This is a genomic window from Winslowiella toletana (assembly GCF_017875465.1).
In the GTDB taxonomy this organism is placed as follows: Bacteria; Pseudomonadota; Gammaproteobacteria; order Enterobacterales; family Enterobacteriaceae; genus Erwinia; species Erwinia toletana.
In genome coordinates this window covers 4,890,302-4,947,588 of the sequence record NZ_JAGGMQ010000001.1, presented here as the reverse complement: position 1 = coordinate 4,947,588, position 57,287 = coordinate 4,890,302, and the positions used below count along the sequence as shown (strand labels likewise).

General features: G+C 51.9%; 56 protein-coding genes and 1 pseudogene (2 of these 57 running past the window's edge). 22 read left to right on the top strand and 35 right to left on the bottom strand.

The window, feature by feature from the left end; all coding sequences use genetic code 11:
• On the bottom strand, positions 1 to 1,022 hold the 5' portion of the coding sequence (locus J2125_RS23210; protein WP_017802322.1) for an ABC transporter substrate-binding protein. It extends 13 nt beyond the left edge of the window; the window shows 1,022 of its 1,035 coding nt (coding positions 1-1,022); its start codon is at positions 1,020 to 1,022; its stop codon lies off the left edge, out of view.
• Positions 1,023 to 1,216: 194 nt separating this feature from the next.
• Here J2125_RS23210 and J2125_RS23205 point away from each other — a divergent pair, with 194 nt between their 5' ends.
• Genes J2125_RS23205 through J2125_RS23195 form a run of 3 tightly spaced genes read left to right on the top strand, consistent with a single transcriptional unit; the run spans position 1,217 to position 4,436 of the window.
• Complete coding sequence (locus J2125_RS23205; protein WP_017802321.1) at positions 1,217 to 2,008, top strand: ABC transporter ATP-binding protein; 792 nt, start codon at positions 1,217 to 1,219, stop codon at positions 2,006 to 2,008.
• Between the two features lie 18 nt (positions 2,009 to 2,026).
• Positions 2,027 to 3,076, top strand: a complete 1,050-nt coding sequence (locus J2125_RS23200) for a PLP-dependent cysteine synthase family protein (protein WP_017802320.1) — start codon at positions 2,027 to 2,029, stop codon at positions 3,074 to 3,076.
• Positions 3,077 to 3,089: 13 nt separating this feature from the next.
• Positions 3,090 to 4,436 (top strand): LLM class flavin-dependent oxidoreductase, encoded by a 1,347-nt coding sequence (locus J2125_RS23195; protein ID WP_209499545.1) that lies wholly within the window; start codon positions 3,090 to 3,092, stop codon positions 4,434 to 4,436.
• On the opposite strand, the gene J2125_RS23190 is transcribed toward J2125_RS23195, so the two are convergent.
• From J2125_RS23190 to J2125_RS23170, 5 genes are all read right to left on the bottom strand, one after another.
• Positions 4,431 to 6,122 carry an LTA synthase family protein gene (locus tag J2125_RS23190; RefSeq protein ID WP_017802318.1) on the bottom strand — a complete coding sequence of 564 codons (1,692 nt, stop codon included), beginning with the start codon at positions 6,120 to 6,122 and terminating at the stop codon, positions 4,431 to 4,433. The genes J2125_RS23195 and J2125_RS23190 overlap by 6 nt on opposite strands.
• A 241-nt stretch (positions 6,123 to 6,363) precedes the next feature.
• Positions 6,364 to 6,570 carry a hypothetical protein gene (locus tag J2125_RS23185; RefSeq protein ID WP_017802317.1) on the bottom strand — a complete coding sequence of 69 codons (207 nt, stop codon included), beginning with the start codon at positions 6,568 to 6,570 and terminating at the stop codon, positions 6,364 to 6,366.
• A 146-nt stretch (positions 6,571 to 6,716) separates the two neighbouring features.
• Positions 6,717 to 6,959, bottom strand: a complete 243-nt coding sequence (locus tag J2125_RS23180; protein ID WP_017802316.1) for a hypothetical protein — start codon at positions 6,957 to 6,959, stop codon at positions 6,717 to 6,719.
• A 240-nt stretch (positions 6,960 to 7,199) separates the two neighbouring features.
• Positions 7,200 to 7,418 (bottom strand): hypothetical protein, encoded by a 219-nt coding sequence (locus J2125_RS23175; protein ID WP_017802315.1) that lies wholly within the window; start codon positions 7,416 to 7,418, stop codon positions 7,200 to 7,202.
• A gap of 220 nt (positions 7,419 to 7,638) precedes the next feature.
• Positions 7,639 to 8,655, bottom strand: coding sequence for a lipoate--protein ligase (locus tag J2125_RS23170; protein WP_026111869.1), 1,017 nt, complete (start codon positions 8,653 to 8,655; stop codon positions 7,639 to 7,641).
• A gap of 142 nt (positions 8,656 to 8,797) precedes the next feature.
• On the opposite strand from J2125_RS23170, the gene J2125_RS25080 reads away from it, so the two are divergent.
• The 6 genes from J2125_RS25080 (at position 8,798) to J2125_RS23140 (ending at position 15,333) form a co-directional block, all read left to right on the top strand.
• Entirely contained in the window at positions 8,798 to 9,505 is a 708-nt protein-coding gene (locus J2125_RS25080; RefSeq protein WP_017802313.1) for a hypothetical protein, read from the top strand.
• A 707-nt stretch (positions 9,506 to 10,212) separates the two neighbouring features.
• Positions 10,213 to 11,103, top strand: a complete 891-nt coding sequence (locus J2125_RS23160; RefSeq protein ID WP_017802312.1) for a carbohydrate ABC transporter permease — start codon at positions 10,213 to 10,215, stop codon at positions 11,101 to 11,103.
• The gene (locus J2125_RS23155; protein ID WP_017802311.1) at positions 11,096 to 12,004 is read left to right on the top strand and encodes a carbohydrate ABC transporter permease; all 909 of its coding nucleotides are present in this window, start codon (positions 11,096 to 11,098) and stop codon (positions 12,002 to 12,004) included. The genes J2125_RS23160 and J2125_RS23155 overlap by 8 nt, the downstream gene beginning before the upstream one ends.
• Before the next feature lie 13 nt (positions 12,005 to 12,017).
• On the top strand, positions 12,018 to 13,145 hold the full coding sequence (locus J2125_RS23150) for an ABC transporter ATP-binding protein (RefSeq protein ID WP_017802310.1): 1,128 nt from the start codon (positions 12,018 to 12,020) through the stop codon (positions 13,143 to 13,145).
• Positions 13,146 to 13,160: 15 nt separating this feature from the next.
• Positions 13,161 to 14,450 (top strand): ABC transporter substrate-binding protein, encoded by a 1,290-nt coding sequence (locus J2125_RS23145; protein WP_017802309.1) that lies wholly within the window; start codon positions 13,161 to 13,163, stop codon positions 14,448 to 14,450.
• Between the two features lie 178 nt (positions 14,451 to 14,628).
• Positions 14,629 to 15,333, top strand: coding sequence for an oligogalacturonate-specific porin KdgM family protein (locus J2125_RS23140; RefSeq protein ID WP_017802308.1), 705 nt, complete (start codon positions 14,629 to 14,631; stop codon positions 15,331 to 15,333).
• A 69-nt stretch (positions 15,334 to 15,402) separates the two neighbouring features.
• On the opposite strand, the gene J2125_RS23135 is transcribed toward J2125_RS23140, so the two are convergent.
• On the bottom strand, positions 15,403 to 16,293 hold the full coding sequence (locus tag J2125_RS23135; RefSeq protein ID WP_017802307.1) for a LysR family transcriptional regulator: 891 nt from the start codon (positions 16,291 to 16,293) through the stop codon (positions 15,403 to 15,405).
• Between the two features lie 110 nt (positions 16,294 to 16,403).
• Between J2125_RS23135 and J2125_RS23130 the strand changes: the two genes are divergently transcribed.
• A complete protein-coding gene (locus tag J2125_RS23130; RefSeq protein ID WP_244987164.1) occupies positions 16,404 to 16,877 on the top strand; it encodes an alcohol dehydrogenase catalytic domain-containing protein in 474 nt (157 codons plus the stop codon).
• Positions 16,878 to 16,888: 11 nt separating this feature from the next.
• Here J2125_RS23130 and J2125_RS23125 read toward each other — a convergent pair.
• A protein-coding gene (locus J2125_RS23125) for an IS3 family transposase (RefSeq protein WP_209499454.1) occupies positions 16,889 to 18,000 on the bottom strand; the annotation gives its coding sequence in 2 pieces (ribosomal slippage) (positions 16,889 to 17,739 and positions 17,739 to 18,000; 1,113 coding nt in all).
• Positions 18,001 to 18,052: 52 nt separating this feature from the next.
• Between J2125_RS23125 and J2125_RS23120 the strand changes: the two genes are divergently transcribed.
• A complete protein-coding gene (locus J2125_RS23120) occupies positions 18,053 to 18,631 on the top strand; it encodes a zinc-binding dehydrogenase (protein WP_209499543.1) in 579 nt (192 codons plus the stop codon).
• Positions 18,632 to 18,697: 66 nt separating this feature from the next.
• Here J2125_RS23120 and J2125_RS23115 read toward each other — a convergent pair whose 3' ends face one another.
• Positions 18,698 to 20,026 (bottom strand): glycoside hydrolase family 10-like protein, encoded by a 1,329-nt coding sequence (locus J2125_RS23115; RefSeq protein WP_017802305.1) that lies wholly within the window; start codon positions 20,024 to 20,026, stop codon positions 18,698 to 18,700.
• Between the two features lie 289 nt (positions 20,027 to 20,315).
• On the opposite strand from J2125_RS23115, the gene J2125_RS23110 reads away from it, so the two are divergent.
• Positions 20,316 to 21,488, top strand: a complete 1,173-nt coding sequence (locus J2125_RS23110; RefSeq protein WP_017802304.1) for an ATP-binding protein — start codon at positions 20,316 to 20,318, stop codon at positions 21,486 to 21,488.
• 180 nt (positions 21,489 to 21,668) lie between these two features.
• The gene (locus J2125_RS23105) at positions 21,669 to 22,052 is read left to right on the top strand and encodes a nuclear transport factor 2 family protein (RefSeq protein WP_017802303.1); all 384 of its coding nucleotides are present in this window, start codon (positions 21,669 to 21,671) and stop codon (positions 22,050 to 22,052) included.
• Positions 22,053 to 22,243: 191 nt separating this feature from the next.
• Here J2125_RS23105 and J2125_RS23100 read toward each other — a convergent pair.
• The 3 genes and pseudogenes from J2125_RS23100 to J2125_RS23090 all read right to left on the bottom strand — a co-directional run.
• Positions 22,244 to 22,569 (bottom strand): annotated as a pseudogene (locus J2125_RS23100) (transposase); the annotation flags it as partial.
• Between the two features lie 6 nt (positions 22,570 to 22,575).
• A complete protein-coding gene (locus tag J2125_RS23095; protein WP_017802302.1) occupies positions 22,576 to 22,797 on the bottom strand; it encodes a hypothetical protein in 222 nt (73 codons plus the stop codon).
• A gap of 2 nt (positions 22,798 to 22,799) precedes the next feature.
• Positions 22,800 to 23,390: a hypothetical protein gene (locus tag J2125_RS23090; RefSeq protein ID WP_198510892.1), complete on the bottom strand. Its 591-nt coding sequence runs from the start codon at positions 23,388 to 23,390 to the stop codon at positions 22,800 to 22,802.
• A gap of 17 nt (positions 23,391 to 23,407) precedes the next feature.
• Between J2125_RS23090 and J2125_RS23085 the strand changes: the two genes are divergently transcribed.
• Positions 23,408 to 23,773: a shikimate dehydrogenase family protein gene (locus J2125_RS23085; RefSeq protein WP_017802300.1), complete on the top strand. Its 366-nt coding sequence runs from the start codon at positions 23,408 to 23,410 to the stop codon at positions 23,771 to 23,773.
• Here J2125_RS23085 and J2125_RS23080 read toward each other — a convergent pair.
• The 11 genes from J2125_RS23080 to J2125_RS25075 form a co-directional block, all read right to left on the bottom strand.
• The gene (locus J2125_RS23080; protein WP_017802299.1) at positions 23,763 to 24,248 is read right to left on the bottom strand and encodes a GNAT family N-acetyltransferase; all 486 of its coding nucleotides are present in this window, start codon (positions 24,246 to 24,248) and stop codon (positions 23,763 to 23,765) included. The two genes, J2125_RS23085 and J2125_RS23080, sit on opposite strands and share 11 nt — an antisense overlap.
• 43 nt (positions 24,249 to 24,291) lie before the next feature.
• Complete coding sequence (locus tag J2125_RS23075; RefSeq protein WP_085939534.1) at positions 24,292 to 25,245, bottom strand: dihydrodipicolinate synthase family protein; 954 nt, start codon at positions 25,243 to 25,245, stop codon at positions 24,292 to 24,294.
• Positions 25,246 to 25,276: 31 nt separating this feature from the next.
• Positions 25,277 to 26,272, bottom strand: a complete 996-nt coding sequence (locus J2125_RS23070) for an ABC transporter ATP-binding protein (protein ID WP_017802297.1) — start codon at positions 26,270 to 26,272, stop codon at positions 25,277 to 25,279.
• Positions 26,253 to 27,956, bottom strand: a complete 1,704-nt coding sequence (locus tag J2125_RS23065) for an ABC transporter permease subunit (RefSeq protein ID WP_017802296.1) — start codon at positions 27,954 to 27,956, stop codon at positions 26,253 to 26,255. The genes J2125_RS23070 and J2125_RS23065 overlap by 20 nt, the downstream gene beginning before the upstream one ends.
• Before the next feature lie 63 nt (positions 27,957 to 28,019).
• Entirely contained in the window at positions 28,020 to 29,150 is a 1,131-nt protein-coding gene (locus J2125_RS23060) for a M24 family metallopeptidase (RefSeq protein ID WP_017802295.1), read from the bottom strand.
• A 28-nt stretch (positions 29,151 to 29,178) separates the two neighbouring features.
• A complete protein-coding gene (locus tag J2125_RS23055) occupies positions 29,179 to 30,237 on the bottom strand; it encodes an ABC transporter substrate-binding protein (RefSeq protein WP_100229626.1) in 1,059 nt (352 codons plus the stop codon).
• Positions 30,238 to 30,311: 74 nt separating this feature from the next.
• Complete coding sequence (locus tag J2125_RS23050) at positions 30,312 to 31,013, bottom strand: type 1 glutamine amidotransferase (protein WP_017802293.1); 702 nt, start codon at positions 31,011 to 31,013, stop codon at positions 30,312 to 30,314.
• Positions 31,014 to 31,060: 47 nt separating this feature from the next.
• Complete coding sequence (locus J2125_RS23045) at positions 31,061 to 31,720, bottom strand: GntR family transcriptional regulator (protein WP_017802292.1); 660 nt, start codon at positions 31,718 to 31,720, stop codon at positions 31,061 to 31,063.
• A 386-nt stretch (positions 31,721 to 32,106) separates the two neighbouring features.
• A complete protein-coding gene (locus tag J2125_RS23040; RefSeq protein WP_017802291.1) occupies positions 32,107 to 33,222 on the bottom strand; it encodes a metallophosphoesterase in 1,116 nt (371 codons plus the stop codon).
• 38 nt (positions 33,223 to 33,260) lie between these two features.
• Positions 33,261 to 33,824 carry an RNA polymerase sigma factor gene (locus J2125_RS23035; protein ID WP_017802290.1) on the bottom strand — a complete coding sequence of 188 codons (564 nt, stop codon included), beginning with the start codon at positions 33,822 to 33,824 and terminating at the stop codon, positions 33,261 to 33,263.
• On the bottom strand, positions 33,824 to 34,177 hold the full coding sequence (locus tag J2125_RS25075; protein ID WP_017802289.1) for a hypothetical protein: 354 nt from the start codon (positions 34,175 to 34,177) through the stop codon (positions 33,824 to 33,826). Before J2125_RS25075 ends, J2125_RS23035 begins: the two co-directional genes overlap by 1 nt.
• 158 nt (positions 34,178 to 34,335) lie before the next feature.
• Here J2125_RS25075 and rluF point away from each other — a divergent pair, with 158 nt between their 5' ends.
• From rluF to J2125_RS23015, 3 genes are all read left to right on the top strand, one after another.
• Positions 34,336 to 35,208 carry a 23S rRNA pseudouridine(2604) synthase RluF gene (gene rluF / locus J2125_RS23025; RefSeq protein WP_017802288.1) on the top strand — a complete coding sequence of 291 codons (873 nt, stop codon included), beginning with the start codon at positions 34,336 to 34,338 and terminating at the stop codon, positions 35,206 to 35,208.
• A 441-nt stretch (positions 35,209 to 35,649) separates the two neighbouring features.
• Positions 35,650 to 37,032: a diaminobutyrate--2-oxoglutarate transaminase gene (locus J2125_RS23020; protein WP_017802287.1), complete on the top strand. Its 1,383-nt coding sequence runs from the start codon at positions 35,650 to 35,652 to the stop codon at positions 37,030 to 37,032.
• A gap of 14 nt (positions 37,033 to 37,046) precedes the next feature.
• Entirely contained in the window at positions 37,047 to 38,519 is a 1,473-nt protein-coding gene (locus J2125_RS23015) for a pyridoxal phosphate-dependent decarboxylase family protein (RefSeq protein ID WP_017802286.1), read from the top strand.
• An 82-nt stretch (positions 38,520 to 38,601) separates the two neighbouring features.
• Here the strand turns inward: J2125_RS23015 and J2125_RS23010 are convergent, their stop codons facing one another.
• Complete coding sequence (locus J2125_RS23010) at positions 38,602 to 38,886, bottom strand: VF530 family protein (protein WP_017802285.1); 285 nt, start codon at positions 38,884 to 38,886, stop codon at positions 38,602 to 38,604.
• Between the two features lie 164 nt (positions 38,887 to 39,050).
• Between J2125_RS23010 and J2125_RS23005 the strand changes: the two genes are divergently transcribed.
• Positions 39,051 to 39,947 carry a DMT family transporter gene (locus tag J2125_RS23005; RefSeq protein WP_017802284.1) on the top strand — a complete coding sequence of 299 codons (897 nt, stop codon included), beginning with the start codon at positions 39,051 to 39,053 and terminating at the stop codon, positions 39,945 to 39,947.
• Positions 39,948 to 40,018: 71 nt separating this feature from the next.
• On the opposite strand, the gene fusA is transcribed toward J2125_RS23005, so the two are convergent.
• Positions 40,019 to 42,121 (bottom strand): elongation factor G, encoded by a 2,103-nt coding sequence (fusA, locus tag J2125_RS23000; RefSeq protein ID WP_017802283.1) that lies wholly within the window; start codon positions 42,119 to 42,121, stop codon positions 40,019 to 40,021.
• Between the two features lie 219 nt (positions 42,122 to 42,340).
• On the opposite strand from fusA, the gene J2125_RS22995 reads away from it, so the two are divergent.
• Entirely contained in the window at positions 42,341 to 42,655 is a 315-nt protein-coding gene (locus J2125_RS22995) for an ArsR/SmtB family transcription factor (RefSeq protein WP_017802282.1), read from the top strand.
• Here the strand turns inward: J2125_RS22995 and J2125_RS22990 are convergent.
• Entirely contained in the window at positions 42,652 to 43,308 is a 657-nt protein-coding gene (locus J2125_RS22990; protein ID WP_017802281.1) for an aspartate/glutamate racemase family protein, read from the bottom strand. The two genes, J2125_RS22995 and J2125_RS22990, sit on opposite strands and share 4 nt — an antisense overlap.
• 232 nt (positions 43,309 to 43,540) lie before the next feature.
• On the opposite strand from J2125_RS22990, the gene hpxO reads away from it, so the two are divergent.
• On the top strand, positions 43,541 to 44,698 hold the full coding sequence (gene hpxO / locus J2125_RS22985; RefSeq protein WP_017802280.1) for an FAD-dependent urate hydroxylase HpxO: 1,158 nt from the start codon (positions 43,541 to 43,543) through the stop codon (positions 44,696 to 44,698).
• 48 nt (positions 44,699 to 44,746) lie between these two features.
• Here the strand turns inward: hpxO and J2125_RS22980 are convergent, their stop codons facing one another.
• The 8 genes from J2125_RS22980 to guaD all read right to left on the bottom strand — a co-directional run bounded on the left by J2125_RS22980 (position 44,747) and on the right by guaD (position 55,503).
• Positions 44,747 to 45,541 (bottom strand): hypothetical protein, encoded by a 795-nt coding sequence (locus J2125_RS22980; RefSeq protein ID WP_157819457.1) that lies wholly within the window; start codon positions 45,539 to 45,541, stop codon positions 44,747 to 44,749.
• A gap of 193 nt (positions 45,542 to 45,734) precedes the next feature.
• Positions 45,735 to 46,448: a hypothetical protein gene (locus tag J2125_RS22975; RefSeq protein ID WP_017802278.1), complete on the bottom strand. Its 714-nt coding sequence runs from the start codon at positions 46,446 to 46,448 to the stop codon at positions 45,735 to 45,737.
• Between the two features lie 124 nt (positions 46,449 to 46,572).
• Positions 46,573 to 47,466, bottom strand: a complete 894-nt coding sequence (gene bla / locus J2125_RS22970) for a class A beta-lactamase (RefSeq protein WP_017802277.1) — start codon at positions 47,464 to 47,466, stop codon at positions 46,573 to 46,575.
• 54 nt (positions 47,467 to 47,520) lie between these two features.
• Positions 47,521 to 49,569 carry a peptidyl-dipeptidase Dcp gene (dcp, locus tag J2125_RS22965; RefSeq protein ID WP_017802276.1) on the bottom strand — a complete coding sequence of 683 codons (2,049 nt, stop codon included), beginning with the start codon at positions 49,567 to 49,569 and terminating at the stop codon, positions 47,521 to 47,523.
• A 47-nt stretch (positions 49,570 to 49,616) separates the two neighbouring features.
• A complete protein-coding gene (gene xdhC, locus J2125_RS22960) occupies positions 49,617 to 50,390 on the bottom strand; it encodes a xanthine dehydrogenase accessory protein XdhC (protein WP_017802275.1) in 774 nt (257 codons plus the stop codon).
• Positions 50,377 to 52,743, bottom strand: a complete 2,367-nt coding sequence (gene xdhB / locus J2125_RS22955; RefSeq protein WP_017802274.1) for a xanthine dehydrogenase molybdopterin binding subunit — start codon at positions 52,741 to 52,743, stop codon at positions 50,377 to 50,379. The genes xdhC and xdhB overlap by 14 nt, the downstream gene beginning before the upstream one ends.
• Positions 52,733 to 54,175, bottom strand: a complete 1,443-nt coding sequence (gene xdhA / locus J2125_RS22950; RefSeq protein ID WP_017802273.1) for a xanthine dehydrogenase small subunit — start codon at positions 54,173 to 54,175, stop codon at positions 52,733 to 52,735. The genes xdhB and xdhA overlap by 11 nt, the downstream gene beginning before the upstream one ends.
• Positions 54,172 to 55,503, bottom strand: coding sequence for a guanine deaminase (gene guaD, locus J2125_RS22945; protein WP_017802272.1), 1,332 nt, complete (start codon positions 55,501 to 55,503; stop codon positions 54,172 to 54,174). Before guaD ends, xdhA begins: the two co-directional genes overlap by 4 nt.
• A 402-nt stretch (positions 55,504 to 55,905) precedes the next feature.
• Between guaD and ydfG the strand changes: the two genes are divergently transcribed.
• Positions 55,906 to 56,652, top strand: coding sequence for a bifunctional NADP-dependent 3-hydroxy acid dehydrogenase/3-hydroxypropionate dehydrogenase YdfG (ydfG, locus tag J2125_RS22940; RefSeq protein ID WP_017802270.1), 747 nt, complete (start codon positions 55,906 to 55,908; stop codon positions 56,650 to 56,652).
• A 53-nt stretch (positions 56,653 to 56,705) separates the two neighbouring features.
• On the opposite strand, the gene J2125_RS22935 is transcribed toward ydfG, so the two are convergent.
• A complete protein-coding gene (locus J2125_RS22935; RefSeq protein ID WP_017802269.1) occupies positions 56,706 to 57,029 on the bottom strand; it encodes a YnfA family protein in 324 nt (107 codons plus the stop codon).
• Positions 57,030 to 57,164: 135 nt separating this feature from the next.
• Here J2125_RS22935 and J2125_RS22930 point away from each other — a divergent pair, with 135 nt between their 5' ends.
• On the top strand, positions 57,165 to 57,287 hold the beginning of the coding sequence (locus tag J2125_RS22930; protein ID WP_017802268.1) for a DUF1283 family protein. The gene runs 225 nt beyond the window's last position; 123 of the gene's 348 nt are visible here — the first part of the coding sequence; it begins with the start codon at positions 57,165 to 57,167; its stop codon lies beyond the right edge, outside the window.

Below are 57,287 nucleotides of genomic sequence, written 5' to 3'. Positions count from 1 at the left end.
TGCTGAGCAGCCGGTAACAGATCCGGCACATAGTGCTCAGCAAAACGCTGAGCATCAGTATCAGGGCGGATAACGTTGATGATCTTCAGTTCGTTGACATACACCGCCACCTCTTTGCGCAGCTGTTCACCGGTGGAATGATGATGGTGCGTATGCTCGCTGAGCATGGCGGTAATATCGTCGATCGGTACCTGGCCCGGCACAAAAGGCGCGAAGATTTTAGCGGTTTCCGCCGGGTGATCGGCAGTCCATTGCTGTGCATCGACAATCGCCTGGCTGATCGCCCTTGCAACCTCAGGATTATCACGTACCAGTGAGCCGCGCAGGCCGAGCACACAGCAGGTCAGGCTGGCGTATTCTCCCTTCAGGTTATTATCGACTTCGACCAGACCATCATGGTGTTTGATCAGCCAGCCTTGCGGGTCGTCGGTGGCCAGCGCCTGCACTTCGCCTTTACGCAGCGCTTCACCAAACAGATCTGCCGGATACTGCACCCAGTTCACCTGTTTATCCGGATCGATGCCGAGTTTAGCTAGCTGAATCGCAAAGAAATTGCGGATCGGACTGGCCTGGTCGGTCACTGCCACGCTTTTGCCCACCAGGTCGCGCACACTGTTAATGCCGGAATCTTTCGGCGCCAGCAGACGCATACAGCCGCCATGGGTGCCAACGGTCAGATCGACATCAAAACCCTGTTCCAGCGGCTTCAGCCAGCGCAACGCCATACCAATGCCGCCATCGGCCTGGCCGGTAGCGATCGCCTGCAACAGGGCATCGGTCGGGCCGCTAAAATTGACCGGTTCCACATTCAGGCCATATTTTTTGAAGAAACCCTGTTTCAGCGCCACGGAAATTGGCGCCTGACAGACCGCCGTCTGCCCCCAGGCGAGTTTAACCGTGGTCAGCTGACCATCCGGCGCGGCGGCCCACACCGGCAACGCCGAAGAGAGGCTTAATCCTGCGCCCATTAACCCCATTTTTTGTATAAAAGAACGACGTGAAAAGTCGGAATGCCCGGCCATGATGTCTCCCTGCTGGATGAATTATCGCTTAACTGTTGCAGGCTTCGATCTGACGGGGAAATAACAATAGTGCATTAATAATTCCACTCCCGGCTTATACAGATTGCAGCTTAACTATGCCGTAATTGTTTATTTACCTTGAGGATTTAAACCGGAATATTTAAACCAGAACTTCGCCAAAGAAAGGATAAATCATGTCACTGGCCGAAACGATAACGCCCGCCAGCGGACTGGCGCTTAATATTAATCATGTCAGCCATGCATTTTATTTGCAGGGCAAAACGTTGCAGGTGCTGGATGATGTTTCACTGACGGTGGCGCCGGGTGAGTTTGTTGCGCTGCTGGGTCCATCGGGCTGTGGCAAATCCACGCTGTTACGGCTGGTTGCGGGTCTGGAAGCCCCTGGCAGCGGAGAGATTGCCGAAGACGGCGCACCGTTGCAGGGGCCGGATCCCAGCCGGGTGGTGGTGTTTCAGGATCCGACGCTATATCCGTGGCGCAGCGTGTGGCGCAATGTCGCCCTCGGGCTGGAAACGCGCAACAAACTAACCACCGCAGGACGCCAGCGGGTTGACGATATCCTTGCGAAAGTGGGCCTGACGCAGTTTGCCAGCGCTTGGCCGCATCAGCTGTCTGGCGGCATGGCGCAGCGCGCGGCGCTGGCCAGGGCGCTGGTCAATCATCCACGTTTGCTAATCCTCGATGAACCACTGGGCAAGCTCGATTCACTGACGCGAATCCGTATGCAGCAGGAGTTAGTAGCGCTATGGCGCGAGCAGCAGTTCAGCACGCTGATGGTGACTCACGATGTTGAAGAGGCGCTGTTAATGGCCAGCCGGGTGGTGATATTCAGCCCACGTCCGGCCCGTATTATTGAAACTATCGATGTCACGCTGCCCTGGCCGCGACGTCGTGACGATCCCCGGCTGATCCAGCTGCGCACCCGGGCGCTGCATCTGCTCGGGGCTGAAGCCCCCACCGCCTGACAGACACCGGAGCATCTTATGACGATTCACAACGGCATCACTGAGCTGGTTGGTCAGACGCCACTATTACGTCTGAGCCGTTTCAGTCAGCAATTTCAGCTCAATGCCGAGCTGGTCGCCAAACTGGAATATTTCAATCCCAACCACAGTATTAAAGATCGTATTGCGCTGGCGATGATTGAAGACGCCGAACGCAGCGGTAAATTAAAGCCAGGCATGACGCTGGTGGATACTACCAGCGGCAATACCGGCATTGGCCTGGCGGCGATTGCAGCGGCGAAAGGCTATAAATTTCGCGTCTATCTGCATGACAAGCTCAGTGCCGAACGTTTCGCCATCCTTAATGCCTTTGGCGCGGAAATTATTCCCTTCAGTCAGGTGCCCGGTTTTGAGCAGGTGATGGCCGACAGTGACGGCGATTTTGTCGCTGCCGCACGCTGGCTGGCGGACAATGTGATTCTGAAAGAAGCCAATATCTGCTTTACCTGCCAGCTGGAGAATCCGGCGAATCCCGCCGCCCATTTCAGCAGCACCGGCCCGGAGATCTGGCAGCAAACCGACGGCCAGCTGGATCTGCTGATCGCTTCGGTTGGCACCGGCGGCACGCTGTCAGGTGTCGGGCGCTATCTGAAGCAGCGGAATCCGGCCATCAGGCTGATTGGCGTGGAGCCGGGCGAATTCTCCATTCCTGATAATGACAATCCCGAGACGCGTGAAATCACCGGGGTGCATGCTTTCAGCAGCGTACTGCCGGAGCGGGTGCCGCTGACGCTGGATCGTCAGCTCTGCGATGAGGCGTTTGCCGTTGAGAGCTGGCAGGCAGTTCAGACCGCGCGCGAAGTCGCGGCGACAGACGGGATTCTGGTCGGTGAATCCTCCGGCGCGGTGCTGTATGCCGCGCGTGAAATCGCCCGCCGGGCGGAAAACGCCGGTAAGCGCATGGTGGTGATCCTTGCCGACAGCGGCCTGACCTATCTCTCTACCGGCCTGTTTGACCCACAACAAAGCATTGGCCAGATCAAGGCCGCCGCTCTGTTACGCCAGCTGGCGGCAGAACCCACTCTTTGAGTAAGGAAACCTGATGAGCAAAGCCAATATTAAACTCGGTCTGATGTTGCATGGCGCGGGCGGTCATATGAATTCATGGCGTCACCGTAAAGCCCCGGCCGACGCCAGCGTTAACTTCCGCTATTTCACCGAACTGGCGCAACGCGCCGAAGCAGCGCAGTTTGATTTTCTGTTTGTCGCCGATGGCCTGCATATCAATGAAAAGTCACTGCCACATTTTCTTAACCGCTTTGAGCCGATTGCGTTGCTGTCGGCACTGGCGGCAGTCACCGATCGCATCGGTCTTGCTGGCACCATCTCCACCTCTTACAGCGATCCCTTTACCGTTGCCCGCCAGCTCGCCTCCCTGGATAACATCAGTAACGGCCGTGCTGGCTGGAATGTGGTGACCTCACCGCTGGCCGGATCATCGCGTAATTTTGGTAAGGAACATCCGGAGCATGCGTTGCGTTATCAAATCGCCGAAGAGTATATCGGTGTGGTGCAGGGGCTATGGGATTCCTGGGAAGACGACGCCTTTGTGCGCGATCGTGACAGCGGCGTATTCTTTGATGCGGCAAAGCTGCACAAACTGAATCATCAGGGTAAATTCTTCGCGGTGGAGGGACCGTTAAATATTCAGCGTTCGGCGCAGGGGCAACCGGTGATCTTCCAGGCAGGCGCTTCCGATACCGGTATTAGCCTGGCGGGCAAATCAGCCGATGCGGTATTTACCAATGCCCGCACGCTGGAAGAAGCGCAGGGTTATAGCGCCAGATTACGGGCGGAAGTGGCGAAAAATGGCCGTGACGCGGTGGGGATCTTCCCCGGCATCAGCCCGATCGTTGGCAAAACCGCGGAAGAGGCCGAGGCGAAATATCAGCACCTGCTGTCGTTACTGTCAGCAGATGATGCGCTGGCTTATCTGGGACGCTTCTTCGACCACCATGATTTCAGCCAGTATCCACTGGATGGTCCATTCCCGGAACTGGGCGATCTGGGACAAAACACCTTCCGATCCACTACCGACAGCATTAAACGGCGGGCCAGAGAGCAGCAACTGACGCTGCGACAGATCGCCTTTGAAACCGTACTGCCACGCGGCGAGTTCTTCGGCACCCCGGAGCAGGTGGCTGACACCTTTATCCGCTGGGTTGAAGAGGGTGGCGCCAGCGGTTTTATTATCAGCGGGCCGGTACTGGTAGAGGCGCTGGCGGATATCACCGGGCATGTGCTGCCGATCCTCGCCGCGCGCGGCTACTGGCAGCCTTCAACAGAAACCACGCTGCGTGGACGGCTGAATATTCCGTTTAAAACCAACCGCTATGTGGCGCAGGACGCGCCACAATACGCCGGTAAACAGCAGGAGGAACCGCTATGAGGCTACCCGTAGCCGGTTATAGATGTAATGCCTGTAGCTGTTAAACAGCTGTTTGTCGGCACACTCGTTCAGCAGACCTTTACACAGATAACGCATGTCAATATTGGCCTGATAGAACGGCGACACCTTCAGCCGGGCTTGTTCGAGTAATATTCCACCGAGAAAGGCGATATCAGTTACCGTGCCCAGGCCAGACACCTGCGGCATATTGACGTTATCCCGCAGACTGAACTGCGTGAGGTGCATGGCATCAGGTAGCGGCGAAGCATACCCGTTTGCCCAGTTAATGGCAGGCTGATGGTCACCAAAATACATAAACATTGTCGGCCTGTGACGCTGGTCGACAAACTGGAAAAAATCTGCCATGGCGGTATCTGAATTTTTAATTTTCTCTACATAGTGGCTGAATTTTCCTGCGGAATCCGCATTTTTCACTACCGTGCTCAGCTGATAGTCGTCTTTATGAGCCGCATCGTAAGGGCCATGCTCACTCATAGTCAGCGCATAAATAAACAGCGGTTTGTCGGTGTAGGTGCTCATGATTTTTTTGACATAACTCAGCATGTCGGCTGTTGTGATATGCCACAGATTATCCTGCAGGCTGCCGGGATAGCCCAGTTCCTGCGGCTGGATAATTTTATCAACCCCCATCATGGTATAGGCGTGACGGGCGTTATAGGCTGACTTATTAAACGGCGTAAGGACCACCGTATAATAACCGTTGGCTTTCATCTGCTTAAACAAGCTGTCGTTGACATGGTCGATGATTGAATAAAATACCGCATTTTTCATGGCGCCAAAATCATCGCTGCGAAGTCCTGTGAGTGCCGAAAACTCCGACAGCCAGGTTCCTCCGCCGAAAGTTTGCACCCGCATGTGCGTATGCGCTTTCACCGCCGGTCCTGGTTCAAACATGGAAAAATGGGGCAACCGCGCTGGCGCTGGCAGCTTATACAGCCGCGGGTCGGCGGTGGATTCCTGCAGCAGCAGAACAATATCAGGATGCTCACTGGCGGATGCCTGAGGTGCTCTGTTAAGCGCGGCGGCGCGGGTGGTAAAATATTGTGCAGTCTCTTCAGTGAAAGACGGTGGGTGGTAGTGCAGCTGGCGGGCTGACATCACCAGGTTGGAGACCACGCCCGTACCACCCGGCATGGTGCCGGCCCAGTCTTGCTGGTAGCGGGTAATACACTGGCTGAGTAACGCGCCACTGGCCGCCATCATACCCACGGCAATCAGCATTGGAACCACACCTTGTCGGCGGGGCACTGCACGCCAACCAACAACCAGCGTCAGCATCACAAACAGCACCAGTCCGACTATCGCCAGTCCGGCGGACGGATAATGAAGCAGGGTGGCGGCATTTGAGACGTCAGTCATAATATAAAGATCGGGGAACACTAGTCGGTCTTTGTAGTAGTGCACCTTGAGCTGGTTAATAAACTGCAACGCAATCACCAGCAGGCTGCTGATCGATAAAGCGAAAACCGCTTTTGCGGAGAGTAAATACAGTAGCCCGCAACAAAAAATAAAGGCACTCGCGGTGGTGACCAGCGGATAGATATCACCCGGAGAATTATCTGAAATAATAATTAATGATGAAATAATTAATATAGATAAATAAGTGTAACTCTTTGGTGAATTAATGTACTGCGTTAATATAGATGGATGGAGTCTCTGACTCATGGTGCTTCTTGTCCCTTGTGGAAATAGTTATTTGTTGGCGGCGGGTGCTATCTTCCCGGAATAAAAGTTATATTAATTGATTGATTTTCAGTCATATTTATAAACTCCATAGCAGAAAAGCTATCGGTTTAGTATGAAGTATTATTTTCCGGGGAATTTAAACGAAACATCAATATTTAAAACTTATAAGAGAAACGGGCAGCGGCAGTGGATTACTGATTAACCGGTTCCAGCGCCGTCTTCAGCAGTTACTGGACTGTATCAGCGTTATCAGCGCAACATAACAAAGCGCGGCATGGTGCGGTCTGACATTAATATCAGTAATCTGAGTTTCTTCACTGGCATTAATCACCAGCCGCACCGCAGCAGCAATCGAAGCGGGCAGACTGTTTTCCAGCGGTGCGATGGCGGCGAAGTCACCGACGCGTTTACGATTTTTTTGATTCATCGGCGTATCGGTGGCAACGCGTACACCGTTGGCGCTTTCTTCGGCATGTAAGCCGTTGGCCAGGCGCGTCAGCTCAGCTGTGGCAACAAACAGATTAATTGATTAGGTTGGCTATGCGTTACAGACCCGAATGCAAAGCTGTTGACCTATTTTTTTGAGAAAATTCTATTAAAAACAGTCACGGTTAACCATGCAAATAATAAAGGCATAATAATTAGTGTGACAATAAGAGAGTTAGCATCTGAGCCGAATATGTTAAATGGGTTTGTTAATCCTGCAACAAAATGATAACCATCATCTGACAGGTGTTTGAATAATATCTCCGGAAGCATAAAGAAATATATTAATGCTGAAGCTACAAAAATTAGATTTTTTTTCAACTTTGTCATCTGTGAACATCCTTGCAACGGGTTTTATTCAGTATATAATCTTATGAATCAGGAGTATACACTCAAGGAGAGAAGTTCTTATGTCATATCTTAAAATGAAGCTAGAAGCAGACCGTAACATAGCGAGGGATCTTGAAAAAGCAATTCGCGTCATCCAACAAGTTTTCCAGCGGTGCGATGGCGGCGAAGTCACCGACGCGTTTACCAGCAGATGCAGTTGCTGGACATGGTGGTCACGCGCTAAAACTCTTTATCTTCACCGCGTGACTTTGCCAGGCCAATCGAAATTACAAAACCCAGCGCGAGAAATCCCAAGAAACAAGCTAACTTCATCACTATTGACTCAGCCAGGAACAGTGATGCAATCGCCGCAAATGTTGTGATTCCGGTAGTCATCGCTTCAATAAAATGAGCGGCTAACCAGCTAGAAAAATTAGCAATTTTTTTTGCAAATTTCATTATCCACCCTTTCACAGAATCTTTTATTACCTCTGATATATTCCATATACGGTCTGAGCTGATCTTCGACTAAGAAATAGATCATATCCAACCCTTGAGAACGTACTAGAAAATATATTTGCGAATAATGGTTTTGCATACGCCGGGATGTTACTAAGTCAAATAAGCACGTTCTGAAGTATGAACTTATTACACAGAAAATGCGGCGAACCGCACTCTATCAACTAACACTCTCGCTAATCCACCGCTCAAGCTCCTGCAATTCACTCTGCTGCTGAGGGAATTCGCTTATTAACTGCTGAATATGCTGCGCCAGCACTTCCGGGCGATAGGCTGCGCCTTGCAACCTTAACGCCAGCGCTTCCAGTGGGGTGGGATTCAGGCTGTCGCTGAAAATCTGGCAGCGGCTGATGATTCCGCGCTCGACATCAAAGTGAATCTCCACGCCGCCCCAGCTAAAACGGGTATCCAGCAGATGCGAGAAATCTGGCGCCTGGCCGAAATTCCACTCCCAGCTGCTCTGTTTAGCAAATTGCTCACTAAAGCCGGGCAGGTCAGGCAGTGCTTCCGGTGAGATGCGCTCAGGTTCGCAGCGCGTGCCAAAATGGGCAAAGAAGGCTTCGGTCACCGCCGCACAGATACTTTCATAACTGACGCCCGGTTTCAGCTCCTCAAGATTCGCCACCCGTGAACGCACTGAAGTGATGCCTTTGGCCTGAAGCTTTTTAATATCCGGATTAAGGTAATCGGCCAGCCGTGAAAGATCGGCATTCAGCAGTATCGTGCCATGATGAAAACCACGATCCGGGGTTTCACGGTAGGCGGAGCCGGAAATCTTGCGTATGCCGTCGGGGGTGTTGACCACCAGGTCGTTGCGGCCAGAGGCTTCCGCCGCAATCCCCAGTGTGTCCAGCGCCCGCAGGATAATGCTGGTGGAGACGCTTTTATCGTATTCGGGTTTGCCGGCCATAAAGGTAAAACAGCAGTTTCCCAGATCGTGAAACACCGCGCCGCCACCGCTGCTGCGACGCGCCAGCCGGACATTATCTTCCGCCATCCGCCGCGTATTGCACTCTTTCCACGGGTTTTGCGCCCGTCCAATCACCACCGTTTCCGCGTTGCGCCATAAAAACAGCACTCGTTGAGTCGCGGGCATCTGGCGAAAAATGCACTCTTCAACCGCCAGATTAAACCAGGGATCGTACGATTCGGACAACAGTAAACGCAGTGAGGACATCATTGACTCCATTTCCATAAGAACGCTGCTTTAGGCAATACAAGAGATTCTTCCGAGATCTCATCTGATACGTTCATCTCAATATCGATATCCGTTATATTACGCGTAAGATCACAAAAAGCATCAGAGGAAGTACCGCGTTATGATTAACCGTTTCACTCTTGCCGCCATTGCGGCAGCTTTTGCGCTTTCAGGATGCGCAAAACACTCCGTCAACGAACCTTCAAACGACTTTGCAACTGGCGCGACGCTGCTTAACGTGACGCATGTTCCTGCCCGTACCTCAGATGGCGCAACCGTATATGTTACCGTTGATGGTAATGATGCTGGCGCACTGCCTTATGGCGAAAGCATGCAACTGCATGTGCCCGCCGGTAAGCATAAGGTCGGCGGCTATGCGCGTTCGATCATTGGCCGTGTAACGATTGCACCGGTGGAGATCACCACCTCGGGCAACACTGCCAAACATGTCGCCTATACGGTAACCAAGAGTAAGCCAAACTTTACCCAGCTGGCTGATGAGCCGTTACCTCAGACGCCGGTAGCGAAAGCTGAGCCGCAGTCACCCGTCGCAGCAGCGCAGACAGCCGCAGCAGAATCCCCGGCGGCGGCGGCAACCACAGAGACGCAGACAACCACCACTGCAACCCCGGCAGCCACTTCGGACACGCAGACAAGCACCACCGTAACCCCGGCAGCCACGACTGAAACGCAGGCAACATCCAGTGAGACCCCGGCCAGCGCTGGCGAAACTCAGGCAACTGACACCGACACTCAGCCACAGGTAGTACAAACGCAAGCCACTGAGAAAACCGAATCAACTGAGACATCAGCAACACCTCAGGGATAACAGATTCGTGGTTAAAGCTGCACCGCAGATAAGCAAGGAGCTGGCGTTAAGCCAGCTCCTTTTTTTATGGCTGTGAAGGTAGCTATCATTTTTTATGATAATTCAAAATATTTTAAAGTGTTAAAAAAGGTTTTTAATGACTGAAGAAATTGCATCATTAATGGCACCGATGCAACGAGATAAACCATGAAACTAACGAAGAAGTAGTGCAGTCAGCAGGCATACCGTTAGGCCGACATGGCAAGCTGGCCTGCAGTATGCGCAATTCATCATCAATATTTTGCGATCTATATCAAATAGTTAGTACTGAAATTGTAAATGAAACGTTAATCTGATTATTTTAAAACAACGTTTCGATATTGATCACAATTTTATCAAATGGTCGATGACTACACAAAAATCTGGACCTAATATACTGAAACATTGTTTTGGTTTACCTGGGGAAAGAGCTGGAGGTGAGGCTGGCAGGAGATGACAATCTCTGGTTATCGATACAACTCTCTTATAGCTGCGGTGTGGTCACTCTTGACTGCTTAACACTTTCTCTTTTGCCAACATTGATTAAAGACGGTGCTGCCACAGAGATGACGTTGGTCTCTGCTTATCAGCGCCGTGGCGAAGCATTTTCCCAAATAACGCTGAGGTTAATAACATTCTTTTTTGGCGTCATTAATTTATTTTTAATGTAGTTAACACAGGTAAGCATGATGAATGAGAACAGAATGCTCGGGTTAGCCTGGATATCGCCCTATATTTTAGGACTGATAGTGTTTACGGCTTTCCCCTTTATATCATCGTTGTTTTTGAGTTTTACCGACTATGACCTGATGAATCCACCACGGTTTAACGGGGTGGAGAACTATCGCCATATGTTGTCAGAAGATGATTTATTCTGGAAATCGATGTGGGTGACATTAGCCTATGTTCTTCTGACTATTCCGCTAAAACTGGCTTTTGCTTTAGGGATCGCTTTTGTTCTGAATTTTAAGTTGCGCGCTATCGGGTTATTCCGCACGGCGTTTTATATTCCGTCAATACTTGGCAGTAGCGTGGCTATCGCGGTGTTATGGCGCGCTTTATTTTCTATCGACGGACTGCTGAATGGTTTTATCGGTGTATTAGGCTTTGAGCCGGTTAACTGGCTGGGAGAACCGGCACTGGCGCTGACTTCCGTCACGCTGCTGCGGGTATGGCAATTTGGTTCAGCGATGGTAATTTTCCTCGCTGCGTTGCAAAACGTTCCGCAATCACAGTATGAAGCGGCAATGATTGATGGCGCATCCAAATGGCAGATGTTTATCAAAGTCACGGTACCACTGATCACCCCGGTAATTTTCTTTAATTTTATTATGCAGACTACCCAGGCGTTTCAGGAATTTACCGCACCTTATGTGATTACCGGTGGCGGCCCAACCCATTACACCTATTTATTCTCGCTCTATATCTATGATACCGCGTTTAAATATTTCGATATGGGATATGGCGCCGCGCTGGCATGGATACTGTTCCTGGTGGTCGCTGTTTTTGCCTCTGTCGCCTTTAAATCGTCGAAATACTGGGTATTTTACTCCGCCGATAAGGGAGGGAAAAATGACTGATATCCATAATCATAAATCGGTTAATAATGATGTCATTGCGACAAGCGAGATTAACCGCACGCAGCGTAAAGAGAAAATGAGCGCGGCAGTGCGTTATACCATCCTGGTTATTGTCGGCTTACTGATGCTCTATCCGTTGCTGTGGATGTTTTCCGCCGCGTTTAAACCGAATAATGAGATCTTTACCACCCTCGGACTGTGGCCGGAACACGCCACCCGTGATGGCTTTGTTAATGGCTGGAAAACCGGCACCGAATACAACTTTGGTCACTATATGATGAATACCTTTAAATATGTGATTCCGAAAGTGGTGCTGACGGTGATTTCATCAACGGTGGTGGCCTACGGTTTCGCGCGGTTTGATATTCCGTGGAAGAAATTTTGGTTTGCCACATTGATTACCACCATGTTGCTGCCGGGCACCGTGCTGTTGATCCCGCAATATATTATGTTTCGCGAAATGGGCATGCTGAACAGTTACTTACCGCTGTATCTGCCGCTGGCCTTTGCCACTCAGGGCTTCTTTGTCTTTATGCTGATCCAGTTCTTACGCGGTGTGCCGCGCGATATGGAGGAAGCGGCGCAAATCGATGGCTGCAACTCGTTCCAGGTGTTGTGGTATGTCGTGGTGCCGATCCTTAAACCGGCGCTGATCTCGGTGGCGCTGTTCCAGTTTATGTGGTCAATGAACGATTTCATTGGCCCGCTTATCTATGTCTACAGCGTGGATAAATACCCGATAGCCCTGGCGCTGAAAATGTCGATTGATGTCACGGAGGGGGCGCCGTGGAATGAAATCCTGGCGATGGCCAGTATCTCGATCATGCCGTCGGTCATCGTGTTTTTCCTTGCCCAGCGCTACTTCGTTCAGGGCATCACCAGCAGCGGCATAAAAGGCTAATTGAGGATTGATCATGGCTGAAGTTATTTTTAGTAAATTGGGCAAAGTGTATTCCAACGGATTTAAAGCGGTACATGGTATCGATTTAACCATTCGCGATGGTGAATTTATGGTGATTGTCGGTCCCTCCGGCTGTGCCAAATCCACCACGCTACGTATGCTGGCGGGGCTGGAGACCATCAGCGAAGGCGAAGTGCGTATTGGTGAACGGGTGGTAAATAACCTGGCGCCGAAATCGCGCGGCATTGCGATGGTATTCCAGAACTACGCTCTGTATCCGCATATGACGGTGCGCGAAAATCTGGCATTTGGTCTGAAGTTAAACCGATTGCCCAAAAAAGAGATTGAAGCCCAGGTTGCTGAAGCCGCAAAAATCCTCGAGCTGGATGAACTGCTCGATCGTCTGCCGCGGCAGTTGTCAGGTGGACAGGCGCAGCGTGTAGCGGTAGGGCGCGCCATCGTGAAAAAGCCCGATGTGTTTCTGTTCGATGAGCCGCTTTCCAACCTTGACGCCAAGCTGCGCGCCTCAATGCGTATCCGTATTTCCGATCTGCATAAGCATCTGAAGAGCAGCGGCAAACCGGCGACCACCGTCTATGTCACCCATGACCAGACGGAAGCGATGACGATGGGCGACAGAATTTGCGTCATGAAGCTGGGTCATATTATGCAGGTCGATACCCCGGACAATCTTTATCACTATCCGAACAATATGTTTGTCGCCGGCTTTATTGGTTCGCCGGAAATGAATATCAGGCCGGGCACGCTGACCCGCCACGATGGTGTAATTGGTCTGAAAGTAGGGCATTACACCCTGATATTAAACCCGCAGCAGCAGAGCAGGGTGTCCGCGTATGTCGGAGAGTCGGTTTTCTTTGGCGTGCGTCCGGAGTTTATCCATATTTCCCTGACGCCATTCAGCGATAACCATTCGCAGGGCGAACTGGTGCGCATTGAGAATATGGGTCATGAGTTTTTTATGACTATCAAGGTCGATGATTTTGAGCTGACCTGCCGTATGCCGTCCGATGAGGCGCGAGATATTGTCGCCAGAGGACTGCACCAGACGGTCTGTTTTCGTTTTGATATGGATAAATGTCATATTTTTGATGCAAAAACAGAAAATAACATCTCTCTTTAACAGGAGCAGTAACTTATGAAAACAGCAATCCTCAGCACGTTGATTGCCTCCACGCTGGCGATATTATCCTGTCCGTCATTTGCGCAGGACGAAGTAAATATCCGCATGTCGTGGTGGGGCGGCAATGGCCGTCATCAGGTGACGCTTAAAGCGCTGGAAGCATTTCACAAGCAGCACCCGAATATCAATGTTAAAGCCGAATATACCGGCTGGGATGGTCATCTGTCCCGCCTGACCACCCAGATTGCCGGTAATACCGAACCCGATGTGATGCAAACCAACTGGAACTGGCTGCCGATTTTTTCTAAAGACGGTAATGGTTTTTATGACCTCTACAAAGTGAAAGATCAGCTGGACCTGAGCCAGTTTGCCCCTAAAGAGCTGCAACAAACCACGGTAAATGGCAAGCTGAACGGTATCCCGATTTCGGTTACCGCCAGGGTGTTCTATTTTAATGACCAGACCTGGAGCCGGGCAGGATTGAAATATCCCACTAACTGGGATGAACTGATCGCTGCGGGTAAGGTGTTTAAGGGAAAACTCGGCGACCAGTATTATCCGATTATCCTTGAACATCAGGATACGCTGTCGCTGCTGCGTTCTTATATGACGCAAAAATACAACGCGCCAGTTATTGATGAGAGTGGTAAAAAATTCGCCTGGAGCCAGCCGCAATGGGTCGAATTCTTTACCCTGTATAAAACCATGGTCGATAACCATGTGATGCCTTCAACCAAATATTACGCCTCATTTGGTAAAAGCAATATGTATGAAATGAAGCCATGGATTAATGGCGAGTGGGGTGGAACCTATATGTGGAACTCCACCATTACCAAATATTCCGATAACCTGACCAAACCGGCCAGACTCGAACTGGGTCCTTATCCCATGCTGGCAGACGCTAAAGATGCGGGACTGTTCTTTAAACCGGCTCAGATGTTGTCGATAGGTAAATCCACCAAATATCCTGAGGAAAGCGCGCTGTTAATCAACTTTTTGCTGAACAGCAAAGAGGGCATAGATGCGCTTGGTCTGGAGCGCGGGGTGCCATTAAGCGCCGCAGCGGTGAAGCAGCTTCGCGAAAATGGCGTTATTAATAATGACGATCCTGCGGTATCCGGCTTACAGCTGGCATTAAATCTGCCACATGAAATGCAAACTTCACCTTATTTCGATGATCCACAGATGGTTGCACTGTTTGGCGACGTATTGCAGTCAATCGATTACGGCCATAAAACAGTGGCTGAAGCAGCTGATTATTTTAACCAACAGGGGAACAGAATACTAAAAAGAGCCATGCGCTAAAGATAGCCTGTAACAATGACGGCGGCAGACTAATTTTGTTGTTTAGTTTTATAACCCCCGCAAATTACATCGCAATATAAAAAGACTACAGATAAATAAACAGGTCGCCAGAGATATCCTTCGGCGATCAGGGGATTTGTATAAATTTTTTACCTGTTAATAACTCTGGGATATTAAAATGAAAGCTACATTAACAATTCTGGCAATGGCTGTGAGCTCGGTAATCAGTTTAAACGCTGTCGCGACAACCATTGACTATCGACATGAAATGAAAGATACCAGTAAATCTGACCATAAAGATCGATTGCTGCTCTCTAACCGCTTTGCCAATGGCTTTGGTTTATCACTGGAAGGAAAATGGGGGCAGCACAGTTCTGACACCACACCAAATAAGCCATTTCATGAGCATGTCAGTAATGGCACTGAAGTCGTCGCCAGCTATCTGTATAAATTTAATAATACCTTTTCGCTGGAGCCGGGTTTCTCGCTGGAATCCTCCTCTGATTCAAATAATTATCGTCCCTATCTGCGTGGTAAGGTGAATATTACCGACGATCTGTCAGCCTCATTGCGCTATCGTCCGTACTTTAAACGCAACCAGCCAGCTGAAACCAAAACCGATGAGAACGGGCATACGCTGACCATGGTGTTGGGTTATAAATTCCTCGAAAGCTATACGGTGGAATATGAGCTGGAATACAAAAAGTCTGAGGATGTGGTCTTATCCAACAATGAAAAGGACGAGTGGTCCCATGATATTAAGCTAGCGTATAAATGGGATAAAAACTGGACGCCTTATGTGCAGGTCGCCAATGTTGCTGGCAGCAGCACCACCGATGAGCGGCAGAGTCGTTTTCGCGTCGGTGTGGCCTATAATTTCTGATCTGGCAGCGTAAGTTATCACTGATTGTTATCTATGGGGAAAGCCTGTGCCGCAGCAGCTTTCCCTTTTTTATTTTAGGCGGATAAAATCGACAAAAGCGCGCATCGCAGGCGTCATAAACGCATTGCGGGGAAAATAGAGATGAAATCCGGCAACCGGTTTGCACCAGGCGGTTAACACACGTACCAGCGCGCCGCTGTTAAGTGCATGCGCCACGCTTCTTTCCTCCAGCAACGCCAGTCCGGCGCCTTGCTCAGCGGCCGCATGCAGCATATCAATATCGTTGCAGGTTAACGCTGGCTCTGGCTGCGCATCGACCATTTTCTCTTCACTGCTCAGTAACCAGCGGTAATGCGCGCCGGTGTTATGCCAGCGGTAATTGATACAGCGATGCTGGCTCAGATCCTCCGGAGTAGTGGGGATACCTGCAGACTGAAGGTAACGGGGTGAGGCAACCACCACCATTTTTAAATCCGCTGTCAATCTGACAGCGATCATATCCTTCGGCACCTTATCACCAGAACGAATCCCGGCATCGTAACCAGCGCCAACCACGTCATCGAGATGATCATCCATCACCAGATCGAGCCGGATATCCGGGTACTGGTTTATAAAACCCTCGATGAGCGGAATCATCACAAGGTGACCAGCCAGACGCGGCATATTGATTCGCAAAGCGCCACGCGGCGTCAGCCGGGTTTCCCCCACGTTCTGCACTGCGCTCTCCAGTGCGCTTATCGCTGGCGTTAACTGTTCCATAAACGTAAGGCCAGCCTGGGTTAATGAAACACTGCGAGTGGTTCGGTTGAACAGCCTGACCCGCAGGCGATTTTCCAGCGCACGGATCGTATGGCTTACCGCTGATGGCGACAGACCCAGCCGCTGTGCGGCACGCCGAAAGCTGCTCTCTTCAGCAACAGTCATAAAAGCCATCAGTTCGGCGTAATCTGTACCTTTCATATTGGTGTCTCTTATTCATCAGTTCATGCTGATTATACGGTATTAATTAATACTGGCGGCAGGAAGATAATAGCCGCCTGGCAGATAACGAGGTTTAACCGATAATGAAGATGATGAAACGTTGGGAAATGAATGGGTTAGGGCAGGCTGCACTCGCGCTTAATACCGTGGAGATACCGAAGCCTGCGGCAGATGAAGTGCTGGTGAAAGTCATCGCCGTGGCACTTAATCACCGTGACAGCATGGTGATTGAAAGCGGGCGTGGACTACCGTTACGTTTTCCCTTTACGCCAGGTTCTGACCTGTCCGGTACCGTAGTGGCAACCGGCGCGGCGGTGTCCGGATTCACGGTCGGTGATGATGTAATCTCGGTATTTACCCCGGACTGGGTTGAGGGTCTCCGCCCCGGTAATGCACGCGAGCACGCTTATCAGACTCTGGGCGGATTTTACCCGGGAGTGCTGGCCGAATATGTGGTGATGAAGGCCAGCTGGCTGATCAATAAACCGTTAACACTCAGCCATCAGGCTGCCAGCACTTTACCTTGCGCCGGTCTTACCGCCTGGTTTGCACTGGTTGTGTAAGCATACCTGTTTTAGTTCCACACACTTTTTGAGAGTTCCGGTTTTTCAGCCATCAGCCGGTATTCTTCCGGCGTCAGGTTATTCAGGGATTCATGAGGCCGCTCGCTGTTGTATTCCGTCAGCCAGCGCTCTGTGATTTCCCGTGCTTCATTCAGCGTTCTGAACAGATAAAAATCCAGGATTTCTGTCCGGTACGTCCGGTTAAAGCGTTCGATAAAGGCATTCTGTGTCGGTTTGCCTGGCCTGATAAATTCCAGCATCACGCCATGGTCCTCAGCCCATTGTGCCAGAGCCAGTGATATCAGCTCCGGGCCGTTATCCATCCGCATCTTCAGCGGATATCCACGGTTTGCCACTATCCTGTCCAGCACCCGCACAACCCGCTGCGCCGGGATATTCAGGTCAATTTCTATGGCCAGAGCCTCACGGTTAAAATCATCCACGACGTTGAAAGTCCGAAAACGTCGCCCACATGTCAGCGCGTCGTGCATAAAATCAATCGACCAGCTCTGGTTGAGTGCTTCCGGCGTTGCCAGAGGAGCCGGATTGCGCACCGGAAGACGTTGTTTCCCCTTGCGGCGAAAATTGAGTTTCAGCAGGCAGTAAATCCGGTGAACACGCTTATGATTCCAGGCGTTACCCTGCCTGCGAAGTACCTGAAAAAGCTTCTTAAATCCGTATCGCGGATAGCGTTCTGCCAGTTCAGTCAGCGCCAGGATCACCGGTTCATCACGCCGGGTATCGGGCTGATAAAAATACACCGTCCTGCTCAGCGATACTGTCCTGCATGCCTGGCGGATGCTCATGGAAAATTGTGCAGTCAGATAGCTGACAAGCTCCCGCTTTATCGCTGGTTTTAGAGCTTTTTTTCGATAACGTCCTTCAGCGCCCGGCATTCCAGACTCAGGTCGGCGAACATCTGCTTCAGGCGACGATTCTCGTCTTCAAGATCTTTCATCTTTTTGATATCTGAAGCCTCCATTCCGCCGTACTTTGCTTTCCAGTTGTAATAGCTGGCTTCGGATATTGCCGCTTCGCGGCAGACGTCCTTAACGGTACGTCCGGCTTCGACAGACTTCAGAACGGCAATGATCTGGTGTTCGGTGAATCGGGCTTTACGCATGGCGATCTCCTCAGAGGACATAATCAGTATGTCGGAAGATCTCTAAAAGTGAATGGACCGTTTTATCGGGATACTTACAGTTGAACGCGGCAATATTCAGCCGGAAGAAACAGTCCTGATTGAAGGCACCGGCGGCGTAGCGCTGGCGGGCTTGCAGATTGCCAGCTTACGGGGGGCCACCACCATTTTAACCACCAGTAGCGGTAAACTGGAGGCGGCATCAATGCTGGGCGCTACGCATGTGATCGATCGCCAGACCCAGGATGTCGCAGAAACCGTATTGCAACTGACAGCAGGTAAAGGCGTTGACCATGTACTGGAAATTGCCGGTGGTGCGCATCTCGGTAAAGCCGCGACAATGTCGGCAGTTGGCGGAAAAATTTATCTGATTGGCGCGCTGGAAGGCTTTGACGTTTCATCGCCACTGGAGCCGCTGATCTTTAAGGATCTCACCATTTACGGCATTGGCACCGGTCATCGCCACGCGTTGCAAAGGTTGATTTCGGCCTGTGACAGCAAAGGCATCGCACCGGTAATAGATCGCTGCTATCCGATGGCCTCACTGATGGAGGCGCTGGAGCATCTGCAAAGCGGCGCGATGGGTAAAATAGTGATCACGGTAGCGGATTAGCTGTTGTACCGTTCAAACTATCTCAATAATTTCATTTTTTGAGATAGTTTGAGATTAATGGCAACGTCAGCCGCCCCAGCGGCTTCTGAGATAACTGACCGCCTGCTGGGTCTGAGGTTGATTAAGATAGTTCTCTCTGAACAGAATCGTGCCGTTAATATTTGGCGCGGACTCATTTAAATCGAGCTGTTTTTTCAGCTCCGGTACGCCGCCATTTACCGTCCAGTCAGGTTCATTCTTTGACGATTCACCCACTTTATACAGTGCGACGCCAATATACAGGCGCGTATTAGTCGGCTTCACCACCTCCGCCCACCATTTTGCCAGCACATCATAACGGGCCGCTTTGCGTGAGAAGGGCCAGTAAATCTGGGGAGCAATATAATCCAGCAACCCCTGTTGTACCCAACGACGGGTATCGGCATAGGCTTCATCATAGGCCGCCGCACCACGTGTATCGGAACCCGCCGGGTCGTGGGAAAGGTTGCGCCACACGCCAGCCGGACTTACGCCGAATTCAACATCGGGTTTTAGCTGCTTAATCGTGCGCGAAACCTGTTCAATCAGCTGCTGAGTATTGTGTCGCCGCCAGTCTGCCTTTGCGGTAAATCCCTGACCATAGGTTTTGAAGGTCTGACTGTCATTAAGCGCAGAATCGGGGGATTCAGCATAAAAGTAGTCATCAAACTGCACGCCATCGACGGGATAACGCGCCACCACTTCGGCCACGATACTGGTAATCCAGTCACGTACCTCCGGGATGCCTGGGTCAAGGACAAAGCGATCGCCGGCAGTACGGATCCAGTCGCGATGCAGCACAAATACGCTGGCCGGATGCAGCGACAGGGTACGGTTTAGCTCAGTGACGGTTGAGGATTTGGTATTAACCGATACGCGATAGGGATTAAACCAGGCATGAACTTTCATCCCGCGCTTATGCGCTTCATCCAGCATAAACTGCAACGGATCGTAGCCGGGATCCTCACCAATAGTCCCCGTGAGCATATCCGACCATGGCAAAATTTTTGATGGCCACAGGGCGGTGCCATCAGGTTTTATCTGGAAGAACACGGTATTTATGCCGAGGTTTTTAAGTTTATCCAGCTTATCGGTCAGTGCTTTCTGCTGCTGGCTGTTGCGCAGCGCAGCATTGCTGATATTTACCGATGCTACTGGCGGCCAGTCAAGGCGGGAAACGGTGGCCAGCCACACCCCACGTACCGGCTGCTGACTGACTGGTTTACTCTCAACAGGCTGCCGGGTTACCGGTGGAAGCGGGGTGACCAGCGACTTTGGCGGCGGGGAGGAGCAGCTGGCAAGTAACAAGGCTGCGGCAACCAGTGCGGCTGGCTTTTTAGCTCGGATAACCCTGGGGATGGCAATAATTAACTCCACTGTTTTCTGCTGGCTGCTGATATAGAAGCATTCTCTTATTATCCAGATTAAAGTCAATGTTATATGCCACCACGTTCAACAGGACTAATATTGATGTATTGCGCGATCTTAACAGCCATTTTAGGCCCTTTCCCCGCATTTAGCACAGATTTGTTCTGTGAAACATGACGTTATAATACGGTTCAGGCTGTACGCTTATTGATGCCTTGCAAAAGAATGTCGATAAGTTATAGTCAGTTTATGATGTTTATCTTTTTTTCATAAACTCCCTAAACTTTACAGGAAAGCGATGAACCGTGTAATGAATCCTTTTTCCCCAGGTGCAGGTGCTGTACCAATGGAGCTGGCTGGAAGGGGGGAAATCCAGACCAAAATAGCTGAAAATCTGGAGAGAATCCGCATAGGCAGAAACAGTCAGGGCGTAATCCTCGTCGGGCTGCGTGGAGTCGGTAAAACTGTTTTACTTCAGACAGTTTTGACTGCCGCAGAGGAAAATGGCTTTCATACCATCAACATTGAAGCCTCTGAAAGAAAATCACTCCCTGCGATGCTGGCTCCAGACATTCGAACCGCGCTTTTGAGATTGAGCCGGATGAAAGAAGTTAAAGAGCTGGCTCAACGTGGATTAGCTGCGCTTGCTGGATTTGCCTCGAAATTAAAGGTCACTTACAGCGATATCGAGGTTGGATTAGATCTGGCACCGGAACCGGGATTAGCTGACAACGGCGATTTAGAGATAGACCTGACGGCGCTTCTCGAACAGGTCGGAATTGCAGCCCAAAAGGCCGGAACGGCACTGGTGATCTTTATTGATGAACTGCAATACATTCAGGAAAAGGAGATGTCAGCTCTTATTTCCGCATTGCACAGATGCTCACAAAAAAAATACCCGATCACCATTATTGCGGCTGGTCTCCCTCAGTTAAGAGGACGGATGGGTGATGCTAAGTCTTACGCTGAAAGGCTTTTTGAGTTTGTTGATATCGGTCCATTGACTAAAGAATACTGTATTGATGCGATCAGAAAACCGATTGAGGCGGAAAACGAGTCGATTAATGATGATGCGATTGACTGCATTTTCGAAAACACTCATGGCTATCCGTATTTCATTCAGGAATGGGGCAGCCATACCTGGAATATAGCTCACGCATCACCAATTACCAAAGAAGATGTTGAAGTCTCAACGCCAGAAACAATGGCCAAGCTGGATGCCAGTTTCTTTATGGTTAGATTTGATCGCTTAACCCCGAAAGAAAAAGAGTATCTAAAAGCAATGTCTGTACTTGGCCCCGGCCCACATCGCTCTGGTGATATTGCCAGTGAACTGGATAAGAACGTGAAGTCATTAGGGCCTGTGCGGCAAAGTCTGATAGATAAGGGGATGATCTGGAGTCCATCACATGGTGACACGGCGTTTACAGTGCCTCTGTTTGATCAGTTTCTGAATCGCGTGATGCCATGAGGAAAGCAGACGGACACAGCCAATGAAAAATATACATGATCAAAGGGCAGGGAAGCGCCCTTTTTTGGCCGCTTCTGCGTAAATTCTGATGCACTGGTGTGCTGCTAAAATCACAGAATTCACGTAGCGCGATCAATTACTGTTTATCCTTATTATTCATCAGGATAGAAAGATGGAGATATGTTGACAGACTTAGCAGAGTTACTGCCTGTAATTCAGCAGCTGGAAATCCATATGCATCAACAGAAAACTCGCCGTGATGTGCATCTGGTGAATAAATTGCTGCATAAGGAGTTTGTCGAGATTGGCCGCTCGGGTCAGAGTTATACACGCGAGCAAACCATAGCGGCGCTGGCGACGGAAAGTTCTCAGGCAGAAACAGAGGCCAGCGATTTTGCCCTGGCAATGATTACGGATGGTGTGGCATTGCTGACATATAAAAGTTGTCAGCACAACAGCACAGAGGAGATCAGCCAGCGAACACTGCGCTCATCAATCTGGGTGATGTCAGAAGATGGCAACTGGCAGATGCGTTTCCATCAGGGAACACCGGCAGCGGACTAAGCCGGCAAATTATCAGTGATCAAACAGACCATTAGCAGACAGCAGAGAAGGTTAGCAAGAATGCCGACTGTACGGTTCGTAACCTGATACTGAATTTAACATAATATACATTATGCGCACCAAGGTTGTAGAGGCTCAATGCTAATGTCTATTTCTGGCTCAATCCTAATGTCTGTGTAAATAGACCCTTTTTAGTTCCACGCACTTTTTGAGATCCCGGCCAGATGGTGTTGTATTCGGCATTCCTCCGGTGTCATGTTGTTCAGTGATTCATGTGGACGTTCACAGTTATATTCTGAAAGCCACTGCTCTGTGATTTCCCGTACTTCGTTCAGCGCCCTGAACAGATAGAAATCGAGTATTTCAGTGAGGTATGTCCGGTTAAAGCGTTCAATAAATGCATTTTGAGTCGGTTACCCGGTTCGATAAATTCCAGCCTCACTGCGTGCATTTCTGCCCACTCAGCCAGAGTCAGCGAAATAAATTCCGGGCCGTTATCCATCCGAAGCATCGCGGGATAGCATTACCAATCTTCAGGCGCTTCGTCGTATATTATTCGCACAGCAAATTTGAAGATGTAGTAACCCAAAATCAAACCCAGCAGCGTCAGCGCTGCAAGATAGTATCGATAGCTACTTTCCGATAAAAAGATAAACCACGCTGCATATGCGAGAGATAATCCACACACACCAATGCCAATCCCCTGTACGATACGCGAAATTGCAGCAAGTAAAAATTTTTTCATGGTTAAACTTTCTCAAAGAAATAACAACACGTTTGATTAAACTTGTTTCTGTCAGTAGACCATAAGTTAACAGCCTGTTCAAACGGCCTGGTTTTTTCCTCAACCATAAAATAAAGAAGGTCAAGGTTACCCAGTTGTTTTAGTCTGTCGTATATCTTGGGGTTGCGTCGATTGAGGTCACGCGAAACATAGATAGAGCGAGAAATGGCGGCACCCGCAGATAATACGCTACCTATTGCCAGTCCTGATGCTATACGCGGTACTAATCTGGATGAAAGTACGTATCCCATATTGGCCGATGCCAACTGATTAAATGTCATCCTTCCGAGAAAGCTACCTCCCCCCTTTGCTGAAAGCTCTTTAACTTTCTGAAAATCAACATGGTTAAGAAAGTTTTCCATAAACACATTAACGATTTTCTCAAGGCTCTGCCTTGACGCAACGCCGCTTTTTATCAGCCTTATAAACCTTTCTCTATCATATTGATTTTCCCAACGTTTGTCGGTGTCGATAAAGTCATAACCGAGATAGTAGAAGTCGACAGGCAACGAAACAAAACCGTGTAAAAAACCTCTAAAAAAAGTTTCCGTCAAGATGGATAGCATCCGCCATGTCGTTAGCAAGCTATGGTGCAGCAACAATTACGCTGTATAACCGAAGCACGGATAAAGCGGAGATTCTGCGAAAAGCGTTGCAAAAACAGTACTCTGATATAGTCGTTAATTCTGGTTCCGCGAAACCAGAGCATCACGATATTGCCATCAACGCCACGTCAGTCGGAATGGGTAATGATGGCAACACGCCCTTTTCGCTTGAAAAGCTGCACAGCACTACCCTGGTTTGCGACATCATTATTTATCCGGAAAAAACACCATTACTTCAGCAAGCTGAAAGCAAAGGCCATCCAACTCACTATGGCAGAGCCATGCTACAGCAGCAAATCACGCTTATGCGTGAATATATGCTTAACCAATAATTACTCTCTCAACCGGATTATTGAGATTTTTATACATAAATACACTCAGAGGGTCTTCACTATACGGTGGAAATGGATCGCAAAATTCGTATCCGCAATTTTGATACAGCGCTATCGCCGGTTTTTGATATATACCTGTTTCCAGACGCAAGAGATGGCAGTCAGATTTAACCGCGAGGTTTTCTAAGTAACCCACTATTTTTTCACCGATTTTCTGGCCCCGGTATTCAGAGCGAATATAGACACGCTTGATTTCCCCACTGCCATCACCCTGGAGAAATATCGCGCCGCATCCGGCAGGATTTCCATGCTGATCGCGAACGATTAAACAGCGAATCGACTCATCCTTGATAGTACTCAGTTCAAGGCAATGATTGCTCTCGGCAGGATAAAGTTTAGCTTGAAACGCATCCAGTTCAGCGACGAGTATCGCCAACTCTGCTGAATGCTTTTCTGTTTCAGAAATATGGAACATTTATATTGAATCCTTTCTGGCAATATTTTTTATAGCCACAATCTTACGAGATTACAGCACCAAATTCAGAATCCCGTAAGCGTAATTCAAGCCGCGCGATAAGTTGCCCCAGTTCACGCAGATCTGTGCCATCCAGCACCGGTCCAGGCTGACGCACCGTCGCACTGCGGATCACACCGCGCCGCCGCAGCGTCTCTTTACGCAGAGCGAGGCCAATGCCGAACTGGAACTCGTGGCGTAACAGCGGCAGATAAATATCAAACAGATCTTCAGCGGCTTCAGGCTTGCCCGCCTGAAACAGCGCGCAAACCTGCACCAGCATTTCCGGATAAGCAAAACCGGTCATCGCCCCATCGGCGCCACGCCGCATCTCCTGCGGTAAAAACAGCCCACCGTTACCGACCAGAATACTAATGCGTCGCAGGCCGCGCGCGGCGCTTTGTTCACGCACCTGACTCAGTTTGCGCAAGCCGGGTAAATCTTCATGTTTCAGCATCACCAATTGCGGCAATGCCTCAATCAGACGCAAAATCACCGCCACTGAAGTATGCACCCCGGTGGACTGCGGGAAATCCTGCAGGCAAATCGGCACATCACGGCCCAGCCACTCCGCCAGCGTAAGGTAGTACTGGCTAATCTGTTCATCAGTTTTAAGATTAGGTATCGGCGCCAGCATCACGCCAGCAGCGCCAGCTTCCATCGCGCTGTCACTTAAACGTTTCACGTGCTGATGCGATGCATGACTTACGCCAACCACCACCGGCACGCGTCCCTTTACCCTTGCCAGCACCCGGCGCATAAACAGCAGCGACTCCTCTTCCGTCAGTTTGGAGGCCTCGCCCATCATTCCAAGGATGGTGATGCCGCTGACCCCCTGTTGCAGGTAAAAATCGGTCAGCGTGTCGGTGCTGACCAGGTCCAGCTCACCGTTATCGGTAAAAGGTGTCGCAGAAATAATACAGACGCCATTCGCCTGTTCATTAAGTTTGTTATTCATCGTTACCTCGATTGCATGCGCAAGGCGCGTATTATTCAGCAAAAGCGATGGCGTCCCGTGACCGGAACCCCCAGTCGATAACCTGCCCCGGCGTGCGCTCAAGCGGCGGAATATCTGGTGGCGCATAGGCGATAATGGTTTGCCCCAGCGAGGCAATAAACAGTTTCCAGTGCATACCACAGAATGTCGCCATCTGGATTTCACCGCGATGCCGCTGAGACATTGGCTGGCCGCTACTACCGAGCAACAAATGTTCCGGACGAATGCCCAGCGTCGCCGCCCCTTCCTGCGGGATAAAATTACACTCACCGAGGAACCCGGCGACAAAAGGCGTACCCGGTTGGCGGTAAAGGTGTTCCGGCGCGCCGGATTCAACGATATTACCGTTCTCCATAATCACGATGGTATCGGACAGATTCATCGCTTCTTCCTGATCGTGGGTGACGAACACCACGGTCAGCCCCAGCTCCTGATGCAGTTGTTTAATCTGCAACTGGATCGACTGGCGCAGATTTTTATCCAGTGCCCCCAGTGGTTCATCCATCAGCAGGATATCCGGATTAAATACCAGCGCCCGCGCCAGCGCGGTGCGCTGTTGCTGGCCACCGGATAATTCTCCCGGCATGCGCTTGCGGTACTCCTCCAGGCTGACCAGCGCCAGCGCTTCGGAAACCTTGCGTTCGATATCCACTTCAGCTAACCGGCGCATACGCAGCGAAAACGCCACGTTTTCAAACACTGACATATGCGGAAACAGCGCGTAGTTCTGGAACACCATACCAATATTGCGATCGGCAATCGGCGTGCGGCTGACATCTTTACCGGCAATACATACCCTGCCCTGATCCGGCGTTTCAAACCCGGCGATAATCTTCAGTAAGGTGGTTTTACCGGAACCGGAGGCGCCAAGTAACGTGCAAAACTCCCCGCGTCGCACTGACAGGTTTACGTTCGGCAGAGCGATAACGTCACCGTAGACTTTGCGGATCCCGGTCAGCGTGACGTCTTTACCTTGTTGTTGTTTCATGCTTTTCTCCTTGGCGACCGAACAGACTCCAGGCCAGTAAGATCAGCGCGGTCGCGCCAATCAGCACACAGGATGCGGAAATCACCGTCGGATCAAAATCAAACGACAATCCCTCATACATCAGTTTTGGCAAGGTGCGATTACGCAGCGTGGTCAGGAACAGCGCCATCACCACATCGTCAAACGATGTAATAAAGGCAAACACTGCCCCGCCAATCATGCCTGGCAGCAGCGCCGGTAACATCACGCGTCTGAACATCTGCGGCCAGCTGGCGCCGAGGCTGAGCGCCGCCAGTTCGAGACTGGGATCAAAACGTTGCAGCGCGGCGCGCATCGTGATGTAGGTAAAGGGCGTGGCCAGCACGGTGTGGCCGAAAATCAGCGCCAGCGAATTATTGATCAGTCCCAGTGGGCCGCACAGGTAATAGAGCGCCACGGCGGTAATAATCGCCGGTACGGACATCGGAATAATAAATAATATTTCCAGCAACCCTTTGCGGTTTGAACGCATTTTATAGACGCCCAGCGCTGCAGTGGCCCCGAGAATCAGCGATAACAGGGTGACGACAACGCCGACTTTAACGCTCTGCCATAACGCCGCCATCCATTTCGCATCAGCAAAGAAGTTGTTATACCAGCGCAGCCCATATTGCGGTGGCGGGAAGGTCGGGAAGTTGCCGGTGCCAAAACTGATCGGAATAACCACCAGTATTGGCAATATCAGAAACAGCGCACATAACACGCCCGCCATGGCGCTGAACCGCCCGCCGCTGGTTCGCCGCGCGCCACCCGGCTGGTTGCCCTTCCCGCTCTGGCCGCCCATCAGTTTGTCGAGGCCGAACAGGCGATTAAACAACCACAGCGCCAGCAACGTGGTTACCAGCAGCACGCCAGCCAGTGCAGCGGCGATACCCCAGTTCAGCTCATCACTGATATTGTGCGAGATCAGCTCGGCAATCATCCGCTGCGCTGGCCCTCCCATCAGCGAAGGGGTGATGTAATAGCCGATGGCGTTCATAAAAACAATAATCGCCCCCGCCACCACGCCTGGCCGGGTTAACGGTAAAATCACCCGGGTGAATATGCCAATCGCATCAGCGCCCAGACTCTGGGCGGCCTGCACCAGCGAGTTATCCATCGCGCGAAATGAGGCGTACAGCGGCAACACCACAAACGGCATCAGCACATGCGTCATGCCGATCAATACGCCGGTAAAGTTATAAAGAAAGGCAATCGGTTGATCGATAACCCGGGTGGTGACCAGCAGCGTATTCAGCGGTCCGTTTTGCTGCAACAGCGCAATCCACGCCGAGGTGCGCACCAGCGCGCTGGACCAGAACGGCAGCAATACGGCGAAAAACAGCAATTTTGACAGTGCCGGTCGCACCGAGGCCATCAGGTAAGCCAGCGGGTAGCTCATCACCACACAACAGCAGGTCACCACTGCGGCAATGACAAACGTATTCTGCAGCACAATACGGTAGATCGGCACATTCCACAGATGCAGATAATTATCGGCCGATAGCGCCCCATGACTGTAAAAGCCCTGTTTCAGCAACTCAATAATCGGCCAGATAAAAAACAGCGCCAGGAAAACCAGTAACGGTAAAGCCAGCAGCGTCAGGCGGGAAAAGCGTCTGATTCCCTTTTCACTCGCCGTGGCGCTTAGCGTTATTGATGACATAGCCCCTCCTTGCGCGTCTGGAATACATTATTCACGTCGTCTCTCCGGCTTGCGATAACACGGCTAGCTGATAAATAACTTGCGCGGATACTGGGTTAATCGCTCGTAGCCATCTTCGGTAATGGTGATGGTTTCGGACATACCGAACCCCCGCGCCAGCACATAGGTATGGAAGGTCATGCCGGGAGAAAAATGCCATGTACAACCCGGAGCCGCCTCGAGTGGCTCGCCACCACTGGGCGCCAGCAGCAGGCCGACCGAATAGAAGGTTTTATTGGTATAGGTTTCTCGTAACCCTGCCGCCAGCACCCCCTCGCGATAGATGGCATCCGGCACACTGCCCGCCACACCCGGCCTGACCTCCGCCAGCGCGGCATCCTGAATAGCAATCAGCTGTTCGACCACGCGCTGGTCTTCATCGCTGGCCTGCCCGACACGGATTGGTCGCATAAAACGCGCATGGTAATGACGCACGTTTGGCGTGGTTTCAATCTGCACGATATCGCCGTGTGCCAGCACCCGATCGCTGTAGCCGCCATGCAGATGGTACGCCCGCTCTCCTGATGACATCACTCCCGGCCCCGGCAGATCGCTGCCCGCACGGATCATTGCGCCACAGATTTCAGCCGCCATTTCGCGTTCGCTGACGCCAGTACGGGCAGATGCTATCGCTGCTGACATGCCCGCCTCCGCCGCCCGGGCTGCGCGGCGCTGATAAGCAATTTCCGCGGGCGATTTTATAAAACGCATTTGTGTCACCAGCTGGCTTTCATCGAGCATCAGGGCTGCGGGTAAACCAGCCTTGATGCCATTAAACCGCGCCACCGACAATGGCCATGCGCCCATTTCCACCGCCAGGCGCGGTGAATGGCCAAGTCGCGCGCGGATTGCCTGCACGGCGATATCCGTTTTATCGTCGCTGTCGTTCCACATCACCCGATCGCCATAGATGCAGGTGCTGTCGAGATAATATTCCTCCACGTCGCGGCAGATCACCGTCGGCTCGCCGTTTGCCGGAATAATGGCAAACTGGAAAGAGGAGTAGGCGCGGGTAAAGAATCCCGTCAGCCAGGTCACGCTTTCCGGCATAAATGCCAGCAGCGCGTCATAACCTTTTTCGATCAGTTGCTGCTGCACCCGTTGCAGGCGCTGCTCATACTCTGTTTTTTCAAACCAGTAGCTGGTTGCCACCATCACATATCCCCCTTTAATCGATTGACGATCATTGCTGCATCGCGGTGTTATAGGCTTCGCCTGCCGCCAGCGAGTGATCCGCCCACCAGTTGATATTCATAAACAGTGCATTGGACAAACGCTCCGGGGTCGAAGGCAGCCGCGCCTGGCGGGTTTTATCGATCAGCGGAATGGATTTAGGGGTAACCGGACCGTAGGCCACATACTGACTGAAACGGGCCTGCACGTCGGGACGGATAATGTAGTTAAGGAACTTAACCGCCTGCGCCTTGTTCGGTGCATTTTTGACAATCATAAAATAGCCCACCTGCGCCACCGACTGATCCCAGGACATCGCAATCGGCTGACCGCTATCGATCCCGGCCTGGAAGCGACCGTTCCAGCCCAGCGCCATCACCACTTCGCCACTGGCCAGCGCCTGCACCGGCTGCGCGCCGGATGACCACCACATCGCAACATCAGGTTTAATCTGGCGGATCTTATCCAGCGCCCGTTTCATACCTGCGGGAGTATCAAGGGTTTTATAGACATCTGCGGGGGCTACGCCATCGGCGAGCAGTGCGGCTTCCAGCACCGTATCGGGTTTATCCGGCAGCGTGCGTTTACCCGGGAATTTTTTTACATCCCAGAAGTCAGCGAACGTTTTCGGACCGCCGTTGGGAAAGGCTTTAGTTGAATAACCGATTACCGTGGAGAAAATTTCAGACGGCACACCGTAGTCATTGCGTGCTTCCGGCAGGACATTCTCTTCATTGACCATTTCCGGCGTGATCTTCTCAAAAAGTCCGCTTTTCGCCCCCTGCATCAGGCTGGCGCCGCCTGCAGTCACCACGTCCCACTCCACCTTATGGATATCCACCATGGCCTTGATGCGCGCGATAACCGGATTGGTATCTTCAATAATTTCGATGCCGCTCTCTTTGGTAAAGGGTTTCATCCACGCCTCGCGGATACCGTCCTGATAAGCCCCGCCCCAGCTGGCGAAGGTCATTTCATCCGCGGCGGTGGCGCTTAACGGCATTGCCAGCGAGAAAACCACCGAAAAGGCAACTAACATACCGGGCACTGTTGCATGCAATCTTGTCATTACATCTTTCCCTTTATTAATTGATCAAGACCGGTACCGTCACTTATCAGTGATCCGCACCGGGCGATAAATGGTTATCTGGAAATAAATGTCACAAAGCGGGTAAGCATCGACTTGGCTGCGATAGCCTCGTCGGCGGTAGCGATTAACTGTGCGATATCGCCGCCATCGCGTTCCATCGTGGCGCGGTTCTGTTCAAACCACAGTGGCGCCTGCTCCAGCGTAATTTCCGGATGGCCCTGGATTCCCCAGATCGGCTGATCTTTATAACGCCAGATCTGATTGGGACACTGGTCGCTGGCGGCCAGAATGGTCATATCCGGGTGAGTGGCGCGTACTTCATCGTTATGCCAGACAAACATATACACCTGTGGCACGATGCCGGCGGCGATACTATCTTCAGCGGCTGCGGGCGTTGCCTGTAGCCATTTATTGCCGATCTCACAGGTTTCACGCCGGAATACCTGGTCCTTACCACATAATGCTGAGGCGAGGATCTGGCTGCCAAAACAGATGCCTAGCATCGGGATACCCAGCGCGGCGGCTTCGCTGATTAACTGATGTTCACGGTGTATAAAAGGAATATCTTCATACGCGCCGTGCGGGCTGCCGGAGAGAAAAATACCGTCGTAACCGCGCAGATCGTCAGGAAATTCGTTTTGCCACGCCCAGTAGTGATCGACCTCTAATCCCCATGCTGCAAATCGTTCCTCCAGCCGGGCAATCGTCTGTTTCGATTTGCCATTATGGAGATAAAGCAGACGCTTCTGACCCATTCACTCCCCCTGATACGGATTGACGGACCGCCGTAAGCGGTCAGGATTTATCGCAAACTGCTGGCCGTGAACGACTGAAGAATGCCGTAACGTGCCCCTTCGATGTGCTGAACCATTAACTGTGCAGCCCGATCGCCATCACCCGCTTCTATGGCGTCAATAATGGCGAGGTGCTCGTCGCGTCCGGACTCAAAGCGCGTCGGCACCGTCTCTTTACCAAACATCCTTGTGCGGGCGCGCAGTTCACTGATTAGCCGCAGAGATAATTTATTGCCGCTGGTTTCAGCAATGCTGAGATGCAAAAAGTCGTCGACTTCCCAATGGTCGCTGGCGGTCACCTGATCGGGACTGGTCATTGCCATCAGACGCTGGCGGATATCTGCCAGCTTCGCCGCCGACATTTTGCCAGCAGCATTACGTGCTGCGTCAGCCTCGAGCAAAATGCGTACCGCCATAATTTCCAGGATTTCACTTAACTCCACGCCATTCACCAGCAGCGTTCTGCCGGATCGACGCAGATAGTCGCTGCCTTCCAGCCGGCCGAGCGCTTCGCGAACGGGCGTTCGCGACAGGCCGAGCTGTTCTGCCAGTCGGCGTTCATTGACCACTTCGCCATTACTGAGCGCGCCGCTCTGGATCATATGCAGCACGGCGTTATACGCATTTTGCGTTAACGACTGATCGCTGGTTGGGGCTAATTTCGTCAATTTAATCCTCGCCTGCCAGGTGCATGATTTTTGTGCTGCTTATTTTTTGTATTCTATTTGTATACCATTTGTCCACCACGCGACTTTGCGGCGAATTGCGTTAAAAATAAGTTTATTGGCATTGAACGGCAGAGAAATAAGCAAAGCTTATTTTTTAGCCATGGTCGGGGTGAGAAGCGTGCAGATGGGATAATGCCTGCCCGCATCAGCGGCGGTGCGGCTTAAACGGAGAAGTAGAAAAAATCGCAGAGATAGCAGGTCATAGCTTAAAGTTAGCCTTAATGACCTGGCTGAGGTTTCTGAAATAAATAATTCGTATAGATATAAACGAGGGAAAGCAGCTTTCGCGACTTAGCTGCTTCCTCGCTGCTGACTGGCAGTCACGCTCAGTTTTTTAGTGTTAACGTAATACGGGTCAGCTCGGATGGACGGCCTAACCGGATCGCCATCCCCGGCCAGAGCGCAGTTCCGTTATTGACATACAGTGACATGCCATCCACTTCATAGTGCCCCGAAACAAAGCCACCATTGGCGCGGGCAAACAGCCGATCAAAACCCGCAATCAACCCGCCATGGGTATGGCCAGATAACTGACCGCCGACGCCCTGCGCCGCATTCAGTCGTGCATTACGCGGTTGATGATCAAGCAGCATCACGGCCGCATCCTGTGGCGCGCCCGCCAGCGCTTTGCCCAGATCCGGACCGGGGAAACCTGAGCGTGGCGCCGATAAGTCCGTCACCCCAGCCAGCACCAGATTCTCTCCACGCCGCTCAATCACCGTGTGACTGTTAATCAGCGGTTTCATGCCCAGTGAATCAAGGTGTTCAGTCCATACCTGTTGTTCAAAGAAATATTCGTGATTGCCGGTAATAGTAAAAACACCGTCTGGCGCCTGCAGGCCGCGTAACGGATCAACGTCCCGTTTCCTGTTTGCCAGGGTGCCGTCAATCACATCTCCGGTGATAACAATCAGGTCCACACTCAGGGCATTGGCCCGTTTAACCAGGCGTGCCGTCCATAAGCTGTTAAATAGCCTGCTGATATGCAAATCAGTCAGTTGCAGCAGCTGATAGCCCTCAAACTGACGCGACAGGTTTTTAACTTCGATAATAATATCTTTTACCGGCGGCACCCGTATGGCCTGATAAACGCCAAATGCCGCGACAATCATCGCGCCAGTGCCCAGCACATAGCGAACGGCGGGGACCATCTCCAGCGGGTGCTGAAACAGCAGCGCGATCAGCGTTACCGCGTCCAATAGCAGCTGAGAAATGGCGATAAATAACACCGTACTGAACGCCCAGTTAAACAGGATAATCACCGCTCTGGGCATCTCCGGCGACATTGCACTGCCCGATGAAAACTTGCTGAACAGCAGATACTGTGAAGAGATCAGCATCAGTAAGGCAACCACTACTTTTACCGCTGGCGGCCAGGGTAACGGGCCAATAAAACGCACAATGGCATACCAGCTGGGCAGGCTAAAAATCAGATGAAACATTATTATAATTCCCGGTAATTGGATTATACGCCGGGCATTCAGGTGTCGATCAGCGCATCATAAAGCACCTGTAGCCGCAGTCGCAAAAACAGCACCGCCTGGTGCTTACGCGATAACAGGGTTTCAACCGCAGTCCCTGTTTCATCGGCTAGTTGCTTAAAGGAATAGCCCTGAAGTTCAGTCATTTCAAATGCTTCACGCTGTGGCAACGGCATATCCGCCAGCGCCTGTTCCAGCTCCTGCCAGACCAGCTGACTTAAATACTGATCTTCGGCGCCGTTTTGCGGATTAAGCAATATCTCCCCGAACGCTTCCTCAGCAGGCCACTGGTTATCCAGCATATCGGATAACAGTAATTCCCGCTTTTTACGCGATCTGTCGATCAGCTCGTTACGTGCGGCGCGATAGAGCCAGGCGGCGACCTGCTCAACAGGATGGAGATAGCTGTCAGCTTTAATCAACTGATAGCTGATCTCCTGATACACATCTTCCGCATCGGCAATACTGGCGGTGCGTCTGGCAATAAACGCCCGCAGCCGTCTCTGGCAGCCACGCAGAGCAGCGATCAGATCAAGGTTCCGCTCCGTAGCTGTTTTCGTCATTATGCCTGGCCACTCTCATCGCTACGCGATTGATTATCCTGTTCCTTACGATGACAGCAACCATGCCAGCGCCCCCTGCCGCGCTGTTTAATAAACGCCTCACGCTGCTCAGGACTCATCGCCATCCAGTGTTCGCGTAGCTCCCGGCCATGGCGTCCAAACAGGCCATGGCCCCTGAAACCGCCGAACAGGATTTTACTCAGGATCAGTAAGCCCAGCGCCTGGAAAAAACTGATGCTTTTTACGCCAAAAATATCCGGCAGCAGCGCATTCCACAGCAACATCACCAGCGTGGTCGCCGCGATAACCGCCACTGCAATCATCACCACTATTTTAAATTTACGATCGTTCATCTTCTCTACTCTATGTTGTTTAGCTACAGAGGTAGACGAATCAGCAGTAAAAATATTTGCGCCTGGCAGGATTTTTTTTACAACTCTGCCTGACGCTCCCCGGTGAGGCTTCGCAATCTGTGCGCGCTAAGGTATAGTCCGCATTTTACGGAGGAACCATGCTGACCAACTCATCCATTCGCCTTAACAAATATATCAGCGAGAGCGGTATCTGCTCACGCCGCGATGCCGACCGCTACATCGAACAGGGTAATGTTTTTATTAACGGCAAGCGTGCCACGGTGGGTATTCAGGTCGCTCCCGGCGATGTGGTGAAGGTTAACGGTCAGCTTATCGAGCCGCGTGACGAAGAAGATCTGGTCCTGATCGCGCTGAATAAACCGGTTGGCATTATCAGCACCACGGAAGAGGGTGAACAGGATAATATTGTTGATTTCGTTAACCACAGCAAGCGCGTCTTCCCGATCGGCCGTCTGGACAAAGAGTCACAGGGACTGATTTTCCTCACCAATCACGGTGATTTGGTTAACAAAATCCTGCGTGCTGGCAACGACCATGAAAAAGAGTACGTGGTGACCGTCAACAAGCCGGTGACTGATGAGTTTATTACTGGCCTTGGCGCCGGTGTGCCGATGCTGGGCACGGTGACCAAAAAATGCAAAGTAAAGAAAGAAGCGACCTTTGTGTTTCGTATCACGCTGGTGCAAGGGCTTAACCGTCAGATTCGCCGTATGTGCAAACACTTTGGCTATGAAGTCACCAAACTTGAACGTACGCGGATTATGAACGTTAATCTGAAGGGGCTGCCGCAGGGCGAGTGGCGGGATCTGACTGACGATGAACTGATCGAGTTATTTAAGCTGATTGAAAACTCCTCTTCCGAAGAAAAACCAGTTAAAAAGACCCAGGCTAAACCCGCCGTCGCGAAAAAACCGGTTACTGGCGCGGCAAAAAACGCCGAAAAAGCGGAGGGTAATTCGGCTTCGCGCAAACGCTTTAACCAGCCCGGCCGTAAGAAAAAGGGACGTTAAAGGGTAATGGCCGTTGCATCGACATACTACCAGGCAACGGCCATCACGCAAAACGGGGTGATGGCTTTAAACTGACTGCACTTAACCCATATAAATAGCATGGCTATTGTGTATTTCATTTTTATTACAGCCCTGAACAGGTATCATATAAAGTAAATTTTCATGCCATCTGGCAGTAAAAACCACCCTGCTTTAGCCGTCCGCTGACTCTCTGCCCCTCTTATTAATCACCCTGTAAATCCTTTACGGCGATATTATCGATTACAAAACCACCAACACTATGATTTATATGACAAAATCATAAACAAATTTAAACAAAATTAATTATTGAGTCGCGGGGCAAAAAGCCATATATTGGCCGCGTTTTTTCACACTGTAGTTAACTTATTCATTTAATTATTCAACTGTGGCGTTAAAGCCCATGGTTGTAGGAGAGATATGATGACGGATAAAGTCCGTATTGATACTTTAGATGCGAATTCATTACATGGAAACAATGAAACCTATTTAGCGCGTCAGGCTGAATTTGAATCGAATGTCAGGAGCTACCCACGTAAATTGCCGTTAGCAATTGCGAAAGCTCAGGGCGTTTGGATCACTGATGTTGAGAATAATCAATATCTTGATTGTCTGGCGGGCGCCGGTACGCTGGCGCTGGGTCATAATCATCCCGATGTTCTGCAAAGCATCCAAAATGTCATTACCAGCGGCTTGCCGTTACATACACTTGATCTGACTACCCCGTTAAAAGACAAGTTCTCCGAGTACCTGCTCTCTTTACTGCCAGGCGAAGGCAAAGAGTACTGCCTGCAGTTCACCGGCCCTTCCGGTGCTGATGCGGTAGAAGCCGCGATCAAACTGGCGAAAAAGCACACCGGCCGTAGCGGCGTGATCAGCTTCTCCGGTGGTTATCATGGCATGACGCATGGCGCGCTGGCGGTTACCGGCAATCTGTCGCCAAAAGAAGCCGTCAATGGCATGATGCCAGAAGTGCAGTTTATGCCTTACCCGCATCTGTACCGCTGCCCGCTGGGTATCGGCGGTGAAGCTGGTGTTAAAGCATTAACATACTATTTCGAAAATCTGATTAATGATGTTGAGAGTGGCGTGCGCAAGCCTGCGGCGGTGATTCTGGAAGCGGTTCAGGGCGAAGGCGGTGTGAACCCGGCTCCGGCGGAATGGCTGCAGAAAATCCGTAAAGTGACTCAGGAACACGGCATTTTACTGATTATCGACGAAGTTCAGGCTGGTTTTGCCCGCACCGGTAAATTCTTTGCCTTTGAACATGCCGGCATTCAGCCAGATATTATCGTGATGTCAAAAGCTGTGGGCGGTGGCCTGCCACTGGCGGTACTGGGCATCAAAAAACAGTTTGACGCCTGGGAACCTGGTCACCATACCGGAACCTTCCGTGGCAACCAGCTGGCGATGGCCACTGGCCTGACTACGCTGCAGTATCTGAAAGATCATCAGATCGCTGAGAAAGTGGCTGCCCAGGGTGAATGGCTGAAAGCCAGACTGGCCGAACTGCAGCAACGCTATCCGGTGATTGGCAACGTGCGCGGTCTGGGCTTAATGATCGGTATCGAGATGGTTAAACCCGAAGAAGCGCAGGATCATATGGGTTGTCACCCGGCTGATGGTCAGTTATCCGCCCTGCTGCAGAAAAAATGCTTTGAATCCGGACTGATTCTGGAGCGTGGCGGACGCCATGGCAGCGTATTGCGCCTGCTGCCGTCACTGCTGATTACCAATGAAGAATTAGCAATTTTCCTGGATAAATTTGAAAACGCCCTGCTTTCCGCTGGCGTAAAACCAGTTTGAGTGGAGTGAATTCGATGTCCAGGTTAAACCCGATTCTGGCGGCCTCTGCGCAAAGCACTGAAGCCTACCAGCAGGCGATTGCCCAGAGTAGCGAAGCCGTCGTGCAGTGGCTGCAACAACCTGAGATGTATCAGGGAAAAACCGTTGCTGAACTGCGTGAACGCATTACGCTGGATTTTAATCCTCAGGGTCTGGGCAACCAGGCGGCAATTGAACGCGCAATTGAATACTTTTTGAAAGACAGCCTGTCGGTACATCACCCACAGTGCGTCGCGCATCTGCACTGCCCAAGCCTGGTGGTTAGCCAGGCCGCTGAAGTGCTGATTAACGCCACTAACCAGAGTATGGACTCCTGGGATCAAAGCCCGTCAGCTACCATCATTGAGATGAAGCTGATTGAATGGCTGCGTACTCAGGTGGGCTATCAGCCTGGCGATGCTGGTGTATTCACCAGCGGCGGCACTCAGAGCAACCTGATGGGTCTGATGCTGGCGCGTGATGCCTTCTTTGCGCGTCAGGGCCACTCGATCCAGCAAGACGGTCTGGTGGGTAACCTCAGAAAGATTAAAGTGTTATGTTCTGAAAACGCCCATTTCTCGGTGCAGAAGAATATGGCTTTACTCGGCCTTGGTTATCAGTCAGTAACGCTGGTGAAAACCGATCGCTTTGCGCGTATGGATCTGAACGATCTTGCCGATAAAGTGGCGCAGGCGCAGGCTAATGGCGAGCAGATTCTGGCGATTGTGGCGACTGCGGGCACCACTGATGCCGGCGCCATCGACCCACTGCGCGCCATCGCCACGCTGGCGGCAGAACATCAGATCTGGGTGCATGTGGATGCCGCCTGGGGCGGCGCTTTGCTGCTGTCTGAGCAGTATCGTAACTATCTGGACGGGATTGAACTCGTGGACTCCATTACTCTGGACTTCCACAAACAGTTCTTCCAGACCATCAGTTGCGGCGCGTTTCTGTTAAAAGAAGAACGTCACTATGAGCTGATGCGTTATCAGGCCGCTTACCTGAACTCAGAGTTTGACGAAGCGCAGGGCGTGCCAAACCTGGTGTCGAAATCATTGCAGACCACCCGTCGTTTTGATGCGTTAAAACTGTGGATGGGACTGGAAGCGTTAGGCCAGCAACAGTATGCCGCGATCATCGATCATGGCGTTACTCTGGCGCAGCAGGTTGCGCACTATGTCACTGAGCAGCCATCACTGGAGCTGGTGATGCAGCCACAGCTGGCCAGCGTGCTGTTCCGCTATCGCCCGCAACAGCTGGCGAACAGCGGCGACGCTGCCGTAGCATTACATAACCAGCAGATTGGCGATGCGCTGCTGGAATCCGGTCGCGCCAATGTCGGGGTAACCGAGTTTAATGGCATTACTTGCCTGAAACTGACGTTACTGAACCCGACGGTGACGCTGGAAGATATTAAAGTCCTGCTGGCGCTGGTTGAAACCACCGCGCAACAGCTGCTGACCGCTTAATACTCCGCGCTGCAACAGATAAAAAGCCGATAACTATCATGGTTATCGGCTTTTTTTATGCAAGCCTGTGACCGCCAGGCCGCTATTTCTTACCCTGCCAGTTAGCCCATGGACTGTCTGCGGGCAATTCGTCGCGGCTTGTCTGCGGATCACTCAGTGAATCAATATACAAAGCTTCCACTTCCTGGCGCGCCCAGGGGGTACGGCGCAGAAACTTCAGGCTGGATTTGACGCTGGGATCGCTTTTAAAGCAGTTAATATTGACGCGTTTGGCCATTTCCGCCCAACCATAGCGCGCCACCAGGGCGTTAACAATGGCTTCAAGCGTAACGCCATGCAGCGGGTCTTTTGAGGAGTGGGCAGTCATAATCAATCCGGTAACCAACAATAATTGCCCACACCATACTGACTGCCCGGGCCTTGTGCAAATATTCTGATGCAGACGGATTTACGAAGGAAACAGATGCGCAGTAGCCTTGTTCGCCAGTTGGCCTTATGATTTACATCAATAAATTTTCTCAGGGAAAGTAGATGCGCCAATCAGACTATATCCGACTGTTATTATTAGCCGCCATCTGGGGCGCCAGTTTTTTGTTTATGCGCATTGCAGCGCCCGCCTTTGGCGCGATTAACACCGCATTTTTGCGTGTGCTGTTTGGCTGTATCGGGCTTGGCGCCATTATTTTGCTGTTACGCTCCAGCCTACAGTTTCATGGCAAACTCAGGTCGGCACTGCTGCTGGGGGTTATCAATTCCGGCCTGCCGTTTCTGATGTATTGCCTGGCGGCAAAATGGCTGCCGGCCGGTTACTCGGCGATCCTGAACGCCACCACGCCTTTAATGGGGGCGCTGATTGGCTTCAGTTTCTTTGCGGAGAAGCTAAATATTAAAAAGTGGCTGGGGGTATTTATCGGCCTGTGCGGCATTATGCTGATCACCACGACTGGTGAAGTCCACTCCACAGGCTTTGTGATTGCCGGTGTGACAGCTTGTCTGGTGGCGACCGGATGTTATGGCATTGCCGGATATCTGGCCCGCCGCTGGATTTCCGAACGCGGCGGTCTTGATCCGGTTATTGTGGCATGTGGCAGCCAGATCGGCGCCACGCTGTTTCTGCTGCCGTTTTTTCTGTTCTCCATCGCCACGCAGCCGCCGGTTTCGTGGGGGCAACCGCTGGTCTGGCTCTGTGTTCTGGCGCTCGGGCTGATCTGTACGGCCCTTGCTTATATTCTCTATTTCCGCCTGGTGGCCGATATCGGTCCAATGCGCACGCTGACGGTGACTTTTCTGATCCCGCCTTTCGCTATTTTATGGGGATATCTGGTGCTGGGTGAAACCATTAACCAGGGCTTTATCGCCGGCGCGATTATCGTCTGTGTGGCGGTATGGCTGGTGGTAAGTCCGGGCAGAGACAGGCAAGCTGCGTAGGCGCGGCGTTCTCGCCGCCCGTGCCGATGATTTAAAATGGGAGCCGGGAACGGCTCCCCTACGGAAACAACTTACTGCGTTTTACGTGCGGCTATAATCGCATCCGCCACATTGCGCGGCGCTTCGGCGTAATGATGGAACTCCATACTATAGGTGGCGCGTCCCTGTGACATCGAGCGCAAGGTAGTCGAATAACCGAACATCTCGGACAGCGGCACCTCGGCGCGGATCACCCGGCCACCATGCAGTTCATCCATACCCTGCACCATACCGCGCCGTGATGAGAGATCGCCCATTACGTTACCGGCATACTCTTCCGGAGTTTCCACTTCGACGTGCATTACCGGTTCCAGAATCACCGGGCTGGCCTGCCGCGCCGCCTCTTTAAACCCAAAGATCGCCGCCATTCTGAACGCCAGCTCCGAAGAGTCGACTTCATGGTACGAACCGAAGGTTAAGGTCACTTTAATATCCACCACCGGATATCCCGCCACCACACCGCTGTTCAGCGCTTCGCGAATGCCCTTTTCCACCGAAGGAATATACTCACGCGGTACCACGCCGCCTTTGGTTGCATCGTCAAAGATAAAGCCTTTACCTGCTTCCAGCGGTTCCAGCGTCAGCACTACATGACCATACTGCCCTTTACCGCCGGACTGGCGGACAAATTTGCCTTCCACATCCTTAACCGTTTTTCGTACGGTTTCGCGATAGGTGACCTGCGGACGACCAATATTGGCTTCGACGCCAAACTCACGTTTCATCCGGTCAACGATAATTTCCAGATGCAGCTCTCCCATACCGGAAATAATCGTCTGGCCGGATTCTTCATCGGTATGCAGATGAAACGACGGGTCTTCCGCCGCCAGCCGTTGCAGTGCGATGCCCATTTTCTCCTGATCGGCCTTGGTCTTTGGTTCAATCGCCAGTGAAATCACCGGGTCCGGAAACTCCATGCGCTCCAGTGTCAGTACCGCGTTCGGATCGCACAGGGTTTCGCCGGTGGTGACCTCTTTCAGGCCAACACAGGCGGCAATGTCTCCCGCGCGGATCTCGTCCACTTCGTGACGGGTATTGGCATGCATCTGCACAATACGCCCGATACGCTCTTTCTTGCCTTTTACCGGGTTATAGACGCTGTCCCCCTTATGCAGTACGCCGGAATAGACGCGTACAAAAGTCAGCTGGCCGACATACGGGTCGGTCATCAGTTTAAACGCCAGCGCCGAGAATTTTTCATTATCATCGGCATGACGTTCCACCTGCTCACCCCGTTCATCAATGCCTTTCACCGCCGGGATATCCAGCGGCGACGGCATCAGCTCCACCACCGCATCCAGCATGCGCTGCACGCCTTTATTTTTAAATGCGCTGCCGCACAGCACTGGCTGAATTTCACCGGCCACAGTGCGCAGACGCAGACCCTGCGTCACTTCCTCTTCACTGAGATCGCCCTGTTCCAGATACTTATCCATCAGCGCTTCGCTGGCTTCCGCCGCCGCGGCCACCATTTTCTCGCGCCATAGCTGCGCGGTGGAAACCAGCGCCGGCGGGATCGGCGCATAATTAAAGGTCATGCCCTGAGTGGCATCATCCCAGTAAATGGCGCGCATTTTGTTCAGATCGACCACGCCAGCAAAGTGCTCTTCACTGCCAATCGGGATAACCACCGGTACCGGATTCGCTTTTAGTCGATCGATCATCATTTGCACCACACGGAAAAAATCCGCGCCGGCCCGGTCCATTTTATTTACAAATGCCAGCCGCGGCACATGATACTTATTCGCCTGACGCCAGACGGTTTCCGACTGCGGCTGTACGCCTCCTACCGAGTCATAGACCATTACCGCACCGTCCAGCACGCGCATAGAGCGTTCTACTTCAATGGTAAAGTCGACGTGCCCCGGGGTATCGATAATATTGATACGATGCGGCGTGAAACCGTTATCCATACCCGGCCAGAAGCAGCTGACTGCGGCCGAGGTAATGGTAATTCCGCGCTCCTGCTCCTGCGCCATCCAGTCGGTCGTCGCTGCGCCATCATGAACTTCACCCAGCTTATGGCTCATGCCAGTGTAAAACAGGATACGTTCAGTGGTGGTGGTCTTACCGGCATCAATATGGGCGGAAATACCAATGTTGCGATAACGTTCAATGGGGATGGTTCGGGGCATGATGCGTCCTTAGTCAGTATGACAGGTTATGGCCAGATTCTGTTTTTCCGGCCTGATTGGGTTGTTGCTGGCGAATATCATAGTACAATAGTACGAGTATATACGAACTATTTGAGCCATTGATATTGCCGATGGAGAGATCTGCCGCTGCGCTGGTATTGCTGCCACACTTTGCTATATTAGCGCTCCGCAGCAAACCACCATCGCCACAGGAATATTATGATCGCCAGTCACCCCGAACGTGAACAACTCCGCCTGGAAAATGTGCTTTTTGCGCTCGGTAACCCGATGCGGCTGGAGATCGTACAGACGCTGGCGAATCAGGGTGAACAGGCCTGCGGCCTGCTGCGACGGGATGTGGCCAAATCGACCATGACCCACCACTGGCGGGTATTGCGCGACAGCGGTGTGATCTGGCAGCGGCCACAGGGACGCGAGAATTTAATTTCGCTGCGCCGGGAAGATCTTGACGCCCGCTTTCCCGGCTTGCTGGATACGTTATTGCAGGTGATGGAGAGTAAAACGCAAGATTAACCCTGCTGACCGCTGCTGTTCAGAGCAATGGCGGCCTGCAAGCTGGCCGTCGGGCCGGTAAGTATTTTTACCCTGGTATTAATATAACCCACGGCGTCACTCATTGACGATTGTGCCAGCACCAGACAATCACAATCGCGATGCTGAGCCAGATAATCACTGGCGTGTCCGGCGATACATCGATGATAAGCCGCAAGATTCCCGGCTTTAAACTGCGCCCAGGCATCGGGAACACATGCAACCGTGACCTGCCGGCTGGCACTCTGCCGCTGTAAAAACAGCGCACGGGTCGGAGCCAGCGTGGTGGGCGCCGTACACAGCACCAAAATATGGTGGCTGCCGCTAAAAGCCTGATCCACCAGTGTCGCATCCAGACGCAGCACCGGCTTACTGAACCGATGGCTTTCCGCTGCCGCCCCCCCCAGCGTGGTACAACTGATAATCACCGCATCGGCCTGCTGGCACAGCTCTGCAATGACCCGTTGCGTCATGCCGATAATTTCCGGAGTCATCGCTGCCGCCTGTTCTGCATCCGCCAGTAGTTGCGCTTCAACCTGATGCGCCAGCGTAACGCCCGGCGCCGCCAGCTGCTGCAGGCTCTGCTGAAACAGCGCAATATTGCTTTCGGCAGCATGTAAGCAGGCAATTTTCATCATTAATCCTCACAAATTCAAATATTAACTATCTCTGCCTGCCCCGCTGATTACCAGCAATTTTTATCGCGTGCTGCTGCACCATGATTGCTCATTGCGCCAGCACGGCGCACCGTGGTTGCCCAGCAAACGGTTGCGTATTTCCCTCAAAATTGTATACAAGTGATAACCCGCCATTGCGCAAACTGGTACAGAAATTGCTTTTTACTGTAGAGACTTACAGGAGAATGCAATGAAAGCGATCGTGATTGGTGGCGGGATTGGTGGGATATGTGCAGCCCTTGCGCTGAAACGTTTTGGTATCGAAACTGCTGTATACGAGGCAGTTAAACAAATAAAACCGGTTGGCGCGGCAATTTCCATCTGGCCTAACGGCGTGAAATGCCTGAACTACCTTGGCATGAAAGAACCCCTGCGCGCCCTGGGCGGACCAATGCACTATATGGCTTATAACGAATATCAGCAGGGACAAACGCTGACCCGCTTCAGTATGGATCCATTGATCGAAAGCGTGGGTGAACGCCCTTACCCGGTGGCGCGCGCTGAGTTACAGGCCATGCTGCTGGATAACTATGGCCGCGATGCCGTGCAGTTCGGTAAACGCGTAACCGCTGTTGAACAGTCCGCCAGTGGCGTTACTGCATTCTTCGACGATGGCAGTGAAGCGCATGGCGATCTGTTAATTGCCGCCGATGGTACGCATTCGGTGGTCCGTCAGCATGTTTTAGGTTACCCGACGGAGCGTCGTTACGCCGGTTATGTTAACTGGAACGGCCTGGTGGAGATTGACGAAAGTATTGCCCCGGCCAATCAGTGGACCACCTTTGTCGGCGAAGGCAAACGGGTTTCACTGATGCCGGTCAGTGGTAATCGCTTCTATTTTTTCTTTGATGTGCCACTGCCGCCGGGGCTGGCGGAAGATCGCAGCACGCTACGCGCCGATCTGCAACGTTACTTTCGCGGCTGGGCGCCACAGGTGCAGCAGCTGATTGCCAGTATCAATCCGGAGACCACCAACCGGATTGAGATTCACGATATCGAACCTTTTATGCCGCTGGTTAAAGGCCGGGTAGCGCTGCTGGGCGATGCCGCGCACAGCACCACACCAGATATTGGTCAGGGGGGCTGTGCAGCGATGGAAGATGCGGTGGTGCTGGCGACAGTGCTGCAAACCCATTCGCTGGGCATTGAAGATGCGCTGCTGCGCTATCAGGACAAACGCGCCGTACGGGTAAAAGATCTGGTGCTGAAAGCGCGCAAACGCTGTGATGTTACTCATGGCAAAGAGATGGCGGTCACCGAGCAGTGGTATAAAGAACTGGAGCAGGAGACCGGGGAACGTATTCTGGCTGGTATGTGCGAGACGATTCTCGGTGGACCGTTGCAGTAATGGATATGATGCGGGCCAGCAGTGGCTGGCCTTCAATGCTATCTGAGTTTACTTTGGTGGGGTTGAGAAAAAAACTCTCGCATCGTTCAGTATTTTTAAATCCTGATTATAACTGCGAATATCCTTATTTACCCTGCCTAAATTATGCCTCACATTATCACTTTCTATTGAAAAGTCTGTTATTTGTTTATTGAGGTTTGATAATATTTTATCTTTGCGAGAGGTGTCATGGTCGATCTGAATTTTTTTGATACTTTCTTTATATTTGACTGAAAAAAATCTATCAAGAATGTCTAAATAATTCCTGCTGTAGGATTTATAAACTCCCTTATCAAGCCGGACGTGATCCGTCACGATCTTATCAATAGCACTCACCTTGGCTTGTATGGCCTTTATTTTTCCTGCTGTATTACTATGATCTTTTACATACATCCCTTGCTCGCTAACTTTTGCCTTCTTTTCAGATTCAATAAACCTATCCAGATAAGATATCATTTCTAAGGCGGTATCGCCGCTAACATTACAGGGTGGTATTTTTGCGGCAGTATTATAATCACCTGAGTTAACGGCAATATTCCTGTAATGCTTTGCTATATTATTAACCAGCGTCTTCCATTCATCCATCGTTTGCGGTTTTTCCTCTACGATGGGACGAGGATTGTTATTTTTATAGATCCGGTTCTGTAAAGATGAACAATCTGCAACTTTCACACTGCATTTAACTGGTTGATTTTTTAATGATACAATCCCTTTTGCTATATTAGATTCACTTACCCCCGCAACATTATAATTTGAATATAACTGTTGCGGCGCCCCAAAATTTACAATCTTCGCCGTTCCCACTGCTGCTTTTCCTTATTGCTATATAATTATGCGCATGCTAATGAAAGATTGATATTCTTTCTTCTAAAATTCGCTTTTTTTACAGGGAATAATGGGCAATATTGATTAAAATCATCGGATTTACTGCGGGCCACTGTTAGTTAGTGGCCCGTGAAATATCTGGTTTGCACTGGTGGGATCAAAAAATCCGTTTTTATTCAGGGCTAAGCATATTTTGACGATTAGTATATATCTCCCTATGCACTCTCTTTAATTTAAAGTTCAGCATACCAATTTCATCAGAATACGAATTTATTTTACTTTCAAGAATTGATAAGATTTCTTTCTTTTGAATGGTTCCATATTTACTTTTGACATCAGCGATGGTTCGTTTATGTTTTACAGAAGATAAGCCAGACAGCACGCTGGCAAATACCTTGTTACATGGCAGGTAAGATTTATTTTCCAGTCGGATATGCCTTGCCTGCACCATATTGATTTTGTTTTTCTCTTCGATTGTCTTTTCCAATTCCACCAGGAGTTTATTACGACTACTTAGATACCTCATTTTCTCTATCTCTTTGGTATCTATTTTACACTCGGTTAATGAGTCTGGAAAACTGACAGTTTGTAAGTCAGCTTTATTCTCATATTCAGCAGAGGATAATTTCGCTGAGGAATCATAGCCTTGCTTATTATTGACATGTGTGGTACATATCTCAATCTTCTTTATTCCCATAAAGACGGTGTGACTGTTATTTTCCTGAGCATAAGACCTTACCGTTAAATTCGTCCCCTTTTTGGTCATAAAAATGAGTGTATTAGTGCAGTTAATAATATTTTTTATTAACCTTGCCGTATTCTCTAAAAGAGGTGTTTTAAGTAAATTTACTGGTGTCAAACCTACCGCACTTATCATCGCCGTCATGGCTGCGCTCCTTTATCGCTATGATAATTCTGCGCATCATAGTGGGGAACATATACTCCGCCTTCTACATTTCGCTATTTCTGATGAGATTATTGGGGCAATATTGATTGCCCCGTTATCCGGATTAATCCTTTTCCCATTCCGCCAGCACCAGGCGGGTGGCGCTGGCCAGTACATCGCGTCGCGCTTCGGCATGCTGGTGTTTCTGGGTAAAGTAAATGGCCAGTATTAACGGCTTCCCTTTTGGTGGCCAGATAATCGCCACGTCATTGGTGGTGCCATACGCTCCTGCCCCGGTTTTATCACCTACCACCCAGCCTTGCGGTACACCGGCACGGATACTTTCCGCCCCGGTCTGACTCTGTTTCAACCATGTTATCAACAGCTGCTGCCGGGCGGCAGGTAGCGCCTGCCCCAGCGCCAGCTGCTGCAAATTTGACGCCATCGCGCGCGGCGTGGTGGTATCACGCGCATCCCCCGGTATGGCGCTGTTCAGTAATGGCTCCCAGCGATCGAGGCGGGTTTTCATATCGCCTGACTCGCGCGCCAGCCGGGTAATGGCCTGCGGACCGCCAATTTCGCGCAGCAGCAAATTCGCCGCGGCGTTATCGCTAAGCTCAATGGCTGCGGCACACAGCTCAGCAATCGTCATCCCTTGCTTCAGATTTTTCTCAGTCACCGGGGAATAAGTCACCAGATCGCTCTGCTTATAGTTGATGCGTTTTTTCAGCAGATCCGGCTGTTTCACACTCTGTTGCAACATAGCGGCAGCAAGCAGCGCCTTAAAAGTACTGGCCATAGCAAAGCGCTCATCACTACGATAATGCAGCTCTCGCAGGGAACCACTGTCAATCAGCGCGACGCCGAGCCGACCATTGGCTGATTTTTCCAGCGCGCGCAGCTGCTGCGCCAGCGTCTCAGGTTGCGCCAGCACCGATGGTGGCGTTAGCAGTAAAGTGATGGCGCAAGCGGCGACTGCCAGCAGACCACGACGGCGGATAAGCGATAAAACAGACATGATTATATGCTCCATGCTATGGGGCGGATCCTTACGCCCCGTCCACGATAAGGGTTATTTCAGGCCTCGATTCAGCAACATCGGCTCGATATCCGGCTCCTGACCGCGCCAGTGATGATACAATAATTTCAGATCGCTACTGTTTCCTCTGGATAATATCGCCTCGCGGAAGCGCTGACCATTTTCACGCGTTAAACCGCCATGTGCGCTGAACCAGGCGAAACCGTCATCGGCCAGCATTTCTGTCCACAAATAGGCATAGTAACCTGCGGCATAGCCATTGCCCCAGATATGCTGGAAGTAACTGGAGCGGTAGCGCGGCGGCACTTCCGGCAGATTAATCTGCTCCTGCTGCAGTGCGCTTTGCTCGAACTGATCGACATCCGGTAACGACTGTTCCGCCCGCACGCTGTGCCAGTGGAGATCCAGCAGCGCGGCCGCCAGCAGTTCCGTCATATCGTAGCCTTTATTAAATTTATCGGCCCTGATGATCTTATCGTGCAACGCCTGCGGCATCGCTTCACCGCTCTGGTAATGACGGGCAAAGTTTTTAAACACCTGGCTGTCACTGGCCCAGTGCTCATTAAACTGTGACGGGAATTCAACAAAATCGCGCGGCGTGGCGGTTCCGGAGAGGCTCGGGTAGTGCTGATCGGCAAAAATACCGTGCAGCGCATGGCCAAACTCATGGAACAGGGTGATCACTTCATCCCAGCTAAGCAGCGCCGGTTGTCCGGCCAGCGGCTTATTGTAGTTACAGACATTGTAGATCACCGGCCTGGTGCCCAGTAGTTTTGACTGATCGACAAAGTTGCCCATCCATGCGCCGCCGCCTTTACTGTCGCGCTTAAAGAAATCGGTATACAGCAACGCCAGCGAACTGCCGTCAACATCGAAAACTTCATAGACATTCACATCGGGATGATAAACCGGCAGATCGTGGCGCGACTGAAAGCTGATGCCATACAACTGGCTGGCGGCATAAAACGCCCCCTTTTCCAGCACATTATTCAGCTCGAAATAAGGTTTAATTTGCGCCTCATCGAGATCGTAACGGGCGCGACGCACCTGTTCGGCATAAAAAGCCCAGTCCCATGGCGCCAGTTTAAAACCGCCCTGCTGCTGGTCGATCACCGCCTGGATATCTGCTGCTTCACGTCCGGCACGTGCGCGGGCCGCCGGAACGATGCCTCGCATAAATTCCAGCGCCGCCTGAGGCGTTTTCGCCATCTGATCCTGCAATTTCCACGCCGCGTAACTGTTAAAACCGAGTAACTGCGCCTGACCCGCGCGCACCTGCGCCAGGCGCGCAATAATCTGCCGCGTATCGTTTTCATCACCCTGTTCTGCCCGCTGCCATGACGCGTTAAACAGCGCTTTACGGGTTTCTCGCTGACTGAGGGTTTGCAGTGCCGGTTGCTGAGTGGTGTTTTGCAACGCCAGCAACCAGCGATCCTGTAAACCACGCTGGCTGGCGGCATCAGCAGCGGCGTCGATCTCTTCTCTACTCAGTCCCGCCAGTTGCTGTTTATCACTAACAACCAGCGCCCCGGCTTTACTGGCGGCTAACAGCCGGTTAGTAAAGCGGGTGCTGAGGGTTGCCGCTTCCTGATTCAGCCCTTTCAGCTGCTGTTTTTCGGGGGCAGAGAGCGTCGCACCGGCCAGCTTAAATGCCTGCCAGGTGACTTCAACCAGACGCAGGGACTCCGGCGTTAACTGGCTGCTGGCGCGCTGTTGATAAACGCTGTCGAGGCGGGCGAACAGTTTACTGTTAAGTTTGATTTCATCGTCAAGGGCAGCCAGCTTCGGCGCGGTTTCCTCATCAATTTTTTGCAGCAGCTCATTGGTATGCGCCGACGTCATTGCGCTAAACACGCTGAGGGCACGCGTTAACAGCTGACCACTGCGCTCCAGCGCCACAAAGGTATTATCAAAGGTCGCTGCGTCAGGGTGTTCGGCGATGCGCTGGACTTCTTCGCGCTTCTGCTGCATCCCGGCCTCAATGGCGGGCAGATAATCACTGTCATGGATCTGATCAAATGCGGGCGTCTGGAACGGTAAACTGCTGGGCTGACTAAACGGATTCTGGCGTTCGGCTGACATGACGGTGTTCTCCTTATTACTCTCCAGAGTAATAATCTAAATTAAAATCACTGCGCGTGCTGATAAACCGCAATAATTTCAGCAGCAATCGCCACCGCAATCTCCGCCGGTAATTTTCCTTTTACGTCCGCTAAACCAATCGGGCAGCGCATGGTCGCCAGTTGTTGCTGACTGAAGCCTTTACCCTCAAGACGATAATCGAAGCGCTGGCGTTTAGTCGCGGATCCAATCACGCCAAAATAGCGATAGTCGCCACGCCGCAGAATCGCCTCGCACAGCTCGAGGTCGCGTGGATGGTGATGAGTCATCACCACAAAATAGCTGTCAGCGGGCATTGCGGCGACCTGATCCAGCGGGTCTTCGGCATGACAGGCGCTGACACCGGCGGGCACCTGCGCGAACTGCCCGGCACGCTCATCAATCCAGTTTACGTGACAGGGTAACGTCGACAGCAGATTCACCAGCGCCTGTCCGACATGCCCGGCGCCAAATACCGCAATTTGCGGCTGTTGCTGCATCAGCGGTTCAAACAGAATGGTGGTCATGCCGCCGCAGCATTGCCCGAGACGCGCGCCAAGGGAAAAATGCTCGCTATGCGGCGTCTGCTGACCGCTTAGCAGCATCGCTCGCGCCTGCGCGATGCACTGATATTCCAGATGGCCACCGCCAATGGTCAGAAAACTGTGATCACCGGTGACCACCATTTTACTGCCGCTGTCGCGCGGCACCGAGCCTTTCTCCTCCAGCACCGTGACCAGCACACAGGGTTCGCGCCTGGCGCGTAGCTCGCCGAGGATGCTAATCCAGTCATGATAAATCATCAGCGCCTCCTGCCAGGCGGCTGGCGCCCCAGAATACCCGCTCCGGTGTCGCTGGCGCATCCAGCAGCGGATGTGTCTGATAATCGTCAACGCTGGCCACTGCATCCTGCAATGCACACCAGACCGAGATCCCCAGCATAAACGGCGGCTCACCCACCGCTTTCGAATGAAACACGGTATCTTTCGGGTTCTTGCGGTTTTCCAGCAACGTAACCCGAAGATCGGCCGGTACGTCGGCAATTGCCGGAATTTTATAGCTGGCCGGGCCATCAGTCAGCAAACGGCCCTGATCATTCCACACCAGCTCTTCCGTGGTCAGCCAGCCCATGCCCTGCACAAATCCGCCCTCGACCTGACCGATATCGATCGCCGGATTGAGTGAGGCACCCACATCATGCAAAATATCGGCGCGCAGCAGGCGGTATTCGCCGGTCAGCGTATCGATCACCACTTCGGCGCAGGCGGCGCCATAAGCAAAGTAGTAAAACGGCGTGCCGCGTCCGGCCTGACGATCGTAGTGAATGCCGGGGACTTTATAGAAACCGGTGGCCGACAGTGGCACCTGATTCAGCCAGGCCATCTGCGCCACATCAGCAAAGGTGAAGTGCTTATCGGCCACTCTGACGATGCCATTGCTAAAACTGACCGCCTGCGGCAGACAGTTATGCAGCCTGCACAGCATCTCCACCATGCGATCACGCAGGATCTGCGCCGCATTTTGCGCCGCTTTACCATTCAGGTCGGTGCCGCTGGAGGCGGCGGTTGGCGAGGTATTCGGCACTTTGCCGGTGTCGGTGGCGGTGATCTGGATATTATCGACATCGATTTGCAGCACTTCTGCGACAATCTGCGCCACTTTAGTATTCAGTCCCTGTCCCATCTCGGTGCCGCCATGATTCAGCTGCACCGTGCCGTCGGTATAGATCAGAATCAGCGCCCCGGCCTGATTAAGAAAACTGGAAGTAAAAGAGATGCCAAATTTTACCGGCGTTAATGCCAGTCCGCGTTTAATAAAACGGCTACTGGCGTTAAACGCGCTGATCTCGCGGCGGCGCGCCTGATAATCCGCACTCTGTTCCAGCTGGGCGGTGATTTCATCCAGCAGGTTATCTTCCACCCGCTGATGATAATGGGTGATATTGCGTTCGGTTTTGCCGTAATAGTTACGTTTACGCACTTCCAGCGGATCCAGCCGTGTCACCCGTGCGATATGATCCATAATCTGCTCAATCGCTACCATGCCCTGCGGGCCGCCAAAACCGCGATAGGCAGTATTGGATGCGGTATTGGTGCGGCAGCGATAGCCGGTAATACGCACATCGCCAAGGTAATAAGCGTTATCAGCATGGAACATGGCGCGATCGACAATCGAACCGGACAGATCAAGTGAGTAACCACAGTTACCGGCCAGCTCGATGTTTACCCCGCAAAAGCGCCCGTCGTCGTCGTATCCCACGTCATAACGCACATAAAACGGGTGGCGTTTGCCGGTGATCTGCATATCATCGCGACGCGCCAGCCGCATTTTCACCGGCCGCCCGCTGCTGCGCGCGGCAATTGCGCACAGGCAGGCTACGCCCGCCGCCTGAGTCTCTTTCCCGCCGAAGCCACCACCCATGCGGCGCATATCAATGGTGACTTTATTCATACTGATGCCCATCACTGAAGCTACCAGTTTCTGCACTTCGGTCGGGTTCTGCGTGGAGGAGAACACCTGTAAACTGGCGTCTTCGCCCGGTATCACCAGCGCAATCTGGGTTTCCAGATAGAAATGTTCCTGTCCGCCAATATGAAATTCGCCGCTGATGCGATGTGGCGCGCGGGCCAGCGCCGCATCCGCATCACCCAGCTGGTGGATATGCGGTTCCTGCACAAAACTGCGCTGCTCCAGCGCCTGTTTCACCTCCAGCACCGGCGTCAGCAGCTGATATTCAATAATCGCCGCCTGCGCTGCCTGACGCGCCGCCTGGGGTGTTTCCGCCGCCACCGCCAGAATCACCTGACCGACATACTCCACCCGATCCTGCGCCATCAGCGGATCGCCAGGTTCCAGCGGACCGATATCGCCATCACCCGGCACATCCTGCCAGGTTAATACCTGCACCACGCCGGGAATCGCATAGCACGGGCTGGTATCAATACGGGTAATCAGCGCGTGCGGGTGTTCACTCAGGCGCGGGCAGAGATGCAGCTGACCGGGAAACTCCAGCCGGTCATCGATATAGATCGCTTCACCGGCCACATGCTTTTCCGCACTTTCATGCTTATTGCTGCGTCCAACGCCGGTCTGAATACCCGCCAGATACTGCTGTTCAACCACCTCTTCGGCCACTGCCGGACGGTTACGAGACATACGCTGATACCTCCGTAACATTCAGTTCGCCGCATAACAGATGGTAGTAACGGCGCAGCAGGTTTTTGGCTACCAGCAAGCGGTAACCGGCGCTGGCGCGGAAATCACTGAGCGGCTGGAAGTCCTGTTCCAGCGCGCGGCAGGCTTTTTCCAGTGTGGCGGCGTTAAAGTGCTGGCCAATAAGCTGCTGTTCACAGGCGCTGGCGCGTTTAGCCGTTGCCGCCATACCGCCAAAAGCGACGCGCGCATCGACGATCACATCCTGTTCAATTTGCAGGTTAAACGCCGCGAATACCGCCGAAATATCATCATCCAGCCGTTTTGACACTTTCCATGCATGGAAGTTATGTGACGTTGTCACATGCGGTATCACAATGGCGCGAATAAACTCTGCGGGTTGCAGTGCCGTCTGGCGATAACCGCTGAAAAACTGTTCAAGCGGCAAACGGCGCTGCTGTTCGCCCTGCTGTAAAATCAGTGAAGCATTGAGCGCCAGCAGCATCGGCGGCGCATCGCCAATCGGCGAGGCATTGGCGATATTGCCGCCCAGCGTGCCCTGATTACGCACCTGTAATGACGCAAAGCGTTGCAGGATAGCGGCAAAACCGGGGATATGTTCTTTCAGTAACTGATAGCAGTGCGTTAGTGAAGCGCCAGCACCCAGCACTACCTCCTGCTCGCCAATCTGGCACTGCTTCAGTTCATCAATCTGCTCCAGTGCGATCAGTAACGGCAGGGTCTGGTACTGCTGCGTGATCTGCAACGACAGATCGGTGCCACCTGCCAGCAGCTTCGCCTGCGGATATTGCTGATAAAGTGCTGCCAGCTGCGCGACGGTTTTCGGCAACAGGCAGCGGTTTTCACCGCGCGCAATTTCCTGTAGCTGATCCGATTGCAGCGCCAGTAAGCGCTGTGCAACCTGCTGCTGCTGGCGGGAAAAACTGTCCTCCTGCGGATGATCACAAGCCTGGCGCGCGGCATCGACAATCGGACGATAACCGGTGCAGCGGCACAGGTTGCCAGAAAGCGCCTGTTCGGTCTGGTGACGATCCCAGCGCTGGCTGTTTTTTTGCAAGGTAAATAACGACATCACAAAGCCCGGTGTACAGAAGCCGCACTGTGACGCATGACAGTCAACCATCGCCTGCTGAACCGAATGCAGCTGCTGACCCTGCTTCAGATCTTCCACCGTAATCAGCTGTTTGCCCTGTAAAGTGCTGACCAGCGTCAGGCAGCTGTTAATGGTTTCATAGCGCATCCCGCCATCAACGACTTTGCCCAGCGTCACGGTGCAGGCGCCGCAGTCGCCGGAGGCGCAACCCTCTTTGGTGCCGCAACGCTGTTTATGGTTGCGCAGATAGTTCAGCACCGTCAGATTGGGATCGATATCCTGCTCACTGACCAGCGTCTGATTAAGCAAAAATTGAATCATGCCGCTTTCTCCACGCTGTCGCGCTGCCAGACGCAGGCGCCATTAACCCAGGTGGCGGCGATATTGCGGTCGTCACCCAGCGTCATCAGTACAAACAACTGTTCCCAGATATCCCGGCTGTTGCCGTGGCGCAGCTGTTGCAGCGCGGAAACCGCCGGATCCAGCACCACAAAATCCGCCTCTTTGCCGGCATTAAAGTTGCCAATCTTATCGTCCAGATCAAGAGCCTGCGCGCCGCCCAGCGTGGCATGATAGAAAGCCTCACAGGCCGACAATTTATAACGTTGCAGCTGCGCCACTTTGTAGGCTTCACCGAGGGTTTGCAGCAGATTAAAGGTGGTGCCAGCGCCGACATCGGTGCCAATGCCGCAATGCACCTGCTTCTGCCAGCGCTTCTGCAGATCAAACAGACCACTGCCAAGGAACAGATTGGAGGTCGGGCAGAAAGCGATGGAAGATGCGGTCTGATGCAGACAGTCCCACTCCTGCTCTTCCAGATGCAGGCAGTGTGCAAACACGCTGCGCCGGCCGGTGAGCTGATACTGATGATAAACATCAAGATAACTGCTGTTATGCGGAAACAGCGCTTTAACCCACGCCACTTCCTGCGGGTTTTCACTTAAATGGGTATGCAGCCAGGTATCGGGAAACTCCTGTCGCAGGCGACGCACATTGGCCAGCAGTTCCGGCGATGAGGTTGGCGCAAAACGCGGCGTTAAGGCGTAGCTTAGCCGCCCACGGTTATGCCAGCGCTCGATTAACGCGCGCGTCTGCTGATAACTGTCATCGGCGGTTTCAGTCAGGTCATCCGGCGCATTACGATCCATCATCACCTTTCCGGCAATCAGTCGCATACCAAGCTGTTCCGCCGCGGTAAACAGCGCTTCGACCGATTGCGGATGCACAGTACCAAACACCAGTGCGGTAGTGGTGCCATTGCTCAACAGCTGATGCAAAAAGAACGCCGACATTTTGGCCGAGTGCTGCGGGCAGTGATACTGGCTCTCCACCGGGAAAGTGTACTGCTGCAGCCACTCCAGCAGCTGTTCACCGAAAGCACCGATCATTTCGGTTTGCGGATAGTGAATATGGCAATCGACAAAGCCCGGCACAATCAGTTTGTCGCGATAATCAATCAGCTGATGCTGATCGTTCAGCAAACTCTGTCCCTGCTGCCAGCTCTGCAGGCTGACAATGCGCCCTTCATCGATCAGCAGCAGGCCATCCTCAAGATAGCGCGCCTTATCAGCCAGTTGTTCTGGCTGCTTAACCGTAGCGGTAATATCGAAAAAGCGGCCACGAATGGCTTGCGTATATTTCACTGACATAGCAATTCCTTTTGAGAAAGGGCTTCGCTTTCTCACTGTGTAATAGCAGGTAAATGGCTTATGACTGGAAATGCAAAACCAATGCCAGAATGAATTAAATATATTTACTGTTAAATATCAATTAGATATTGAGATTGAGAATAAATTACATGATTTAACCAAATAGATGCCGCGCAAACGGTTGCTATAATTTGCAAACGTTTGCTTTGCTGGCTGTGATTAATATCAGCCCTCAGTTTAATTAAATCAGGTTATTTCGTTGCACTGTTAAGACGCATGCCCTGCTTTATCCGCACCATTGATGTGCATAGTTTGCGAACTGTTAGCAGGATTCATTTCTTAACGACCACGCAGCGAAGTGATAAGGTGTCAGATACCTGAAATACGTTAAGGAACAGTGAGATGATTATTTTTGTTACCGGCGCTACTGCCGGTTTTGGTCAAAGTATCACCCGCCGCTTTATCGCTGATGGTCACAAAGTGATTGCCACGGGCCGCCGCGTTGAACGTCTGCAGGCGCTGAAAGATGAGCTGGGCGACAATCTTTTCACTCTTCAACTTGATGTGCGCAATCGTGCAGGTATTGAGACCGCGCTGGCGGGACTGCCTGCGGAATGGCGTGATATCGATGTGCTGGTCAATAACGCGGGCCTTGCGCTGGGTATCGAACCGGCGCACAAAGCGAATCTTGATGACTGGGAAGATATGATCGACACCAACAATAAAGGTCTGGTGTATATGACCCGCGCGGTATTACCGGCGATGGTCGAGCGCAATATTGGCCATATCATCAATATCGGCTCGATCGCCGGCAGCTGGCCGTATGCAGGGGGCAATGTGTATGGCGCCACTAAAGCCTTTGTACGCCAGTTCAGCCTTAATCTGCGTACTGATCTGCACGGCACTGCGCTGCGCGTGACCGATATCGAACCGGGTCTGGTCGGCGGCACCGAGTTTTCCAATGTGCGCTTTAAAGGCGACGATGATAAAGCCGGTAAAGTTTACGACGGCACCACCGCGCTAACCGCGGAAGATGTTACCGAAGCGGTGTACTGGGTCGCCACCCTGCCAAAACATGTCAATATCAATACCCTTGAGATGATGCCGGTCAGCCAGACGCTGGCAGGGCTAAAGGTGCATAAGGATTGATTTTTTTGCCCCGTATATTGCCAGTGGTGAATATACGGGGTTTATTTTGCCGCCTATTTACTCCAGCCCGCCACAATAATCAGCATCCCGCTAAACGCTACCGCTGCGCCCAGCCAGTCATAATGCGTCAGACGCACACCATCAACAAAACGCAGCCATAACAGCGCGGTCATCACATAGACACCGCCATAGGCGGCATAGACACGCCCGCTGGCGGCGGGATGCAGCGTCAGCAGCCAGACAAACAGCGCCAGACTGCATGCTGCCGGGATCAATAACAGAACCGATGCGCCCTTCTTCAGCCATAGCCAGGGCAAAAAACAGCCAATAATTTCCGCCAGCGCGGTAAGAAAAAACAGCAGCGAAGTTTTGATCATTTTGTAAAATATCTCTCAGAACTATAAACAGGCCGGAACTGCGACTGGTGAGCAATTGAACGACAATGATATAATAAAAGAGATAGTGACCCCAGCAGCAGTAGCTGGCTGCGGCAATAACTTAAGGATGTAATGATGAAAACTCTGCATAAACGCCTGGTCTCCGCCCTTCTGCCTCTGACATTGCTGGGCGCAGCGCTGGTAATACCAGCCACCGCAGGCGCAAAAACCGATCGCCTGATTATCGAGAATGGCAAC

Bases quoted from the DNA above. Each gene is read 5' to 3' on its own strand.
- J2125_RS25075 (WP_017802289.1), bottom strand. From the start codon at position 34,177: ATGAACGATCGTAAATTTAAAATAGTGGTGATGATTGCAGTGGCGGTT.
- J2125_RS23180 (WP_017802316.1), bottom strand. From the start codon at position 6,959: ATGACAAAGTTGAAAAAAAATCTAATTTTTGTAGCTTCAGCATTAATA.
- J2125_RS23185 (WP_017802317.1), bottom strand. From the start codon at position 6,570: ATGAATCAAAAAAATCGTAAACGCGTCGGTGACTTCGCCGCCATCGCA.
- J2125_RS23105 (WP_017802303.1), top strand. From the start codon at position 21,669: ATGTTGACAGACTTAGCAGAGTTACTGCCTGTAATTCAGCAGCTGGAA.
- J2125_RS23035 (WP_017802290.1), bottom strand. From the start codon at position 33,824: ATGACGAAAACAGCTACGGAGCGGAACCTTGATCTGATCGCTGCTCTG.
- J2125_RS23075 (WP_085939534.1), bottom strand. From the start codon at position 25,245: ATGAATAACAAACTTAATGAACAGGCGAATGGCGTCTGTATTATTTCT.
- dcp (WP_017802276.1), bottom strand. From the start codon at position 49,569: ATGTCAGCCGAACGCCAGAATCCGTTTAGTCAGCCCAGCAGTTTACCG.
- J2125_RS23095 (WP_017802302.1), bottom strand. From the start codon at position 22,797: ATGAAAAAATTTTTACTTGCTGCAATTTCGCGTATCGTACAGGGGATT.
- J2125_RS23060 (WP_017802295.1), bottom strand. From the start codon at position 29,150: ATGGTGGCAACCAGCTACTGGTTTGAAAAAACAGAGTATGAGCAGCGC.
- J2125_RS25080 (WP_017802313.1), top strand. From the start codon at position 8,798: ATGATTAACCGTTTCACTCTTGCCGCCATTGCGGCAGCTTTTGCGCTT.
- J2125_RS23205 (WP_017802321.1), top strand. From the start codon at position 1,217: ATGTCACTGGCCGAAACGATAACGCCCGCCAGCGGACTGGCGCTTAAT.
- J2125_RS23040 (WP_017802291.1), bottom strand. From the start codon at position 33,222: ATGTTTCATCTGATTTTTAGCCTGCCCAGCTGGTATGCCATTGTGCGT.
- J2125_RS23200 (WP_017802320.1), top strand. From the start codon at position 2,027: ATGACGATTCACAACGGCATCACTGAGCTGGTTGGTCAGACGCCACTA.
- J2125_RS23080 (WP_017802299.1), bottom strand. From the start codon at position 24,248: ATGTTCCATATTTCTGAAACAGAAAAGCATTCAGCAGAGTTGGCGATA.
- J2125_RS23195 (WP_209499545.1), top strand. From the start codon at position 3,090: ATGAGCAAAGCCAATATTAAACTCGGTCTGATGTTGCATGGCGCGGGC.
- guaD (WP_017802272.1), bottom strand. From the start codon at position 55,503: ATGTCAGTGAAATATACGCAAGCCATTCGTGGCCGCTTTTTCGATATT.
- J2125_RS23070 (WP_017802297.1), bottom strand. From the start codon at position 26,272: ATGAAACAACAACAAGGTAAAGACGTCACGCTGACCGGGATCCGCAAA.
- ydfG (WP_017802270.1), top strand. From the start codon at position 55,906: ATGATTATTTTTGTTACCGGCGCTACTGCCGGTTTTGGTCAAAGTATC.
- J2125_RS23110 (WP_017802304.1), top strand. From the start codon at position 20,316: ATGAACCGTGTAATGAATCCTTTTTCCCCAGGTGCAGGTGCTGTACCA.
- bla (WP_017802277.1), bottom strand. From the start codon at position 47,466: ATGTCTGTTTTATCGCTTATCCGCCGTCGTGGTCTGCTGGCAGTCGCC.
- J2125_RS23020 (WP_017802287.1), top strand. From the start codon at position 35,650: ATGACGGATAAAGTCCGTATTGATACTTTAGATGCGAATTCATTACAT.
- xdhB (WP_017802274.1), bottom strand. From the start codon at position 52,743: ATGTCTCGTAACCGTCCGGCAGTGGCCGAAGAGGTGGTTGAACAGCAG.
- J2125_RS23010 (WP_017802285.1), bottom strand. From the start codon at position 38,886: ATGACTGCCCACTCCTCAAAAGACCCGCTGCATGGCGTTACGCTTGAA.
- J2125_RS22995 (WP_017802282.1), top strand. From the start codon at position 42,341: ATGATCGCCAGTCACCCCGAACGTGAACAACTCCGCCTGGAAAATGTG.
- J2125_RS23120 (WP_209499543.1), top strand. From the start codon at position 18,053: ATGGACCGTTTTATCGGGATACTTACAGTTGAACGCGGCAATATTCAG.
- J2125_RS23055 (WP_100229626.1), bottom strand. From the start codon at position 30,237: ATGACAAGATTGCATGCAACAGTGCCCGGTATGTTAGTTGCCTTTTCG.
- fusA (WP_017802283.1), bottom strand. From the start codon at position 42,121: ATGCCCCGAACCATCCCCATTGAACGTTATCGCAACATTGGTATTTCC.
- J2125_RS23065 (WP_017802296.1), bottom strand. From the start codon at position 27,956: ATGTCATCAATAACGCTAAGCGCCACGGCGAGTGAAAAGGGAATCAGA.
- J2125_RS23170 (WP_026111869.1), bottom strand. From the start codon at position 8,655: ATGTCCTCACTGCGTTTACTGTTGTCCGAATCGTACGATCCCTGGTTT.
- J2125_RS23155 (WP_017802311.1), top strand. From the start codon at position 11,096: ATGACTGATATCCATAATCATAAATCGGTTAATAATGATGTCATTGCG.
- J2125_RS23150 (WP_017802310.1), top strand. From the start codon at position 12,018: ATGGCTGAAGTTATTTTTAGTAAATTGGGCAAAGTGTATTCCAACGGA.
- J2125_RS23160 (WP_017802312.1), top strand. From the start codon at position 10,213: ATGAATGAGAACAGAATGCTCGGGTTAGCCTGGATATCGCCCTATATT.
- J2125_RS23085 (WP_017802300.1), top strand. From the start codon at position 23,408: ATGTCGTTAGCAAGCTATGGTGCAGCAACAATTACGCTGTATAACCGA.
- J2125_RS23135 (WP_017802307.1), bottom strand. From the start codon at position 16,293: ATGAAAGGTACAGATTACGCCGAACTGATGGCTTTTATGACTGTTGCT.
- J2125_RS23140 (WP_017802308.1), top strand. From the start codon at position 14,629: ATGAAAGCTACATTAACAATTCTGGCAATGGCTGTGAGCTCGGTAATC.
- J2125_RS22975 (WP_017802278.1), bottom strand. From the start codon at position 46,448: ATGACGGCGATGATAAGTGCGGTAGGTTTGACACCAGTAAATTTACTT.
- J2125_RS23145 (WP_017802309.1), top strand. From the start codon at position 13,161: ATGAAAACAGCAATCCTCAGCACGTTGATTGCCTCCACGCTGGCGATA.
- hpxO (WP_017802280.1), top strand. From the start codon at position 43,541: ATGAAAGCGATCGTGATTGGTGGCGGGATTGGTGGGATATGTGCAGCC.
- J2125_RS23015 (WP_017802286.1), top strand. From the start codon at position 37,047: ATGTCCAGGTTAAACCCGATTCTGGCGGCCTCTGCGCAAAGCACTGAA.
- rluF (WP_017802288.1), top strand. From the start codon at position 34,336: ATGCTGACCAACTCATCCATTCGCCTTAACAAATATATCAGCGAGAGC.
- J2125_RS22935 (WP_017802269.1), bottom strand. From the start codon at position 57,029: ATGATCAAAACTTCGCTGCTGTTTTTTCTTACCGCGCTGGCGGAAATT.
- J2125_RS23175 (WP_017802315.1), bottom strand. From the start codon at position 7,418: ATGAAATTTGCAAAAAAAATTGCTAATTTTTCTAGCTGGTTAGCCGCT.
- J2125_RS23190 (WP_017802318.1), bottom strand. From the start codon at position 6,122: ATGAGTCAGAGACTCCATCCATCTATATTAACGCAGTACATTAATTCA.
- xdhA (WP_017802273.1), bottom strand. From the start codon at position 54,175: ATGATTCAATTTTTGCTTAATCAGACGCTGGTCAGTGAGCAGGATATC.
- xdhC (WP_017802275.1), bottom strand. From the start codon at position 50,390: ATGATTTATCATGACTGGATTAGCATCCTCGGCGAGCTACGCGCCAGG.
- J2125_RS23005 (WP_017802284.1), top strand. From the start codon at position 39,051: ATGCGCCAATCAGACTATATCCGACTGTTATTATTAGCCGCCATCTGG.
- J2125_RS23050 (WP_017802293.1), bottom strand. From the start codon at position 31,013: ATGGGTCAGAAGCGTCTGCTTTATCTCCATAATGGCAAATCGAAACAG.
- J2125_RS22990 (WP_017802281.1), bottom strand. From the start codon at position 43,308: ATGAAAATTGCCTGCTTACATGCTGCCGAAAGCAATATTGCGCTGTTT.
- J2125_RS23130 (WP_244987164.1), top strand. From the start codon at position 16,404: ATGATGAAACGTTGGGAAATGAATGGGTTAGGGCAGGCTGCACTCGCG.